At 37.4% G+C, this 57,671-nt stretch carries 54 protein-coding genes, 5 tRNA genes and 1 pseudogene (1 of these 60 running past the window's edge); 36 read left to right on the forward strand and 24 right to left on the reverse strand.

All coding sequences use genetic code 11. From position 1 onward, the window contains the following. Positions 1-69 precede the first annotated feature (69 nt). From ACIQYS_RS18600 to ACIQYS_RS18620, 5 genes are all read left to right on the forward strand, one after another. Positions 70-1,032: a CaiB/BaiF CoA transferase family protein gene (locus tag ACIQYS_RS18600; RefSeq protein WP_402983272.1), complete on the forward strand. Its 963-nt coding sequence runs from the start codon at positions 70-72 to the stop codon at positions 1,030-1,032. 19 nt (positions 1,033-1,051) lie between these two features. After that, positions 1,052-1,954, forward strand: a complete 903-nt coding sequence (locus ACIQYS_RS18605) for a hydroxymethylglutaryl-CoA lyase (protein WP_402983275.1) — start codon at positions 1,052-1,054, stop codon at positions 1,952-1,954. Between the two features lie 44 nt (positions 1,955-1,998). Next, a complete protein-coding gene (locus tag ACIQYS_RS18610; RefSeq protein WP_402983277.1) occupies positions 1,999-3,294 on the forward strand; it encodes a CitMHS family transporter in 1,296 nt (431 codons plus the stop codon). A gap of 149 nt (positions 3,295-3,443) precedes the next feature. After that, positions 3,444-3,662: a CoA transferase gene (locus tag ACIQYS_RS18615; RefSeq protein WP_402983280.1), complete on the forward strand. Its 219-nt coding sequence runs from the start codon at positions 3,444-3,446 to the stop codon at positions 3,660-3,662. Next, complete coding sequence (locus ACIQYS_RS18620) at positions 3,616-4,326, forward strand: HpcH/HpaI aldolase/citrate lyase family protein (protein ID WP_402983283.1); 711 nt, start codon at positions 3,616-3,618, stop codon at positions 4,324-4,326. The genes ACIQYS_RS18615 and ACIQYS_RS18620 overlap by 47 nt, the downstream gene beginning before the upstream one ends. Positions 4,327-4,417: 91 nt before the next feature. On the opposite strand, the gene ACIQYS_RS18625 is transcribed toward ACIQYS_RS18620, so the two are convergent. Then, entirely contained in the window at positions 4,418-5,293 is an 876-nt protein-coding gene (locus ACIQYS_RS18625) for a radical SAM/SPASM domain-containing protein (protein ID WP_402825166.1), read from the reverse strand. A 229-nt stretch (positions 5,294-5,522) separates the two neighbouring features. On the opposite strand from ACIQYS_RS18625, the gene ACIQYS_RS18630 reads away from it, so the two are divergent. Continuing rightward, positions 5,523-5,834, forward strand: a complete 312-nt coding sequence (locus tag ACIQYS_RS18630; protein WP_402983286.1) for a hypothetical protein — start codon at positions 5,523-5,525, stop codon at positions 5,832-5,834. Positions 5,835-5,887: 53 nt separating this feature from the next. On the opposite strand, the gene ACIQYS_RS18635 is transcribed toward ACIQYS_RS18630, so the two are convergent. From ACIQYS_RS18635 to ACIQYS_RS18650, 4 genes are all read right to left on the reverse strand, one after another. Continuing rightward, on the reverse strand, positions 5,888-7,063 hold the full coding sequence (locus ACIQYS_RS18635; RefSeq protein WP_402983289.1) for an iron-containing alcohol dehydrogenase: 1,176 nt from the start codon (positions 7,061-7,063) through the stop codon (positions 5,888-5,890). A 12-nt stretch (positions 7,064-7,075) separates the two neighbouring features. Continuing rightward, complete coding sequence (locus ACIQYS_RS18640; RefSeq protein ID WP_402983291.1) at positions 7,076-8,497, reverse strand: aldehyde dehydrogenase family protein; 1,422 nt, start codon at positions 8,495-8,497, stop codon at positions 7,076-7,078. Positions 8,498-8,514: 17 nt separating this feature from the next. Beyond that, the gene (locus ACIQYS_RS18645; RefSeq protein ID WP_402983294.1) at positions 8,515-9,900 is read right to left on the reverse strand and encodes a hypothetical protein; all 1,386 of its coding nucleotides are present in this window, start codon (positions 9,898-9,900) and stop codon (positions 8,515-8,517) included. A 174-nt stretch (positions 9,901-10,074) separates the two neighbouring features. After that, entirely contained in the window at positions 10,075-11,067 is a 993-nt protein-coding gene (locus ACIQYS_RS18650; RefSeq protein WP_402983296.1) for a LacI family DNA-binding transcriptional regulator, read from the reverse strand. A gap of 115 nt (positions 11,068-11,182) precedes the next feature. On the opposite strand from ACIQYS_RS18650, the gene ACIQYS_RS18655 reads away from it, so the two are divergent. Further along, positions 11,183-11,947, forward strand: coding sequence for an NRDE family protein (locus tag ACIQYS_RS18655; protein ID WP_402983299.1), 765 nt, complete (start codon positions 11,183-11,185; stop codon positions 11,945-11,947). A gap of 74 nt (positions 11,948-12,021) precedes the next feature. Here ACIQYS_RS18655 and ACIQYS_RS18660 read toward each other — a convergent pair. The 6 genes from ACIQYS_RS18660 to ACIQYS_RS18685 form a co-directional block, all read right to left on the reverse strand. Continuing rightward, positions 12,022-12,095 (reverse strand) — tRNA-Gly (locus ACIQYS_RS18660). 7 nt (positions 12,096-12,102) lie between these two features. Then, positions 12,103-12,178, reverse strand: a tRNA-Phe gene (locus ACIQYS_RS18665). A 73-nt stretch (positions 12,179-12,251) separates the two neighbouring features. Next, a tRNA-Asp gene (locus ACIQYS_RS18670) sits at positions 12,252-12,327 on the reverse strand. A gap of 3 nt (positions 12,328-12,330) precedes the next feature. Further along, positions 12,331-12,407 (reverse strand) — tRNA-Met (locus ACIQYS_RS18675). A 150-nt stretch (positions 12,408-12,557) separates the two neighbouring features. Next, a tRNA-Ser gene (locus ACIQYS_RS18680) sits at positions 12,558-12,650 on the reverse strand. A gap of 176 nt (positions 12,651-12,826) precedes the next feature. Next, positions 12,827-13,465, reverse strand: a complete 639-nt coding sequence (locus tag ACIQYS_RS18685; protein WP_402983302.1) for a hypothetical protein — start codon at positions 13,463-13,465, stop codon at positions 12,827-12,829. A gap of 168 nt (positions 13,466-13,633) precedes the next feature. Here ACIQYS_RS18685 and tlp point away from each other — a divergent pair, with 168 nt between their 5' ends. From tlp to ACIQYS_RS18700, 3 genes and pseudogenes are all read left to right on the forward strand, one after another. Further along, positions 13,634-13,867 carry a small acid-soluble spore protein Tlp gene (gene tlp / locus ACIQYS_RS18690; protein ID WP_402983305.1) on the forward strand — a complete coding sequence of 78 codons (234 nt, stop codon included), beginning with the start codon at positions 13,634-13,636 and terminating at the stop codon, positions 13,865-13,867. A 130-nt stretch (positions 13,868-13,997) separates the two neighbouring features. After that, positions 13,998-15,594, forward strand: a pseudogene (locus tag ACIQYS_RS18695) (DEAD/DEAH box helicase). Beyond that, the gene (locus ACIQYS_RS18700) at positions 15,542-16,324 is read left to right on the forward strand and encodes a YqhG family protein (protein ID WP_402983308.1); all 783 of its coding nucleotides are present in this window, start codon (positions 15,542-15,544) and stop codon (positions 16,322-16,324) included. The pseudogene ACIQYS_RS18695 and the gene ACIQYS_RS18700 overlap by 53 nt, the downstream one beginning before the upstream one ends. 51 nt (positions 16,325-16,375) lie before the next feature. Here the strand turns inward: ACIQYS_RS18700 and ACIQYS_RS18705 are convergent, their stop codons facing one another. Continuing rightward, positions 16,376-16,933 (reverse strand): GbsR/MarR family transcriptional regulator, encoded by a 558-nt coding sequence (locus ACIQYS_RS18705; RefSeq protein WP_402983311.1) that lies wholly within the window; start codon positions 16,931-16,933, stop codon positions 16,376-16,378. A gap of 216 nt (positions 16,934-17,149) precedes the next feature. On the opposite strand from ACIQYS_RS18705, the gene ACIQYS_RS18710 reads away from it, so the two are divergent. From ACIQYS_RS18710 to ACIQYS_RS18755, 10 genes are all read left to right on the forward strand, one after another. Further along, positions 17,150-18,403, forward strand: a complete 1,254-nt coding sequence (locus tag ACIQYS_RS18710) for a quaternary amine ABC transporter ATP-binding protein (protein ID WP_402983314.1) — start codon at positions 17,150-17,152, stop codon at positions 18,401-18,403. 1 nt (position 18,404) lies between these two features. After that, positions 18,405-19,262, forward strand: coding sequence for an ABC transporter permease (locus ACIQYS_RS18715; protein ID WP_402983318.1), 858 nt, complete (start codon positions 18,405-18,407; stop codon positions 19,260-19,262). Beyond that, positions 19,259-20,158: a glycine betaine ABC transporter substrate-binding protein gene (locus ACIQYS_RS18720; protein ID WP_402983321.1), complete on the forward strand. Its 900-nt coding sequence runs from the start codon at positions 19,259-19,261 to the stop codon at positions 20,156-20,158. Before ACIQYS_RS18715 ends, ACIQYS_RS18720 begins: the two co-directional genes overlap by 4 nt. 566 nt (positions 20,159-20,724) lie before the next feature. Beyond that, the gene (locus ACIQYS_RS18725) at positions 20,725-21,930 is read left to right on the forward strand and encodes an EAL-associated domain-containing protein (RefSeq protein WP_402983324.1); all 1,206 of its coding nucleotides are present in this window, start codon (positions 20,725-20,727) and stop codon (positions 21,928-21,930) included. 377 nt (positions 21,931-22,307) lie between these two features. Then, complete coding sequence (locus ACIQYS_RS18730) at positions 22,308-23,081, forward strand: ABC transporter ATP-binding protein (RefSeq protein WP_402983327.1); 774 nt, start codon at positions 22,308-22,310, stop codon at positions 23,079-23,081. Positions 23,082-23,096: 15 nt separating this feature from the next. Continuing rightward, complete coding sequence (locus ACIQYS_RS18735; protein WP_402983330.1) at positions 23,097-24,992, forward strand: AMP-binding protein; 1,896 nt, start codon at positions 23,097-23,099, stop codon at positions 24,990-24,992. Positions 24,993-24,994: 2 nt separating this feature from the next. Beyond that, positions 24,995-25,879 carry a branched-chain amino acid ABC transporter permease gene (locus ACIQYS_RS18740; RefSeq protein ID WP_402983333.1) on the forward strand — a complete coding sequence of 295 codons (885 nt, stop codon included), beginning with the start codon at positions 24,995-24,997 and terminating at the stop codon, positions 25,877-25,879. Positions 25,880-25,883: 4 nt separating this feature from the next. Then, a complete protein-coding gene (locus ACIQYS_RS18745; RefSeq protein ID WP_402983336.1) occupies positions 25,884-26,945 on the forward strand; it encodes a branched-chain amino acid ABC transporter permease in 1,062 nt (353 codons plus the stop codon). 31 nt (positions 26,946-26,976) lie between these two features. Then, positions 26,977-28,200 (forward strand): ABC transporter substrate-binding protein, encoded by a 1,224-nt coding sequence (locus ACIQYS_RS18750; protein ID WP_402983339.1) that lies wholly within the window; start codon positions 26,977-26,979, stop codon positions 28,198-28,200. A gap of 43 nt (positions 28,201-28,243) precedes the next feature. Further along, the gene (locus tag ACIQYS_RS18755; RefSeq protein WP_402983342.1) at positions 28,244-29,032 is read left to right on the forward strand and encodes an ABC transporter ATP-binding protein; all 789 of its coding nucleotides are present in this window, start codon (positions 28,244-28,246) and stop codon (positions 29,030-29,032) included. 194 nt (positions 29,033-29,226) lie between these two features. Here the strand turns inward: ACIQYS_RS18755 and ACIQYS_RS18760 are convergent, their stop codons facing one another. From ACIQYS_RS18760 to ACIQYS_RS18780, 5 genes are read right to left on the reverse strand one after another with little or no spacing between them, the layout of a single operon-like run. Further along, positions 29,227-29,796 carry a kinase gene (locus ACIQYS_RS18760; RefSeq protein WP_402983345.1) on the reverse strand — a complete coding sequence of 190 codons (570 nt, stop codon included), beginning with the start codon at positions 29,794-29,796 and terminating at the stop codon, positions 29,227-29,229. Between the two features lie 36 nt (positions 29,797-29,832). Next, positions 29,833-30,903, reverse strand: coding sequence for a phosphotransferase (locus ACIQYS_RS18765; RefSeq protein ID WP_402983348.1), 1,071 nt, complete (start codon positions 30,901-30,903; stop codon positions 29,833-29,835). 18 nt (positions 30,904-30,921) lie between these two features. Then, the gene (locus ACIQYS_RS18770; protein ID WP_402983351.1) at positions 30,922-32,100 is read right to left on the reverse strand and encodes a carboxylate--amine ligase; all 1,179 of its coding nucleotides are present in this window, start codon (positions 32,098-32,100) and stop codon (positions 30,922-30,924) included. Next, complete coding sequence (locus ACIQYS_RS18775) at positions 32,090-33,442, reverse strand: glycosyltransferase family 4 protein (protein WP_402983355.1); 1,353 nt, start codon at positions 33,440-33,442, stop codon at positions 32,090-32,092. Before ACIQYS_RS18775 ends, ACIQYS_RS18770 begins: the two co-directional genes overlap by 11 nt. Continuing rightward, complete coding sequence (locus ACIQYS_RS18780; protein WP_402983358.1) at positions 33,439-34,095, reverse strand: PIG-L deacetylase family protein; 657 nt, start codon at positions 34,093-34,095, stop codon at positions 33,439-33,441. Before ACIQYS_RS18780 ends, ACIQYS_RS18775 begins: the two co-directional genes overlap by 4 nt. 688 nt (positions 34,096-34,783) lie before the next feature. Here ACIQYS_RS18780 and ACIQYS_RS18785 point away from each other — a divergent pair. Continuing rightward, entirely contained in the window at positions 34,784-35,551 is a 768-nt protein-coding gene (locus ACIQYS_RS18785) for a LysM peptidoglycan-binding and 3D domain-containing protein (RefSeq protein WP_402983361.1), read from the forward strand. A gap of 715 nt (positions 35,552-36,266) precedes the next feature. On the opposite strand, the gene yyaC is transcribed toward ACIQYS_RS18785, so the two are convergent. Next, positions 36,267-36,812 (reverse strand): spore protease YyaC, encoded by a 546-nt coding sequence (yyaC, locus tag ACIQYS_RS18790; protein ID WP_402983364.1) that lies wholly within the window; start codon positions 36,810-36,812, stop codon positions 36,267-36,269. A 229-nt stretch (positions 36,813-37,041) separates the two neighbouring features. Here yyaC and ACIQYS_RS18795 point away from each other — a divergent pair, with 229 nt between their 5' ends. Then, positions 37,042-37,683 carry an SIMPL domain-containing protein gene (locus tag ACIQYS_RS18795; protein ID WP_402983368.1) on the forward strand — a complete coding sequence of 214 codons (642 nt, stop codon included), beginning with the start codon at positions 37,042-37,044 and terminating at the stop codon, positions 37,681-37,683. Positions 37,684-37,946: 263 nt separating this feature from the next. Here the strand turns inward: ACIQYS_RS18795 and ACIQYS_RS18800 are convergent, their stop codons facing one another. Further along, positions 37,947-39,071, reverse strand: a complete 1,125-nt coding sequence (locus ACIQYS_RS18800; protein WP_402983371.1) for an amidohydrolase — start codon at positions 39,069-39,071, stop codon at positions 37,947-37,949. A gap of 178 nt (positions 39,072-39,249) precedes the next feature. On the opposite strand from ACIQYS_RS18800, the gene ACIQYS_RS18805 reads away from it, so the two are divergent. The 12 genes from ACIQYS_RS18805 to ACIQYS_RS18860 all read left to right on the forward strand — a co-directional run bounded on the left by ACIQYS_RS18805 (position 39,250) and on the right by ACIQYS_RS18860 (position 51,802). Beyond that, positions 39,250-39,699, forward strand: coding sequence for an Lrp/AsnC family transcriptional regulator (locus ACIQYS_RS18805; RefSeq protein ID WP_402983374.1), 450 nt, complete (start codon positions 39,250-39,252; stop codon positions 39,697-39,699). 91 nt (positions 39,700-39,790) lie between these two features. Beyond that, entirely contained in the window at positions 39,791-40,639 is an 849-nt protein-coding gene (locus ACIQYS_RS18810; RefSeq protein ID WP_402983377.1) for a M55 family metallopeptidase, read from the forward strand. A 36-nt stretch (positions 40,640-40,675) separates the two neighbouring features. Next, positions 40,676-41,602 carry an ABC transporter permease gene (locus ACIQYS_RS18815; protein ID WP_402983380.1) on the forward strand — a complete coding sequence of 309 codons (927 nt, stop codon included), beginning with the start codon at positions 40,676-40,678 and terminating at the stop codon, positions 41,600-41,602. 3 nt (positions 41,603-41,605) lie between these two features. After that, the gene (locus tag ACIQYS_RS18820) at positions 41,606-42,547 is read left to right on the forward strand and encodes an ABC transporter permease (protein WP_402983383.1); all 942 of its coding nucleotides are present in this window, start codon (positions 41,606-41,608) and stop codon (positions 42,545-42,547) included. Positions 42,548-42,560: 13 nt separating this feature from the next. Next, complete coding sequence (locus ACIQYS_RS18825) at positions 42,561-43,604, forward strand: ABC transporter ATP-binding protein (RefSeq protein ID WP_402983386.1); 1,044 nt, start codon at positions 42,561-42,563, stop codon at positions 43,602-43,604. Further along, complete coding sequence (locus ACIQYS_RS18830; RefSeq protein ID WP_402983389.1) at positions 43,601-44,551, forward strand: ABC transporter ATP-binding protein; 951 nt, start codon at positions 43,601-43,603, stop codon at positions 44,549-44,551. The genes ACIQYS_RS18825 and ACIQYS_RS18830 overlap by 4 nt, the downstream gene beginning before the upstream one ends. 26 nt (positions 44,552-44,577) lie before the next feature. Then, positions 44,578-46,206 (forward strand): peptide ABC transporter substrate-binding protein, encoded by a 1,629-nt coding sequence (locus ACIQYS_RS18835; RefSeq protein ID WP_402983392.1) that lies wholly within the window; start codon positions 44,578-44,580, stop codon positions 46,204-46,206. A 158-nt stretch (positions 46,207-46,364) separates the two neighbouring features. Continuing rightward, positions 46,365-46,742: a DUF3899 domain-containing protein gene (locus ACIQYS_RS18840; protein WP_402983395.1), complete on the forward strand. Its 378-nt coding sequence runs from the start codon at positions 46,365-46,367 to the stop codon at positions 46,740-46,742. A gap of 52 nt (positions 46,743-46,794) precedes the next feature. Continuing rightward, the gene (locus ACIQYS_RS18845) at positions 46,795-48,582 is read left to right on the forward strand and encodes a S9 family peptidase (protein ID WP_402983398.1); all 1,788 of its coding nucleotides are present in this window, start codon (positions 46,795-46,797) and stop codon (positions 48,580-48,582) included. A 296-nt stretch (positions 48,583-48,878) separates the two neighbouring features. Continuing rightward, entirely contained in the window at positions 48,879-48,998 is a 120-nt protein-coding gene (locus ACIQYS_RS18850; protein WP_402983401.1) for an AbgT family transporter, read from the forward strand. A gap of 56 nt (positions 48,999-49,054) precedes the next feature. Next, a complete protein-coding gene (locus ACIQYS_RS18855) occupies positions 49,055-50,365 on the forward strand; it encodes an amidohydrolase (RefSeq protein WP_402983404.1) in 1,311 nt (436 codons plus the stop codon). Further along, positions 50,366-51,802 carry a M20 family metallopeptidase gene (locus ACIQYS_RS18860; protein ID WP_402983407.1) on the forward strand — a complete coding sequence of 479 codons (1,437 nt, stop codon included), beginning with the start codon at positions 50,366-50,368 and terminating at the stop codon, positions 51,800-51,802. It begins immediately after the preceding gene. Between the two features lie 101 nt (positions 51,803-51,903). Here the strand turns inward: ACIQYS_RS18860 and ACIQYS_RS18865 are convergent, their stop codons facing one another. The 5 genes from ACIQYS_RS18865 to ACIQYS_RS18885 all read right to left on the reverse strand — a co-directional run bounded on the left by ACIQYS_RS18865 (position 51,904) and on the right by ACIQYS_RS18885 (position 56,380). Further along, complete coding sequence (locus ACIQYS_RS18865; RefSeq protein ID WP_402983410.1) at positions 51,904-52,368, reverse strand: PepSY domain-containing protein; 465 nt, start codon at positions 52,366-52,368, stop codon at positions 51,904-51,906. Between the two features lie 181 nt (positions 52,369-52,549). Further along, positions 52,550-53,116, reverse strand: coding sequence for a PepSY domain-containing protein (locus ACIQYS_RS18870; RefSeq protein ID WP_402983413.1), 567 nt, complete (start codon positions 53,114-53,116; stop codon positions 52,550-52,552). Positions 53,117-53,197: 81 nt separating this feature from the next. Then, positions 53,198-54,556 (reverse strand): sensor histidine kinase, encoded by a 1,359-nt coding sequence (locus ACIQYS_RS18875; protein ID WP_402983416.1) that lies wholly within the window; start codon positions 54,554-54,556, stop codon positions 53,198-53,200. After that, a complete protein-coding gene (locus ACIQYS_RS18880; protein WP_402983419.1) occupies positions 54,553-55,254 on the reverse strand; it encodes a response regulator transcription factor in 702 nt (233 codons plus the stop codon). The genes ACIQYS_RS18875 and ACIQYS_RS18880 overlap by 4 nt, the downstream gene beginning before the upstream one ends. Before the next feature lie 355 nt (positions 55,255-55,609). Then, complete coding sequence (locus tag ACIQYS_RS18885; protein WP_402983422.1) at positions 55,610-56,380, reverse strand: hypothetical protein; 771 nt, start codon at positions 56,378-56,380, stop codon at positions 55,610-55,612. A 366-nt stretch (positions 56,381-56,746) separates the two neighbouring features. Between ACIQYS_RS18885 and ACIQYS_RS18890 the strand changes: the two genes are divergently transcribed. Beyond that, entirely contained in the window at positions 56,747-57,388 is a 642-nt protein-coding gene (locus ACIQYS_RS18890) for a YIP1 family protein (protein ID WP_402983425.1), read from the forward strand. A 100-nt stretch (positions 57,389-57,488) separates the two neighbouring features. Beyond that, positions 57,489-57,671 carry the 5' end (the start) of a Type 1 glutamine amidotransferase-like domain-containing protein gene (locus tag ACIQYS_RS18895; protein WP_402983428.1) on the forward strand. It continues 519 nt past the right edge of the window, so only the first 183 of its 702 coding nucleotides appear in the window; its start codon is at positions 57,489-57,491; its stop codon lies off the right edge, out of view.

Raw genomic sequence — 57,671 nt, forward strand, 5'->3', positions numbered from 1 at the left:
CAAGAAAAATTAGGCTACCTAACACCAAAAGAATTTGGAATTGCGGCAGCCTAAATAGGTGTTTTATATGTGTCTCATATCGCTAGGTCAGTTCAAGAAGTAGATGTTATTATTGAAAATTTTAAACCTGGAACTTTAGAAAGCTGGGGAATTGGTTATGAAACTTTAAAAGAAATAAACCCAAAAATTATTATGGTTAGAGTATCTGGATATGGACAAGATGGGCCGTATAAAAACAAACCTGGATTTGGAAGTATTGGTGAAGCGATGGGGGGAATTCGTTATTTAACAGGTTATGAAGACAGACCCCCTACACGAGTGGGAATTAGCTTAGGTGATTCCGTGGCCGCGCTCTATGCTGTTATTGGAGCACTAATGGCTATTTATCATCGGGATGTTAAGGGAGGAGATGGGCAATTTATAGATGTAGCTTTATATGAAGCTATATTTAGTTTGATGGAGAGTACGGTACCTGAATATGATCAATTTGGAATAGTACGTGAACGTTCTGGAAGCACATTACCTGGTATAGCCCCTTCTAATAGCTACCTGTGTAGAGATGGTAAATATGTAGTTATAGGAGCAAATGGCGATGGAATCTTTAAACGACTTATGACTGCGATTGAAAGAATAGATCTGTGCAATGATCCAAAATATGAGACTAACGATGGGCGTGTAAAACATTCCGAATATCTAGATTCAATTATAGAGTCTTGGACCAAACAGCATTCGTTAGAGGATGCATTAGTTATTTTAAATAAAAATAATATTCCAGCGGGAGCAATTTATAGTGTCAGTGATATTATGAAAGATCCGCATTACCTAGCTAGAGATATGATTTATGATTTGGAAGTAGATGGATTAGGGACGCTAAAAGTACCTGGTATTGTACCAAAACTAAGCAAAACGCCCGGGAGTATTGAATGGGCTGGTCCAACACTTGGTAAACATACAGAACAAGTTTTAAAGAGTATACCAGGTTTTGACAATGAGTATATTCAAGAACTGAAAAACAAAGGCATTATAGAATAATAGACTATGAGGTGAATAGATGAATACTCCAAAGTTTGTTGAAATAATAGAAGTTGGACCTAGAGATGGAATACAAAATGAGAAAGTAATGATTCCCACTGAAAGTAAAATAGAACTAGTAAATCTGCTTAGCACAACAGGTATTAAAAGAATGGAGGTTACTTCTTTTGTATCTCCAAAACACGTTCCGCAAATGGCTGATTCGGAGGAAGTATTTAATAACATACAAAAAGATAATGGTGTTCAGCAAATGGCTCTAATACCGAATCTTAGGGGTTATCAAATAGCAGAAGAAATAGGTGTAAATGACATTGCATTGTTTGTAGCTGCAAGTGAAACGTTCAATAATAAAAACGTGCGGATGTCTATAGCGGAATCCATTTCACAATTATCGAATGTTGTGGAACGTGCTAAAGAACAAGAAAAATTTATCCGGTTTGATATTTCAACAGCATTTTATTGTCCGTTTGAAGGGTACGTACCTATGGAGAATGTACTTAGAGTAGTTGATCTGTTAGAAAGCTTTTCGGTAGATGAAATTGTTTTATGCGATACAGTTGGAAGAGCGAATCCAAAACAAGTATTTGAATTATTTTCTACTGTGTTAGATAAGTCACCAAAGGCTAAAATTACAGCACATTTTCATGATACTTATGGATTGTCAAAAGCTAACGCATTAGCCGCTTTACAAGCTGGAATAGCTTCTTTTGACACTTCTATAGGAGGTCTAGGGGGATGTCCTTTCGCTCCAGGAGCAGCTGGTAATGATTCAACAGAAGACTTTGTATTTATGCTTCATGAAATGGGCATTGAGACAGGGATTGATCTTTCTAAATTGATGGAATGTGTAGAGTTAATAAAAAGTTTCACTGACAGAGACTTAACAGGACATCTACATAAAATAAAGAATATAAAATTATAAAAATAACTTGGGATGGGTTGTTTTCATATAAAGGGGATTTGTTTATGGCGATTTTGGGCTTTCTTATGATTGGTATATTTTTATTGTTGGTTATGACTAACCGAGTATCGGTATTAATAGCATTTATTATTATACCTATTGTTTTCGCGCTTATAGCTGGTTTTGGAATGGAAATGGGAGAAATGATGCTAGCCGGTATCATAAAGGTTGCGCCTACCGCGATCATGATAGGTTTCTCTATTTTATATTTTGGTTTAATGATAGATAAAGGTCTGTTTGATCCAATGATTTCAACCTTATTGAGGTTTGCAAAAGGCGATCCATTAAAAATTGTAGTGGCAACGGCTATTATTACGTTAATTGTTGCTTTAGATGGTGATGGTTCTGCTACTTTTATGATTACGATGACAGCGTTATTACCAGTATACAAGCGTTTAAAAATGAATATAGTCGTCTTGGTTGGAGTAGTAGCTTTAGGAGCTGGAGTAATGAACATTATTCCTTGGGGAGGTCCTTTAGCTAGAGCGTTGGTAACTTTAGATGCGGAAGCTTCCGAACTATTTAATCCATTAATTATTCCAATGCTAGCCGGTATGATTTGGGTAGTTTTTGTAGCTTTTATTTTTGGGAAAAAAGAAAGAAAAAGACTTGGGATGCTTAGTTTTAATGGTCAGGTCTATGCAGAACTTGCTGCTAGTATTGAAATAAAGGAAGTTAAGCTTCCAAAACTTTTTTGGTTCAATTTATTATTATCTGTATTACTGATAACAGTATTAATTATAGATATTATCCCGCCATCTGTTTTATTCATGATAGCTTTTGCAATTGCACTGTTAGTAAACTGTAGAGATGTAAAATCTCAGCAAGAACAATTTGCGTCACATGCAACTAGTATGGTTTCAGTTGTATCGACAATATTTGCAGCGGGTATATTTACAGGTATTTTAACTGGAACGAAAATGATAGAAGCGATGGCTTTGACGACTGTATCTATTATTCCTGATTGGTTAGGCAGTCATTTACCTGTTGTTGTAGCGGTATTGAGCATGCCACTTAGTTTGGTATTTTCACCGGATGCTTTCTATTATGGAGTTCTTCCAATATTAAGCGAGACTGCTGTAAACTTTGGAATTGATCCATTGGTTATTGGAAAGGCTGCTCTACTAGGTAACGGAACTACAGGATTTTCTTTAAGTCCTTTAAATCCTTCTGTTTTTGTTTTACTCGGCCTTTCAGGTGTAAGTTTAGGTCAACATCAAAAGCATACTTTTGTGTGGGCGTTTGGGAGTACCATTGTGATGACTATCGTTGCGTTACTCATAGGAGTGATTCCATTTTAACTTCATTCAGCAAATGTTTTTTGCTGAATAAAGTTAAAGCTTCCGGCGGATGCCACAGATTTTTATCAAGCGAGCTCGATAAAATCTGGGCGCAAATACGCCGAGGCGTATTTGATTAGGATCAATAAAAGTAACTGGAGGAATTTGAAATGTTACCGTTAGAAGGGATTACAGTCGTAACTGTAGAACAAGCTGTTGCAGCCCCTTTTGCCAGCAGACAACTAGCCGACTTAGGGGCAAGAGTTATTAAAGTAGAAAGGCCAGATACAGGAGATTTTGCGCGACACTACGATTCTGAAGTGAAAGGAATGGCCAGTCATTTTGTTTGGCTTAATCGTTCAAAAGAATCTATCTGCATTCTGCATTGACTTAAAACAAGAGGAAGGTAAGGAAATATTAGATAGTTTACTAAGTAAAGCAGACGTTTTCATCCAAAACTTAGCCCCAGGTGCCATGGATCGTTTAGGGTTTAAGAGTTCTGATTTATTAAATAAGTATCCTGGATTAATAATTTGTGGAATATCTGGATATGGTTCTTCAGGGTCATATGCACATAAGAAATTAGGTGTTCATAATGCTTTTAATATCGCTAGTTCCAGTAAGAGAATTCGATCTTTAGCATTCGGATCAATAGATTTCACATTAGATATTAAAGGTGAACTCACTACCAATGGTTTAGAATTATTATTTGCACGTTCTCAACTTGTCATAGCCTCTAGAGCAGCACGTATAGAAAGTCCTATCGATACTGTATTTAGTGACTTTAAAGATACTGAAGGATTAACAAGAGAAACGAAACTTATCAAAGAATTAGGCTTTCAAGGGAAACTTGTTATACATCCAAGTCAAATTAGTATAGTTAATGATGTATTTAGACCTACACAAACGGAAGTTGAAAAAGCACATCAAATTGTAACCGCCTATGAAACATACAAAAAAGTGGGGAAAGGCGTTTTTGAACAGGATGGTAAAATGGTTGATTTACCTGTTGTAGAGCAAGCGAGAGAAGTCATAGACCGCAGTCAATACTAGTGGTGAATAGAAAATAGCCATCCAATCGAGCAATTTCGTTCGATTGGATGGCTACTTATGAGGATTTAATTACATTATTTTAGAAAGAAGCTTAAGCTCCAAATCTCTTCCGGTAACCGCACTTCCTACACATTTCTTCCACAGCTTCTCTTCTAGAAAATCCATCATAAAGATTATTTGCTCTTTCTCCTTCGATAATTTCTGAGAAAGGTTTGTCATTAATGTTACCGAGGTCAATCACACCTTCTCCGTCTAGACAGCAAGGTACGACTGTACCATCGACAAGAATGGCTGCTTGGCTGCGTAGGGCATGACAAAAACCTTTTCCGTCATCTTCCGGAGCTAGTAAACTTGGCCATTGGAATTCATGGTCTTGGTTAATATAAATGCGGTCTGCAATTTTAACTCCACTACCAGGAACAACTTTTTCTTCAATTTTGTAATCTAAGTTAAATTCTTTTTCTAAGATGTCTAATGTTTCTTGGTTTTTTCTCTTTTGTTCGCTTGTTGCATGAACCGGGTCTAAATTCCATAAGCGGAATGAGATGAGGACCCCTTGCGCAGCGGCTTCTTTTGCAAATGAAAGAATTTCCGCTAGGTATCCTTCGCGGTCGGTGGAGCCTTCATGTCCATCAAAACTATGGAGAGAAAAGTTCATTTGTCGTAATGCTGGTTTACCTAACAATTTATGTCTATTCTTTTTCAGTAGTGTCCCATTTGTTGTTATATTTACTTTAAATCCTTTGGCATGTGCCGCATCTAATAACTGATCGACTCTAGGGTGAAGAAGGGGCTCTCCTTTCACATGTAGATAAATATATTTCGTGTGTGGTTTGATCTGATCAAGTATTTCATTAAACTTATCTACTTTGAGGATATTTGCCTTCCTTGCAGTAGGAGGGCAGAAGCTGCATGCAAGGTTACATACACTTGTGATTTCGATATACATTTTTTTGAACGTTTTCAATGTTTATTCACCATTCCAGTTCTAATATTTAACTATACTCATTTTAACAGAAATACATACATTATTGGGTAGTATTTCAATAGATGAGCTCTTAACTGTGCATGATGTGAGTTAACTCTCTTCAATGATTAGAATGCATATTCCTTATGTATGTTGATTTTCTTATTTTTGCATAGTATTATGGTTCCATATAAATGGTACGATCATTTTGATTCATGGAGGTTATCAAGTGATTGAAGTGATAACAGTAGTACATTTTGTGATAGAATTGGCAAATTCAAAAGACTATCCCAAAAAAGTCGAGGAAATATTGCAGTCAAATACTTCAATACTTCAACATATAGAGACGATTAGTATCTCTCCTATAAGTGAAAATCTTAAAGTAAATGCCTCAGCTAAATATAGAGTATTGATTGAGGAAAGAAAAGAGCATAGATTTCTAGATGACTATGTAGGTCTTGTTCTTCCAATGTTTTACCATCGTTTTGAAGCTATGCCAGTAGCTAATCAAATTTACAAAATATCGCGCACAGGAAGATAAAATAATCACCTATTTGAGCCACTACTCAAATGGGTGATTATTTTAGTTTTTATTTATTTTTCAACAATAATCCCATCAAAAGCTGCTTTATAAATCGCGAAAATATCGTCTTTTAGTAATGGCATAGGACTACGTGCTAAAATACGTTTTTGATCGATCGCGTCATTCGTTAGACTTTCTAGTGCATCTTCTGTAATGTTAAAGCCTTTTAATGTAGATGGAATATTAACATCTTCTACTAAACGTTTTAATTCGGCAACACATTTATAAGAAGCTTGCTCTTGGGAAAGATTAGTAGAGCTAAAGCCCATGGCGTCGTAAATATCTTTCATGCGTTTTTCACAGCTTTGGCGAATATAGCCCATTACATATGGAAGTAATACGGCGTTTGAGTCACCGTGTGCTATATGGAATTGACCACCTAGTGGGTATGCTAATGCATGAACGCCTGCAACGCCTGCATTAAAGAACGCAAGACCAGCAAGATAGCTTCCGTAGCTCATATCCGTACGAGCTTGCTTGTCTTCGCCATTTGATACAGCAGTACGAATAGCATTATTGATTAAGCGAATTGCCTGTAGAGCAAGAGCATCAGAAATAGGGCTCGCATTTTTCGAGATATAAGCCTCCACTGCATGAGTTAGTGCATCGACACCTGTAGCGGCAGTTACTTTTGGTGGTAAAGAGATAGTTAAAGCAGGATCTACAATTGCCACGTCAGCTAATAAGTAATCATGAGTTACAACGTCTTTTGTTGTTTCCAGTGACAATACAGAAATGTTCGTTACTTCTGAACCTGTCCCTGAAGTAGTCGGGATTAAGATTGTAGGAAGCCCTTTTTTCGTAATTTGTTTTGTTCCAGTTAAATTTAAATAATCAGCGACGTTACCTTCATGCGATGCTAATACACCTGCGAGCTTTGTTAAATCTAATGCACTACCGCCACCCACGCCAATAACCATATCAAATTCGTTGTCACGAGTGTATGCAACAAGCTTTTCACCAATTGCTAACGGTGGTTCGGGTACTACTTCTGTATATACTTCAGTAGAGTAGCCAGCATTTTCTAGAGGTTCTACAACTTTATTAGTTAAACCGATATCTTTTAAAAACGGATCTGTAATGACAAGAATCTTTTTTACGTTAAAGCGATTTACTTCGTCTAGTAGGTGAGATAGTGAATCCCAGCCGGTATAGCTTATTGGTGTGAATGTAATTTTTTCAGACATGCTGTTCACTCCTTAATTGTGATTCCAAACAACTAGTTTTGTTTCTGTCATTTCATGAATTGCGTATTTCAACCCTTCTTTACCCGTACCGCTTTCTTTCACACCACCATATGGCATTTGGTCCACGCGGTATGTTGGAATATCATTTATCAAGACACCACCAACTTCTAATTGTTTAGAAGCCAGGAAAGCTGTTTGAATGTCGTTCGTAAATATACCTGCTTGAAGACCGTAATTGGAATCGTTAATCGCTGCAATGCCTTCTTCAACGGATGAAATACGGTTAACTACAACGATTGGTGCAAATACTTCCTGGCAAGATACTTTAGAAGTGGAGGATACATTGGTCAGAATCGTTGGCATGAAAACACCATTTTCAGTTGTGCCACCTGTTACAATTTCGGCCCCGTTTTGAACTGCTTCCTCTACCCAATCAATAGCACGATCTTGCTCACTAGGATGAATCATTGCAGAAATATCCGTCGATTCTTCGAATGGGCTTCCAATAACAAGTTGCTTTGTTGCTGCAGTAAATTGTTTAATAAATTCTTCAAATAATTCATCGATTACATACGTACGCTGCAGAGAAATACAAACTTGACCTTGGTTGGAGAAGGCACCCATGACACACTTAGGTACAATTTGAGATAAATCAACGCCTTTGTCGATAATTAGCCCAGCGTTTGAACCCAACTCAAGTGCAACTTTCTTCAAACCTGCCTTATTGCGAATGCCGATACCAACAGCAGGACTACCAGTGAACGTAATCATTTTCACTTTATCACTTTCAACTAAAGCATCGCCAACCGTTTTACCACTACCTGTAATGACATTAAAGGCACCTTTAGGTAAAGCTGTTTGGTCAATCAATTCAGCTAAAAATAGTGCTGAAAGGGGAGTTTGCGATGCTGGCTTCAAAACAATAGTGTTACCAGCTGCAATTGCCGGTCCTACTTTATGTGCAACTAAATTTTGCGGAAAGTTGAAAGGTGTAATGGCCCCAATTACTCCTATCGGCTGTTCAATTGTGTAGCCAAATCGATTTGCTCCGTTTTTCGCAGCATCCATCGGAATCATTTCACCAGTCAACCGTTTTGCCTCTTCTGCTGCAAACTTATATGTTTCGATTGTGCGATCAATTTCACCTAATGCATACTTAATCGGTTTAGCAGCTTCTAACGAAATTATTTCAGCGGCTTTTTGACGATTGTCGGCAAATAATTGAGAGATATGCTCCAAAACTCCCGCACGTTCATACGCAGTAAGCTCTGCCATTTGTTTTTTCGAAGCATCGGCCACCTCGATTGCTTGTTCTACCTCTTCGCGAGTCGCTTGTGGAATGTGTGCAATGACTTCTTTTGTGTGTGGCGACTTTAGTTCCGCATTTTTTTCTGAAGACTTCCATTCACCATTTACGTAGTATTGTTTGTTCATCGAACCATCCTCTCCTTTTATGCTTTTTCTGTAACTGATTGTTGATCTTTGGAAAATGTATTATCAACTTCTCCTTTGAAGAAGTTTTTACCGTAAATTAATAAACAAAGTAGAATACCTACAGCAAAAGCCCATGTAGCACCTTTGATACAAAGAACAGCAGCAATAATGCCTGCGATACCTAAATCTGTTTGGCTGCGCGCTTCAAGTACACCAACTTTCACACTTACGTAACCTTGAATTAACATAGTTAACGCTAAAGCAACACCTAAGATTGGTTGTACTAAGCTAACGATTGGTAGTAAGAGTAAACCTGTATTCGTACCCCAACGGAATGATCCAATTCCTCCAAAGAACGAATCCATCGCTTTACGCCCTTTTTTATAACGCTCTATCATTACTACTTGCATTGCTGTCCAGTTCGGACCACACATTGTAACGTCTGGACCTAAAATACTCATGAAACTGTTACGCAAACCGAAGATTAAGTGTGCGCGGCTAGGCTGATACTCAAGTTTTTCATCTGGACGGGCAGCAGCTCCATCTGCAACTAATACTTTGTTTTGTAATACATCTCCAAATAGTACAATATACGCTGCAAAAACTGTAGGTAATCCAGTAACGAACATGAGTAATGGTGGTAAACCTAACCCAAATATTGTGTATTCATTCCACAATGTTATGAAATCTGGAGATGAAAAACCCCATTCAATTTTTGGCCAAGATGCTTCACCAAACAATGGTGCAATAATTACCGCGATAATGATAACTGGGAAGATTCCTAGTTTAGCAATCGTACCCCAGAATGGGTTGCTTTTTTGGAATGTAGCAAAATGTTTAGAGAATAAAAGATAGAAACCAATTCCTATTGCAATTGTAATTGTCCAAGGAAAATCGTCAAATTTACCACCTATTTGGAAGACAGAAATAACTGCCGCTAAACCTGCACCAAGGATAATTCCTGATTTCATAGCCGAAGGAATTAATTGAACTACTTTTGTCGCTAAGCCTGTCGCACCAAGGAATATGGAGAGCAAACCAAGCGTCAACTGGAAGGCAATTAGCGAATGAACTCGTTCTGGTCCTTCAGGGAACTGTTGACAGTATAGTACGATTAACGGAATTGCTGGTGTAATCCAACCGGGTACAACTGGGTCACCAAGTAAATGGTGAGTCAAATAGAAAAGTCCGTTTAAAATGACAATTGCTAGAGCTACTTCAAATGGCATTCCAAGCAAGCTGGTTAATAGCGGAATCGCTGATAAATCAACCGCACACATAAGTAGTCCTTGAACATAGTCTGGCCATTCAAAACGATAATGAATAAAAGGTAAACGAATTTTAAAAGGTCCTGCTGGTATGTATGGAGCCTCTTCTCCATATTTCCTATCTTTCCATTTCATAAACTAATTTCTCCCCCTGTCATCAAATGAAACCCCTTACAAAACTGAATAAAAAAATGGAAGTTAAAATCTGAAATGAATGCGTAACCATTTATGAAGAAAAAATATTCTATGAAAAATGGTTACGTATTCATTTTGGCGATAAATATAAAACAAACCTTTTAAAAGTTTGTTTTATACTTTCCGCGTCGTGCTTCTATCAAACACTTTAACAGATTCAGTGATTTGTATGCAACTATTTTTTTTATTTTCAATCATTTCAATTAACTTGTAAATAGCTAAATAACCAAGGTTTTGCTCGGAGATGCTACCGACAGTAGTAAGTTGAACCAAACCGTGTCTACTCAAATCCACATTATCAATTCCGATGATACTAATATCTTCTGGGATAGTGAAATCTTCTTGAATTGCAATGTCTATTAAATATAAAGCAAGAGAATCTGCACCCGCGCAAATAGCGGTCGGGCGATGTTCCAGTTGCATTAATTCATGAAAAGCATGTGAAATATCTTGTTTGGAAGTGTCTGTATTAAAAATATACTGTTTAGGTAGAGGTAATTTATAATCTTTCATCGCTTGAAGGAATCCAAGATACCGGTTGTTGAATGTACTAACAGACAATGTTCCACCAACCCACGCAATGGCTGTATGACCTTGTTCAATCATATGCTTTGCTGATAAATAACCTGCTTCGTAATTATTGATTTCTACAAAATACTCATTCTTTTTATGTTTTCGATTATATGTAATAAAAGGAATATCCATTCGAGAAAGTTTATCGAATATCGGATCGTCTAATAATATACATGATAAAATAACACCGTCAACCTTATGCTCGATGGCAGTTGCGTATGCTTCATTTAACTTTTCGTCATTCACGAATTGTACATTAACACGGTAACCCATTTCAGTGGCATAATTGACGATGGCAGATGTCGTGTCAACAAAAAATGGATTGTGTAGTGGCCCTGATAAAAGAGCAATCGTACCGGTTTTATTTTGTACGAGAGAACGTGCATGTCCATTTGGGACATAGTTTAGATCGTTGATTGCTTTCATAACTTTATCAAAAGTAGGCTTTTTAACAAATTCCGGAGAATTTAAAACACGTGAAACAGTCGTTTGAGAGACCCCTGCGTGCTTTGCTACGTCTTTCGATGATACCAAAATAATCCCTCCTTTTGTATGAAGTAATGTATAGTGATAACTATATAAGGAATCTAGTAAGATGACTACTAAATATTATAAAATCTAAAGATGAAAAAGGAAGAGAGGGTTACAAATGTGTTTAATCAATTTTCAATTTCACGACCACCCAAACTATAAATTGATCGTTGTGGCAAATCGGGATGAGTTTTATGATCGGAAAACGGAACCCGCACACTTTTGGGAGGATGCCCCGAATTTATTAGCTGGTCGAGATTTAGTCGGATTAGGAACTTGGCTAGGTATTACAAAAGAAGGGAAATTTGCGGCATTAACTAATTATCGCAATCCTCTCGAAGTAGGGGATGGGAAGACTTCACGTGGTGAAATTGTACTAAATTTTTTGGTTGGTAATCTTTCATCAGAGGAATATCTTCATTCTTTAGATAGGAACAAAGAAAAGTACAATGGGTTCAACTTGATTTTAGGTAATCCAGGGAAACTTTACTATTATAATAACGTAGAGGGTGAAATTACAGAGATTGATCCGGGAACACATGGATTGAGCAATAAATTTTTGAATACAGCGTGGCCAAAAGTGGTTAAGGGAAGGGATAGTTTAAAAGCATATAGTTTAAAGAAGAAAGAAGTTCAATTAGATGAACTGTTTGCAATCATGACTGACGCAGAAATGGCTTTGGATGAAGACCTACCAAATACAGGAGTCGGTATTGAACTCGAGCGGAGTTTATCGGCGCTATTTATCAAAATACCTAATTACGGTACTCGTTGCTCCACGATTATATTAGTGGATCATACTAATCAAGTAACATTTGCAGAACGTACTTACGTGAATGGTCAATTTGCTAGTGATAAGCGTTTTTCCTTTCAACTAGCTTAAATTATTACTTATTTAGGGCAAAAAAAAATAACCATTCATAAGTTAAATACTTAGAAAGGTTAACATTTTAAAATTGGAGCGGGTGAAGAGAATCGAACTCTCATCATCAGCTTGGAAGGCTGAGGTTTTACCACTAAACTACACCCGCATTATTATGGTGGCTCAGGACGGAATCGAACCGCCGACACAAGGATTTTCAGTCCTTTGCTCTACCGACTGAGCTACTGAGCCGCTTCGATTTACGCTAAGCTGACAAAAAGATGTTTGCTTATCCTAAATCTCAAACTAATAAATTTATAAAAAATGGCGGTCCCGACCGGGATCGAACCGGCGATCTCCTGCGTGACAGGCAGGCATGTTAACCGCTACACCACGGGACCATTTGGTTGCGGGGACAGGATTTGAACCTGTGACCTTCGGGTTATGAGCCCGACGAGCTACCGAACTGCTCCACCCCGCGATAATAATATACTTACAAACATCAAATTGCTACACTAGAAGAAAGTAGGACACCTGCTTCGACTACGTCTGCATCGGTGTTAATCGTCATCTTCGTTTGACGATTTGCTCCACCCCGCGATAATAGTATACTTACTAATGATTTTAAAAATGGAGGAGGAAGAGGGATTCGAACCCCCGCGCGGTATGACCCGCCTGTCGGTTTTCAAGACCGATCCCTTCAGCCAGACTTGGGTATTCCTCCGTGTTACTTGTATGTTTCACTAATAATTATCAGCGACATATTATATTATAAACTGCCTTCCTGATAAATGCAATGCTTTTTTTATATAAATTTAAAAAAGCATTTTAATTGTTTTATTTTACTAATATAAACTATTTAATTAAAAAAGCACCTCTAACTAGAGATGCCATCCTAATTTACTCGTTTATAATTTCTTCGTAGCCTACCATTTTATCCAGATGGCTGGCAATCATTGCGATGATCGTACTTCCCTCTTCTTTTTTAAAGCTAAAGTTACTTTCGTCCTCGAAGAACTCGGAGTCTTCCGTCCAGATACGGTTAACTCTTCGTAGAACGCCATCTCCATTTGCGCTGTCGATACCAAATTGATAGGTTACTTCAATCTTATCCTCAATATAGAAAGCAGTAACTTCTGGAGTTTCCCATTCAACGTCAATTTCTTCTAGCGTAATTTCACCATCTAGCACTTCGTATTCCTCTTCTAAATCATAATAATCGTCGTCATCGTCCATAGATTCATGAAATCTTTCATGAACGGCCTCAATTATATCCATAATATCATCTAAAATAATTCTTGTTGGTTGTTGGAGTATTGTATCAAAACTCTCTTCGTAAAATTCTTCATTATAAGGGTCGAAAAACAGAGTAAAAAAATATTCTCTTTCATCTATATCCGTTTCGACAAAAAATTCAATTCGTGGATGCTTTGAAGCCTGATTTATACTCATATGTCCACGTTTGTCATATTCCTCGCAAATGGATTCCAATTGTTCCTGAAGCTCACTAGCTACTCTGTTAAACCATTCCATTGACATATCATCTTCGCCTCTTTTGTAGTATTTTTCCTCTTCTATCTTTTCCAGAATTGTTGATTTAATTCATGCTATTTAAAACGTTTTTTTGTTAGTTATACTGAATAGTTTTAGTTTGAATGGGGACGATAATTGACGTATGACCTTATTTAAAAAGAAGGAGGAATAAAAATGACTAAAAACACTCCAAAGCCAGATGATCGTTCTGATAATGTAGAAAAGCTTCAAGATATGGTGAAGAATACAAAGGACAATATGGAAGCAGCTGAAGAATTAATGGCTTATACTAATGGTAAGGAACGAGAGGCACTCAAACAGAAAAATGAACGTCGTGAAAAGAGTCTTGAAGGCTTTAGAAAAGAGATTATCGATGAAGAGAATGCGCGAAAAAACGGTTATTCATAATAATTAGTAAAAAGATGGAGAAAAATTCTCCATCTTTTTTAATTGCCAAACTTATCTCGTTTATATGAACATAGGTGCTTCTTTTTTGGACAATCTAAGTGAAAGAAGAAAGCTGCATGAGGTGATGTTCATGATAATTGAAAGGTCGTCTGAATGGAAAGAAGGTTTCATAAATAGAGTAGAAAATCAGGAACCATGGGATAATTGGACATTATATAAGATGAGTTATGAAGTAGTAAAAGCCAACCTCATTACGGATTTTTCTGGTCTTCAATCACCTAAATACTTACCAAACCTTACCCCACTAGCTCACCAATTAGAAGTGGCAGAAACGGTTATCTCTAGGATGAATGGAAAAGCGATTCTCGCAGATGAGGTTGGTCTCGGTAAAACGATTGAAGCAGGATTGATATTAAAAGAATATCTCATCCGTGGGCTCGTAAAGAAAGTATTAATTTTGGCACCAGCTTCTTTGATCAATCAATGGGTGGAAGAATTGAACTACAAGTTTTACATTCCCGCAATTGCCTACAAAAAAAATACACCAATCGATTACTACGATGTAGTTGTCATGAGTATGGATACCGCCAAAAAAAGCCCACATAAAGAACTTATATATGCACAAAATTATGACATGATTATTATTGACGAAGCACATAAACTTAAAAACCACAAAACGAAAATTTACGAGTTTGTTCAAGGTTTGAAGAAAAAGTTTTGTTTGTTGTTAACAGCAACCCCTGTTCAAAATAACGTATTCGAACTATTTTACCTCATTTCTCTGCTTAAGCCGGGCCATCTAGGTAATTACGAGACATTTCAATCCTCATTTTCTGCTAGTAAACACAGTCTGGAACACGATGAATACTTAAGAGAATTGGTTAATCAAGTAATGGTAAGAAATAGAAGAGAAGAGACTGGTATTGAATGGACAAGTCGTCGTGTTCAAACTATTCCAATTGAGTTTACGGATGAAGAAAGAGAAGTTTATGATTTGTTATTAGAGCTTAAAAATGTCTCGTCTGTCTTTTCGGGTGCATTTTCGATGATTACTTTGCAAAAGGAAATGTGTAGCAGTAAAGAAGCAACTTATTTGACATTAACAAAAATGCGTCAAAACTGTACCAACCAAGAGGAAATTGACTTCGTTGACGGTATTATTCAAAAACTAATGGGATTGGAAATAAATTCGAAGGCAGAAAAAGTGTATGAGATTATTTCCGAAGCAAACGATAAGGTCATTATCTTTACAGAATATAAAGCCAGTCAAGTTTACTTACAGTGGTATTTAAATTCCAAGGGCATCACAAGTGTACCCTTCAACGGGCAGTTTAATAAGAGCAAAAGAGAATATATGAAGCATCTTTTTAAAGAAAAATTTCAAGTGTTAATAGCAACTGAGTCCGGTGGAGAAGGGATTAACCTCCAATTTTGTCATCACGTCATAAATTATGATTTGCCGTGGAATCCGATGAAACTAGAACAACGAATTGGACGTGTCCATCGATTAGGGCAAGAACATGATGTTCATATTTACAATTTAGCGATCGAAAATACAATTGAAAAAGATATTTTAGATTTACTTTACGTTAAATTAGATGTCTTTGAAAAAGTAGTAGGGGAGCTGGACGATATTTTATCAACTTTTAAGAAGACAATTTGAGGAGGACCAATATGTATCCACAGCAAGTTCACGATTACTTACAGAAATTCTTCAAAGAAAATAATTGTGAAATAGTAGATGGTAATGAGCACTACATGACGGTTCAATTAACAGTGGATATGGATAAAAAAATTATGAATCGTCCTTTTCATTGGCAGTATATAGAAAATACAAACGGTGTACCAGACCCGGCCCAATTAACTTTAATCACCGACCAAAATAAAATAAGTAAGAATATGAAAGGAGAAGTGGTACATTTCGGTTCTCCTAGGCTAAATCAGCTTTTTCAAACGACGAAAGAGCTAGGTGCCTATGTACAAATGTATGAACGTGTATTAAACAACTTGGAAACGAAACCTATTTTAACCCCATGGCTAGGGGTGAATTATAAAGTGTCTTATTATTGTGACCGAACGAAGGAAATGCTTCATTCTTTAGGCATAAATTTAATGACTGGTGAGGTTATAAACGGTTTTCAGGAGTCGTTAGCTACAAAAGAGTTGGATACACAGAAGTCTGAACGGGCATTTCTATTACCATATATTATTAAGCCTATCCGTGCGCTAGATAGATTAGATGCTGTAATTGAAAATATAATACAACAGGAAGATCACGCATGGGCGGAAGAAGCAAAAGGTAGATGGCAAAAGGATCAAATCATATTAGAGCACTTTTACAAAGGAATAGAAGACAAGCCAGAATGTTATGAAATGGAGAAAAAAGCAATGGAAGAACAATACGAGCAAAAAATAAAAATCGACATTGTAAATGGTGGATTATTTTACATGAAATGAAAAAAGGTACTGCTGAAGAAGGTTTTCCTTTCAGCAGTACCTTTTTAATGGTCAGTCTTTAGAATCGATTTCTGCATCGTTCATAATCGGAACGAGTTCAAAAATCTTTTGATCTTCAAAGACATCTACCAAACGTTCGAGCCACTCATAATAATTTTTAATATATTTTAGTTTTTCGATATCGATTTGGACTTCTTTTTGTAATTCCTCGCTAGCTGTAGGATCTGTTGATAATTGCTCGAGTTCAGCTAATGATTTTTTTATCGCAACTAAATGAAGCGTAACGGATCTCCGCCATTTGATCGAAAACAGATCGATAAAGCTTTGGTACCAATCATCTGTCACTTTATATAAATCTTTTCGAACACCTTTTTTCCAAGCGCGTTCGACTAATTTTAAATCAGACAAAGCTCTAACGGAAGTGCTCATGCTTGTTTTACTCATACCAAGCTTTTCCGTCATGTCATCCAATGTTAATGGTTCATTTTGAAAAAACATCATTCCGTACTGTCTACCTGCAGAAGGTACCAAACCGTAGAGATGTATATTTTGTGCAATTGTCTCGATAACACGTTCCCGGGCTTTTTCGAGTTTTTCGTAACCTTCCATTTACGTCTTCCCTCCACTGAAATCAGCTTCTCTTCACTAAACTAGCTGACTTTATTAAATGTATTATATCCTTCGTTAAAAAGCAATTTTTTTCTTTATAGTTTGTACAGTTTTTACTGTACAAACTATAAATAAAGTTATTACGGTTGTTTTGCAAACATATTACATATATAATGATTAGGTGTTCATTTATTATGAGCGGTTAGGAGTGTGTATATGAACGAACAAAGTATCAAGAAAAAAATCGTAGTAAAAGATACTACGAAAATTTTCGGAAAGAACGTGAAGCGAGCAGTACAGCTTCTAAAAGAAGGAAAGTCGAAAGGTGACATTTTAAGAGCAACCGGTGCAACTGTAGGGGTTAAAAATGTAACTTTTGATGTCAATGATGGTGAAATATTTGTCATTATGGGTCTTTCAGGAAGTGGTAAATCAACCTTAGTTAGAATGTTAAACAGATTGATTGATCCGACAGTAGGGCAAATTTTGCTTGATGGAGAAGACATTGTTCAGATGAATAAAGAGCAGCTACGTGAAGTAAGACGTAAAAAAATAGGTATGGTTTTTCAAAACTTTGCTCTCTTTCCACATAAGACGATTGTTGAAAATACCGAATATGGTTTGGAAATCCAAGGGGTTCCAAAAGATCAGCGCCGAATAAAAGCGGTCGATTCATTAAAACTTGTTGGTCTTGCTGGATATGAAGATCAATACCCGAACCAACTAAGCGGCGGAATGCAACAACGCGTGGGACTTGCAAGAGCACTAGCTAATGATCCAGATATACTACTAATGGATGAAGCTTTTAGTGCACTAGATCCCCTTATTCGGAAAGATATGCAAAATGAACTCCTACAGCTTCATAGTGATATGGGGAAAACGTTTATTTTTATCACCCATGACTTAGATGAGGCACTTCGAATTGGAGATCGCATCGCATTGATGAAAGACGGAGAAATTGTTCAAATTGGTACACCAGAAGAGATATTGATGAGTCCTTCCAATGAATACGTAGAACGCTTCGTCGAGGACGTTGATTTAGCGAAAGTATTAACAGCAGGACATATTATGAAAAAGGCAGAAGCTATACAAGTGGACAGAGGACCTCGCGTTGCCCTTCGTTTAATGAAACAACTCGGAATTTCTTCTATTTATGTTGTCGATAAAAGTAATCGTTTAATGGGAGCAGTCACTGCACAGGATGCGGTAGCAGCATCGGAAACAGATAAGTCACTAGAAGATGTATTAATCTCTAATCTTCCGATGATTTCGCCAGATACTGTGTTAACGGAGTTTTTTGATGTTGTATCGACTGCGTCCATTCCGGTAGCAGTTATTAGTGAAGATCAAAAGTTACTAGGAATTATTATTCGTGGCGCACTGATTGGTGCTTTATCTGGTGACAACCAGTTTATTAATAATGATGGAATAATCGCACCAGCTGACCAATTGAATACGGAGGTGATATAAGATGAATGAATTATTACCTAGACTTCCGTTTGCAGATTGGATAGATAGCGGTGTCGATTGGCTCGTTTCTACATTTGGTTCCGTATTGGACGGGATTGCAGATGTATTAGGAGGGGTTGTTGAAGGAGCGGTAACCGTTCTAGATATGGTCCCATCCATTTTACTTGCGATCATCTTCGCATTAATCGCTTATTTTATTTCCACGAGAAAAATTGCCTTCTTTACATTAGTCGGGCTTTTATTCATTGATTACTTAGACTATTGGTATCCAATGCTTCAAATGTTAGCCCTTGTATTGACATCGGTCTTTTTGGCCGTAGTAATCGGTATTCCAATTGGTATTTGGGGCTCGCAAAAAGCGAGTGTTCGTAAGGTGGTCAATCCGCTACTTGACTTAATGCAGACAATGCCTGCATTTGTTTACTTAATACCTGCAATTTTCTTCTTTAATATTGGTGTCGTTCCAGGAGTAGTAGCGTCGGTCATTTTTGCGATGCCTCCGACAATTCGTTTAACGATGTTAGGAATTGAACAGGTCCCAAAAGATTTAATAGAAGCGACAGAAGCATTTGGTTCTACGACTGGTCAAAGATTAATGAAAATACAAATTCCACTTGCTAAACCAACGATTATGGCCGGTGTCAATCAAAGCATCATGCTAGCTCTATCCATGGTTGTCATTGCATCGATGGTTGGTGCACCAGGACTTGGGGAAGAAGTTTACCGATCTGTAACACAATTGAAAACCGGTGTAGGTGTTGAAACCGGGGTTTCTATCGTTATTGTTGCGATTATTTTAGATCGTATTACACAACAAGCCGGAGCAAGAAAGAAAAAAATAGGGGGAAAATTATCATGAATTTAGCTAAAAAGATTACAGGTTTAGGGGCAATCGCCCTATTATCACTTGGGCTTGCAGCATGTGGGTCAGATGAGGATAAAGGTTCTACTTCAGAAGCGGATTCAGTCGGAGAATCGGTCAAATATAAAATAACGGGTATTGACCCAGGTGCTGGCATTATGGAAGCAACTGAACGTGCTATAACAGATTATGAATTAGAAAAATGGGATTTAGTTTCTGGTTCAAGCGCCGCAATGACTGCTGCTTTGAAAAAGGCGTATGATGCAGAAAAACCAATTATTATAACAGGTTGGACGCCGCACTGGAAGTTCGCAAAATACGATTTGAAATATCTTGAAGATCCAAAAGGTTCATATGGTGGGGAAGAAGAAATCCATACAATAGGTCGAACAGGATTACAAGAAGATTTACCTGAAGCTCATCAAATATTATCAAACTTCAGCTGGTCAGAAGATGATATGGGTGAAATTATGATCGCCATCCAAGAAGGTGAAAAACCAGAAGTAGCTGCACAAAACTGGGTAGATGCAAATGCAAATAAAATTGCTGTATGGACAGACGGTGTTGAAAAAGTTAATGGCGATGAAATCAAGCTTGCATATGTTGCATGGGATAGCGAGATCGCTAGCACAAATGTGATGAAAATCGTATTAGAAGATATGGGCTATAAAGTAACAACAGTACAAGTAGAAGCAGGTCCTATGTGGACTGCAGTTGCTGATGGTAGCGCAGATGCATCTCTAGCTGCATGGTTACCAATAACGCATGCAACGTATTCAGAAAAATTTGATGGAAAATTTGAGGATCTCGGTGCCAGTATGACTGGCGTGAAAATCGGTTTAGTTGTCCCTGCTTATATGGACATTACATCTATTGAAGATTTACAAGAATAAAAAGTATATAGAAAGCTCATCATTCGTAACGGATGATGAGCTTTTTTGCGATTGAGGAAATTATCAAATCTCTGACATGTGGAAAACTTTCTCGCAATAACATAGGGTATGCCGTTTATTTGTTTTAAGCATAATATAGGGATAATGCGTCTTAAAGAATTTACCGCTAGGATTTCCGCTTCAGGGCGGACGCTTTCCGAGGGGTGAGCGATGAGCCTTCACCGCCGCTTGCGCGTACGTTGTGAAGTCTCATCTGTCTCACTTGATCCCTCCGGAGTCGCCGCCCTTCCGCTCCAATCCACTATTTCTTGAAGATAAAATCCAATAAATGGTTGAACGAGACAAATCCACTGCGAACGCGACAAAGACTACCCCGAGTGCGACAAAAAGACCGCCCAACACGACAAACCAGAAGATCCTATCTTTAAGACGCATTATCTCTATATTGTGCAAGCTATCCCCTATAAGGGTAGTTTTTCATGAACAATTCGATTGCATATCATATTTTATTGGAATACCATGAAGAGAGGAATGAAATCAATTGAAGTTTAAGGGGGATTACGTAAATGGATGCAATAGAAGTACTAACCAATTTAGATAAACTAAAAGTGTGTTTTCAGCCGATTTTTAGTGCGGATGAACATGTCGTTATTGCATATGAAATCTCTGGTAAGCTGATTGTTGATGATCAAGAGGTGAATTTGAATTCATTTGCCTACGATGAGGAAATTCCAGAAGAGTACCGTGTGGAAGTGACACATAAAATTTGGAGTCTTGCCCTTTCTCAATTAACGGAGGAAGCGAAGAAATTTGATATTTATTTACCTTGCAACGCCAATTTGCTTGTGCTCGACTATGGGGAGAGTTATTTTGATATCATCAAACAATATATTCCGGAAGATGAGCTTGAACGCATTGTTATTGTCGTTTCGGAGCATGACTTTAAAGGTGCATTTAAAGAACTGAATAATGTGCTTCGTTATTACCGAACATATGGGATAAAAATAGCTATAAATCAAGTTGGCTCAGAAAGTCATCTAGATTATATAAACATGCTGTCACCTAATATTTTGAAGCTGAATATTGCAAAGTTGAGCTATGAGTCTTGGGGTGTGGAAAACGATTTGTTCACATCACTTAGTACAATGGCGCGTAGAATGGGTGCAAATATGTTATTTGAAGGCATTGATAGTGTGCACCAGCTCCAATTTGCATGGAAAAATGGTGGGCGATATTATCAAGGAAAATATTTAGCAGAAGTACATACAGCTACGATTCCACGTGATCAATTAAAAGAAAGTTTTAAAGAAAAATGTCAGCAGTTCATCTCCGCAGAAAAACGACTTCTTGAAGAAAACTATAAGGAGTTAAAGGCTTTGCAGAGTATATTAGAAAAAACCGTACACCTTTTAAAGCCTACGAGCAATGATCCGGAGCAGCTTCTTGCACTCGCACATGCGCTTGATGATTATTCTTTCCGTCTATATATTTGCGATGAAGAAGGCTTTCAAACATCTACTAATATTATGCGGATTAATAACGAGTGGCATATACAAAAAGAAGCGATTAATAAAAATTGGAGCTGGCGTCCATACTTTTTAAAAACGATCATTACTATGCGCAATGACCAAAATGGTGTTTTTTCTGATGTATATAGCGACATCGACACTGGAGAAATGACGCGAACATTTTCAGTGCCAATTTATGCAAATGGGTATTTATTCATTGATATTTCCTATGAATACTTATTTAAACATAATATTTTCAGGTAAAACAATAGATCTCCATCACGTTATGAAAAAAATTCAAATGCTGAAAGAGGCATGATTGAAGAAGTTCGTGTCGAAAGTTAAATAACTTTTGTAACTCCATCTATGACCAATCGTCATAGATGGAGTTTTTTTACGTTGAAGAAGTAAATAAATTCAATAAAATACCATTCGAGATAAGTTATATAGACTGTTTAGTTGTAATAATATAGAAAAAATGTACGTGGTATTTCACTAAATGTAGATATGCAATTTTATGCAATTATCGACAAAATACTAGTTCTTAAGTTTCATAAATAAGATTGACAATACCGCTGTGCCTGAAGTAGTATTCAGAATATATAAAAAATTACAGAAATGACCTTGGAAGGAGAATCCGAGTGGAGCCTATTTTAGAGATAGAAGCCGTGTCTTTGCAATTCGGTGGAGTAAAAGCATTAGATGACGTCACCTATCATATACAAAAGGGAGAAATCTTCTCACTTATTGGTCCCAATGGAGCAGGGAAAACAAGTATGCTCAACTGCATTAGCGGTTTATACCATCCAACTAGCGGTTCAATCCGTTATAAAGGACAGGAAATAGTGAACATGAAGCCTTATCATCGGACAACACTTGGGATTGCACGGGCCTTTCAAAATATAGCACTGTTTGCTCATATGTCAGTATTAGACAATTTAAAGTTAGGTAGACATACACTAATGAACTCGGGTGCAATAAGCGGAGGATTTTATATTGGCAAAGCGGCAAAAGAAGAAATTGAGCATCGGAAAAAAGTAGAGGAAGTCATTGAGTTTCTAGAGCTGCAAGATATCCGACATACGCCCGTTGGAACGCTCCCTTACGGATTACAAAAACGAGTGGAAGTAGGCAGAGCGCTAGCACTCGGACCGGAGTTAATCCTATTAGATGAACCAATGGCTGGGATGAACAATACAGAAAAAGATTTGATGGCTCGTTTCATACTAGATATGCATGAAGTAATGGATATAACCGTTGTATTAATCGAGCATGATTTAGGGATCGTCATGAATTTATCTGATCATATTGCAGTTTTAGATTTTGGAAAACGTATCGGATTTGGTACTCCGGAAGAAATACAGAAAAATCCGGATGTAATTCGAGCTTATATTGGGGAAGAAACCGTTATTTAGAAAGGTGGAACAAAAATGGGGTCAGAAAAAACATTACCTAATCTTTTAGCGGAACGTGCGTCTAAGCACGAACACGAAGTTGCACTCAGGCAAAAACATCTAGGAATATGGAACGAAATCACATGGGGTGACTATTTTAAAAAGGTAGAGCAATTGTCCATTTCGCTTGCTAAAAGGTTGGATTTTAAAAGCGGTGAAAAACTTGCAATCATAGGCGAAAATCGACCGCAGTGGCTCTATTCACAAATGGCGGCTCAAAGTTTAGGTGGCATATCGGTTGGAATTTATCAAGAGTCGCGTCCAGAGCAAATTGTCTATTATTTAAACGACTGTCAGGCACGTATTGTTGTAGTGGAAGATCAGGAGCAAGTAGATAAATTGCTCGAAATCGAAAAAGAGATACCACTTGTCGAACATATTATTTTTTACAATAAACAAGGAATGCGCCATTATAAGCATTCGAAGCTAATAGACTTTGATGAGTTATTAGATCATGGGACCAGTTTAATAGAAGATAATCGTCACTTAATTCAAGAAAAATTAGCGCAGAGACTAGGAAACGAGTATGCACTGGTTGCTTATAGCGCTGCAACAACTGGAAATCCAAAAGGGGTTTTACTAACACATGAAAGTTTAATAGAGGCCGCTAAAAGCCTTACGATGGTAGACAAAATGGAAAACAAGGATGATTATTTTTCCTTTTTACCGCTATCTTGGATTCACGAACAAGTGATAAGTAGCGTTATTCCTTTAACAACTGGAATCGTTATAAATTTTCCGGAAAAGCCACATACGGTTATCGGTGATTTACGCGAGATAGGTCCCCATACACTGCTAGCACCGCCAAGAGTTTACCAAAAGATCATGTCTGATTTTACGATAAGAATGGAAGGGGCAAGTTGGTTTAAGAAAAAAGTCTACCAAACTTTTAAAAAGATTGGTGACAAAATGGCACAAGAGAAGATAAAGAAACAAACACTTTCGTATGGGGAGAAACTCATGTATCAACTAGGTGATTTCCTCATTTTCAGTGCAATCCGAGATCATCTTGGTTTATCTAGGATAAAAAGGGCGTACATTGCGGGAGCGGCACTTGAAGCGGAAGCTTTTTATTTCTTTCATAGTATTGGAGTTAATGTAAAACAAACGTATGGAGGGACAGAATTAGCTGGAATTGCATTTGTTCAGCATGATAATGATATTAATGTGGAGAGTGCGGGTGTACCTCTGCCTGGAACGGAAGTGAGAATTGGAGAAGATGGAGCTATCTACGTAAGAAATTTCTCTATTTCTACGGAGTATTTACATGAGGAAGATCGCGAAACAAACATCGACGGTTGGATTACTCTTGGTGATTGTGGACGCTTAGGAACAGATGGACATCTTTATATGCTTGATCGCGGGGAGGATATTATAAAGGACCAAAATGATAAACTCATTTATCCGAGAATAGTAGAAAGTAAATTGAAAACAAGTCCTTATATCCAAGAGGCTGTCTGCTTCGGCAAGGATAAGCCCTATATGACTGCTATATTAAATATCGACTTGAATAGCGTAGGTCGCTGGGCGGATAAAAATAGAATTGTTTACACGGAGTATTCTGATTTAGCTAGAAATGCCCAAGTTGTAGAGTTTATCGAACAACAAGTTACTGGGTTAATGGGTCAAATACCAGCTTATGCACGAGTAAAAAAGTTTACTATTTTACACAAACAGTTTACTGCGGATGATGCTGAACTCACGCGTACATTAAAGGTAAGAAGAAAGTTCATCGAGGATAAGTATAAGATGCTTATAAATGGTATGTATTCTGAGACTCAAAAAGTGACAATGACTAATTTTGAAAAAGAATCTATAGGGGAGATTAGTTTGCAAGTCATTCAGTTGAACATGAAACAGGGGGTGGCATAAACATGACATTTTTTCTTCAAATGCTCGTAACAGGAGTGGTAGTCGGAAGTATTTATGGACTTGTCGCATTAGGGTTTGTTCTAATTTACAGAGCTAGTGGCGCATTGAATTTGGCGAATGGGGAATTCGTTATAATTGGACCTTATGTCTGTTTAATCTTAATGACCGCTTATAAAATTCCATTCATCTATGCGCTACTTATAACGCTTGTCTTTAGCGCTGTTCTTGGATTAGTTGTCGAGAGACTGGTAATTAGACCTATACAGAATGCACCGGTTGTCTCGGTCATTATGGCCACCATAGGATTGTCGAGCTTACTAGGCGGTGCAGTGCATATGATTTGGGGGCATCAGACACGGACATTTCCACCGGTTTTTCCACAAACCCCTATTAATATTGCGGGAGTAATCATTACTCCTGTTTATCTTTGGTCATTTATAGTGGTAGTTTTGTTACTTGTCATTTTTTCTCTCTTCTTCAAGTTTTCTAAAATGGGGATTGCTATGAGAGCGGTCGCAGATGATCGTCAAGCAGCTCTATCCATGGGGATGAGTGTGAAGTACGTCTATGCTGCAACTTGGATGATTGCTGCGGTTGTGGCTGCTGTTGGGGGAGTCCTCCTTGGTAACATAAATGGTCTAAGTCCTACCATGTCCGCTATCGGGTTAACGGTTTTACCAGTCGTTATTCTAGGAGGCCTCGATAGTGTTCTAGGAGCAATTATTGGAGGATTTATCATTGGTATTCTTCAAAATTTAGCTGGAGGATATTTGGACCCTCTTGTAGGAGGGGGTTTGAAGGATGTTGTTCCTTTTATCATTGTCCTCCTTATATTGATGCTAAAACCACATGGATTATTTGGTAGTCGAAGAATCGAGAGGGTGTGATAGATTGCGTAATTTATTTGTAAGGGAAAGCGGGAATTATAAAACTTCCTATAGCGACGATATGAAGTTGTTTGGGACTACTGGAGCTAAAGTTAAAGCCCTACTCATTGTGCTTATCGTTCTCTCATTGCCTCTTTTGGTGTCCAACTACTGGATAGGACTGCTCACATTATGTGCAATTGCGTCTGTTGGGGCAATCGGTCTTAATATTTTGACCGGCTTAACTGGCCAAATATCGATAGGAGTAGGAGCTTTTCTAGGGGTGGGAGGTTATACTTCAGCAATATTGACATCCACTTATGGCTTGAGCTTTTGGATTGCGTTGCCAATAGCAGGAATTGTAACGGCTCTAATAGGCGGTCTATTTGGGATTCCGTCATTACGCTTGAAGGGCTTGTACTTAGCAATTGCCACCCTAGCTGCTCAAGTCATTATTCTTTTTGTTATTAGTAGGTGGAATAGTGTAACAGGTGGAACCGCAGGAATGATCCTTAACCGACCTACAATTGGGGAGTTTTCTTTATCAAGTAATACAGGTTATTACTATTTATGTGCAATTATTCTTTTATTAACTATATTGTATGCAACAAATTTGATAAGAACACGAACTGGTAGAGCTTTTTTAGCGGTCCGTGATCGTGATATTGCAGCACAAATTATGGGGATTAATCTATTCCAATATAAAGTAATGGCATTTGCTATAAGTTCCTTTTTTGTAGGAATTGCTGGTGCGTTATTAGCGCATTACACGATGATTGTTAGCCCGGAACTTTATAGTTTTCATGTATCGATAGAATATTTGGCTATGATCTTAATCGGAGGCTTAGGTAGTATATTTGGTTCCATTTTGGGCGCTGTTTTTATTACACTTTTGCCGGTAAGTTTAAGTTCCATCATTGACGTTTTAGCTGCTTTTGCGCCGGATTTGTACCAACTGCTTTCCGCTTTTAAAGACTTTGTATTTGGTGTAGTAATTATTTTGTTTTTAATATTTGAACCAGGTGGGTTAGCTCATATTTGGCTCAATATGAAGAATTATTTTAAATTATGGCCATTTTCTTATTAGTAGTATGTGTTTATAAAAGAGGGGGATATTCGTGAAAATTAGAAAAAGTATGTTTACAAGCTTGTTAATGGGAATAATATTCGTTTTATTGCTTGGTGCATGTTCAGATGAAAAGGTAGCAGTAAATGGAGAAGTGAAAAAAGGGGATAGAACAGTTGTAATAGGTGGACTTTACGATATTACTGGAGGAACTGGTGATGTAGGGACGCCATATGCAGAAGGGGAGCAAGCGTATTTCAAGTATTTAAAGAGTAAAGGTGGAGTAGATGGACTAACGATTGAGTTGACCGGAAAAGACTATGCTTATGAAATTCCTCAAGCGCAGAAAATTTATCAGGAACTTCGTGATAAGGAAAAGGTTTCTGCTGTACTTGGTTGGGGAACTGGTGATACGGAAGCTTTGCGTCAACAAGTAGCTAGTGATAAGCTACCATTCATGTCTGCTTCCTATTCAGAGAACTTAAAGAGTCTAGAGGAAAGTCCATATAACTTCTTGGCTGCCGCATCTTATTCAGACCAAGGGCGCTCCGCATTGAAATGGATTAAAGACAATCATAAAGGATCTGATCCAACAGTGGCGCTATTATACAATGATACTGCATTTGGACGTTCGCCGATTGAAGATATTAAAGCATATGGCGTGGAAATAGGAGTGAAAATTGTGGATGAGCAAATCGTTGATGTGCGAGCAACAGAAGCACAATCTCAATTGCTAAACATGCAAAAGAAAAATCCTGACTATGCCATTATTCAAGAAACATGGGGAGCGACAGCAACCATATTAAGAGATGCTAATACGCTTGGAATTGAAACGCAATTTATCGGATTGAATTGGGCATCTGGTGAAGGAGTAATTGATATTGTTGGTGCTGACATTGCGGAAGGATATATAGGAATTCTTTCACATGCAATGCCATCAGAAGATCTTCCGGGAATGGCTGATATAAAAGAGTATCTAGATGCAGAGGGGAAGACTTTGGAAGACATAAACCAAAAATTCATTCAAGGATGGACAACTGCCAAAATTTTAGTAGCTGGAATTCAGGAAGCTGCTAAAAATCATCCGGATGGTGTTTTAACTGGGGAAGAAATTCGTTCAGGTCTGGAGTCTTTAAAGGATTTGGATCTTGGTGGTTTAGGAGCTCCTGTAAGCTTTAGTGCAGATAGCCATACAGGTACTGAAAAGACACGTCTTGGTATTGTAAAGGGTGGGAAATGGGAGCCGTTAACTGATTATTTCAGCCACAAAGATTAATGAATGGATACAAATAAATGACTTTAGTGGAGAGGAGAATAAGATGCTCCATGTAAATAATATTGAAGCGGTCTACTCGAAAATCATATTAGCCTTGAAAGGGATGTCGCTTCATGTACCAGAGGGAAAGATTGTAGCGCTTTTAGGAAGCAATGGAGCAGGAAAATCGACAACCTTAAAGTCGATTTCAGGGCTGCTTTCCGGTGACAGGGGACAAATAACGGCTGGTACAATCGAGTTTCAGGGGAAAAATTTGAACAATATTACGCCTGATGTAATTGTAAAGAATGGCATATTTCTTTGTATGGAAGGGCGGCATGTATTTAGAGATTTAACCATCGAGGAAAATTTAATGGCGGGGGCTTATTCACGAAAGGATCGTACCAATATTAAAGCAGATATGGAAAAGATATTCGTCTATTTTCCAAAACTAAAAGCTTTACGCTCAAGAAAAGCAGGTTATTTGTCTGGTGGAGAGCAACAAATGCTTGCAATTGGTAGGGGGATTATGGCAAAACCAAAGCTATTATTACTGGATGAACCATCTTTGGGGATTGCACCGTTACTTGTAAAAGAAATTTTTCAAATCATTAAGAGAATCAATCAAGAAGAGGGTACTTCCATGTTAGTAGTGGAGCAAAATGCTAATATTGCCCTGTCCATTGCTGACTATGGATATATTATGGAGAATGGTAGGGTCGTCATGCAAGGAAATGCGGACTATCTATTATCAAATGAAGAGGTTCGCGAGCATTATTTAGGTATAGGAAAAGAGGAAAAGAACTATAAAGAGAATAAAGTATATAGACGTCGACAAAGAGTAGTATGGTAATCTCATTTTAATGATCTGGTCATGCCAGTAGAAAAGAGTATGTTCACATCACCATCCCAAATTCGATAAGATGAGGATTTTTTCGGTATGCTATTTAGTTAATTGTAGAAATCGTAAAAGGCTACAAATGAATGAAAGTACCAGGTTACTATAAAAATTAGGACTATTATAGAGCCTGGTACTAATTATTGAACTTAATCTATGGTGCTTTTCCAACCATTATAAAGAGATGGATTAAGATTCTTTACATGTTGCATGAACTCTTCTAAATACCCTTTTTTTTCTAATCCTTTGAATAACTTAGTAGGATTAGATCTAAACGAGCCAAATGCCCTCTTAAGATCGATTACTTTTACTTCCATATTTTCATTAAACAAAATATGACGAACCTCTGTATCACGTCTCTCAAATCCTACTCTTTCCAATTCAGTCAACATAGCTAGAATTTTTTTCACTATTGGTTCAGGCAGTTGCTTCTCTATTTTTAGATACTGAGGAAGAGAGATTCCTTTCACATACTCCATAACTATATAGTTTGGTCCATCCTCGTAAAGTCGGGGAATAACAGGAGATGATTGTCCCGCTTGTAGCGCTTTCAGTTCTAATTCTTTCGTTTGCTCTTTTTCAAAAATTTTAACGCAACGGTCTGCTGTCAATTGAAAAACAGATCCATCTGCTCCTTTTCCTATCAGTTTATATTTCTTTAAATTCTTAGTACTAGGTTTTCCCTTATTCTTTGCTACTATTGCCGAAAACTCTTCCATTACTTATACACCCCCTTACTATTAAAAAAAATTGTATTAATATAATCCGAGTTCTTGTCCCCAAGTCGTAATTTTTTCCAAGTATCTTTTTAGAAGTACACTTTTTTCTCCCCTTAACACCCTGCGAAGGTGATTAAGCAGCCTTTTCTCTAAAGTTCTCTGTAAATAAGTCATTTTTAGAAGTTGTAGTGGATCTGTTTGAAATGTAATCCCGTGCTTTTTCATTTCTTCACTGTATAAATGGACACAATGTTTTCGAATCTCATCTGCATCCTTATGCCAATCCGTTCGAAAATCGATTAATATTTCGACTAAAACGACAAGATCAAACCAAACAGGAGCATATTTTGCAGATTCCCAATCGACCAATCGAATTTGCCAATCTTGATCTTTTCTTGCATTGTGACAGCTAATATTATGAACATGAAGATCTCCATGTATAATACTCTGTCCATTTTGCATAATTTCTGGGAAATAGATGGGGCCTTTTTTCAATATTTGTTGAATGATATTATAGCTAGGCGCCACTACTTCCCTTAAACTAGGATCTTTCATTGCTAAATCAAGGTATTTCTTCGTATTTTTTATATGTTTGTTTCGCTCTGAAGCCATCGACTTTGAATGATAATTGGGGAGCCAAGAACCAAAAACTTCTCCATGCTGGAAAATACGATTCTCAAATGTCTGTGCATGAAACCTCGCCACGATTGGAATGATTTGATCATAGTGTTTTGGGACGAGGGTAATTTGCCCCCGTAATGGCTCCACATATTCTATAAATATCCAGGTTTCATTCGTATTTACATTCGATTCGACCCAATATACTTTTGGCATAAACTCATGCAGAATTTTATTTGCTTTTAAATACATATTAATTTCAACTGTATGATTTTCATTTAGTGGCGGTTTGTAAATTTTAAGCACAATTGGAATGGATTCCACTTTATCCTTAATCATCAGTTTCCATATACTCGTTTTTTCACGTGAATTTTTGAGACATTCTATTTGTGTGTCAACTAGTTCGACATTTTTACCGAGAACATCTTCAAACTTGTCTTTCCAACTAAAATGCTGCCACTGTCTTATGATCTCATCGCTACTGCTCATATGACCATCCACTCCTTTTCATCGTCTCCACCATAAATTTCGCAGATGGGATATAAAGCTTCGAATAAATGGAAGTGGGTCATTCCATGCAAACAGGGCTTCTACTTTTTTCCCTGATAGACCCTTTAACCAGTTGGCGATTGTCATCTTCCCGTTTCTTCGATTTTGAACAAAAGAGATAAAATCTCGGACTAGATAAACCCACTTTACGCCTTCCTTTTGACTAGTTACAGGTGATGGGTTTTGATCAGTTAATAACAAATAATATAAGTAGGCCAGGTTAACGCCAACTGCAGTTGATAATCTTTGTGTGAGTCCGATTCTTGCGTTAATCTCAATAAATTTTAACTCTCCATCTCTTTGATCTCTTTTGAATTCCGTAATCGCTAAACCTTTGAATTTTAATTCTGAGAGGAAGGATACAGCCTTTTGAATAACTTCTTCATCTCTTTTACTGATGACCATAGCGGAGGAACCAAAAACAGGGGGAAACTGATGGATTTTTTGGTTCATCCACATTCCAGTCAAATTCATCTGTTCATCAAAAAGCGTTTTAACCGAATAGATGCATTCTTCATCTCCGGGAACCAATTCTTGGAGCATCAGTTCACCGAAAGGTCGGTAAATAAGATATTCTTTTCGTAATTCAGATGCCTGCTCTATCATAATTGCTTTTTTGTACAGATTGTGATCAATTCGCTTACGGAAATCGGCTGATTGGACAGGTTTTAAAATACAAGGGAAGGTGACTTCATTAATAATTTGTTCAAGTTGAGTCTCATCGTGGATAGCCAAGGTTTTGGGGCATGGAATATTATGCTTTATGGCCAGTTCGTACGTTAATGTCTTATCTAAGACGCTTTCAACGAGAGAGTGCACTGGTAATAAGAAACGATAGTAACGGAACAAAATGGATCTGTGTTTGGATATAAAATGGACAAAATCATCTGATCCGGCATAGAGAACAGGTTTATTGTTAAAGCTTTTACCGAAGTTAGTTAGAAAATGAAGTAATTTTTCTTTCTCAGAAACGGGATTAGGACAAATACCACAGGTTGCATGACGTGTTTTACCAATTTCGTATTTACCTTTTATGTCAAATGCATATACTTTAATTCCTTTTTCTTTCAAACTTCGAACGATACCAATCCCAGTAGCACTTAAATCCAACACAACAGCGGAAATCTCATGTCGCATCTTCTTTCACTCCTTGATATAGAAGTGATTGATAAATTTCTTCAATTTTTTTAACCATATTTGTACTTGTCAAATGCTGATCTGCAAATGCTTTTGCATTTTGAGCTAGCGTTTTCCTTAAAGTTGAGTCACGTAATAGAAGAGATAATTTTTTGGATAATTGGTGAGCGTTTTTTTGTTCAGCGATTAATCCTGAATGATTGTCCTCGATGATTTCCGGTATGCCACCACAATTCGTCGTAATAATTGCTTTTTCGGCAAACATCGCCTCGATAATGGAAATCGGCAATGTATCGCTGGTGGTCGGTAGTACGAAGATATCAGATCGGCTTAACAATTCAGGAATATCGGTTCTAGTTCCTAGAAAGGATACATTGTCTAATTGTAAAGTGTTAACCTGATCTTCTAGCTCTTCTCTCATTTCTCCGTCGCCTACAATCCATACATCAACATTATTAAAATCACTTTTCAATAGAGCGAGAGCTTCAAACAAGTATTTATGACCTTTACGTGGACGAAGGCGTGAAATACAAGTAATAACTGTTTTTCCTTTTGGTTTTTTTACCGTTTTTTTAGTGTTCTCTAAGTTAAAATCAATACCGGTATAAATTGTTGTCAAATTACTATCCACAGCACCTATGTTTTTTAGAATAGGACGAAAGGCTTCACATAGGATAATCATGTGGTTGGAGCTTACAGTGGCATTTTGATCCATTGATAAAAAGTAGGATTCTTCCACAGAACCTTTTTCTAATAGATTAAACTGAAGTCTACGATGAGTCATGAAACCATGTGGGGTAAACAAAAGTGGTTTTTGGTAATATTGATTTATTCTTCCTAGTACATTGGCTGTAAAGCGATCTTGCGCGTGAAAAATATCATATCCTTCTAAATCCATGTCCCTTAACATCATTTCGTAACTAATTAGACGTACGTTTTGTTTTACTATTTCTTCACTGTAACAACCATAGCGATTATAATAGAATTTTTTCGTTTCTTTAGAAAATTTCTTTTTCAGTTTTTTAACAATATCTTTTGGGAATTTGTTGGGAGCAATAATATCAACAGAATGCCCCAACTTTTCCAAGCCATTCTTAAGTGTGGATATATAGTTTTGAAGGCCTCCTACAGCTGGATAGTCCCAAAACGTAGTAATTAATATTCGTAGTTTTTTACTTTTTATCGCTTCAATAGATGGCTGAGCTATTTTCTTTCTCTTCGCTTTTTTTGTATGTTTTTCTTCATAGGAAGGAGTCACGCCATAGTATTGATCCGTTGCAGAGACCAGATAAGGATCTGGGAAAGAGAGGGAATGCAGATTATTCTTTTGCTTATCTTTCATTTCCAAATCCTCCTAATGATCTCAAAAGCTTCTGCATATTCAGCGCCAATAGTCATACCTCGAACTTGGGCTAAATGTTTTACTCCTATATAGGATCTTGGGTGAGGGAATGGTCTCATTTCTACATCATAGAACTGAAGAGCCTCTAGTTTTTTAGTGATCGTATCTGTAATATCGACATAATAGTTAGGTTTAAAGGACTTATCATCCGTATGATGACTCCATTCACTAGAAGAAACTGTTTCAAAACAAATGAGTTCAATTGCCTTTTTCCCAGGTAGTGGGCGGGCAGCCGTTAACACAGCTTGAAAAACAATTTGATGATCCTTATTGATGTCTCCATAATGATGGGTAAAGATTATAGATGGTTCATATTTCACTACTAGGGATTCAATCTCTTTGGTGATGACATGTAATGGAAAAGTTTCTAATAGTAGATTTGGATATTCTAAGAAAATAGACTCCTCTACCCCTAGGTACTTATTTGCATTTAACACCTTTTGTTGCATCTTTTGCTCTTCTTCTTTCCGTCCTTTCGCCATAATAACAGTAATAACTTTGAATCCATTGTTAATTAGCTTTTTTATCGTGCCGCCGCTGCCGAGGAGCTCATCATCAGGGTGTGCAGCAATTACTAATACTCTTTCGTGCATCTTGTTCACCCTCTTAAGTTTAGTAGTGATTCACTATACTACTCTTGTATGTGAATCGATTAATAATGATGCTTGTTGTTTTACTTCATTCAGCAGGGGTCCACTAATCCCGGCTAAATATGGAGTACTCTGGCTAATTTTGTCCCATCCTCCTCCTGCGCTAGGCTCGTCGCAAAAGAACTTTTGCTACAACGCCTGAGTGACCAACATCCTGTTGGCCAAAGCCTCCGGGGTATGCCATAGATTTTTAGTGGAATTTATGGAGCAATAACTTCTTCGGAGCTGACAGAAGAGAAGAGGAATCAAATACGTCTAGGCGTATTTGATAATCCTGTAGAAATAGAGTGCGGATTAGACTGAAGTTGTCCCAAGATTAAATAGTCTATCAATCTCTAAATTGAGTACATTCTACATAATATGTGCTAAAACAAAATGTACCTTGGCTTTCTTCCTATGTTGTGGAAACTTTGTTCTTTAAAAAATGAAAGCGTTAACCGGGTCAACACCCCATCGTTCCTGTTATTACTCTCCGTTTAAGATGTCTAAAAGAAGTGCAAATCCATTGTGCCATGTCAGCGAATTAAATCTTGTCATATAATTGATATCTCCTTCTCACAATTCTGCAATAGTATTGTCATCTTTAGATGTTAGACTAAGTAGCGTTAGTGAAAAGGAGGAAATTCATTTTATGAAAAAACACATTGTCGCACTAACCGCTATTGCAACACTATCAGTAGGAGCAGCGGGACAAGCATCCGCTTCAAACGTTCATACGGTAGAAAAAGGAGATACACTTTGGTCTATTTCTCAAAAAATGAATGTAACAGTACAAGACTTACAAACATGGAATGATCTTGACTCTACTATTATATATCCATCTCAAGAGTTAAAAATAGAAGAGATGCTTGAAACGCATGTCGTTGTTTTGGGAGATACTCTTTTCGATATTGCCAAACAACATAATCTTTCTGTGGATGAGTTAATGGAGCGCAATCAACTTACTAGTGATTTAATCCACCCTGGAGATGAATTAGTAATTGAAGGGACTAAAAAGGTTGAACGAAAAGTAAGTGCAGCATCTTTACCAAGCGTAAATGTATCTAATACGACAGCTGAAAATACGGCACCTGTTGCGGCTAAAACATCAGCACCTGTAGCATCAACTGCAAAAGAACTGACTGTTACTTCAACAGCTTATACAGCAAATTGTGAAGGATGCTCAGGTGTAACAGCGACAGGGATTGACTTACTTGCAAATCCAGACCAAAAAGTTATATCTGTAGATCCTTCAGTTATTCCACTAGGTTCAAAAGTGTGGGTAGAAGGCTATGGTGAAGCAATAGCTGGAGATACTGGAGGGTCGATTAAAGGGAATAAAATAGATATTTTCATTCCATCACAAGAAGAAGCGATCAATTGGGGTAAGAAAACCGTTAAAGTAAAAATTTTAGATTAAGATAAGATGAAAAGGGTGGGTCCTAGCACTCATCTTTTTTTGTACTTTAGGAGATTTCAAATATAAACTGTTTCTCAACAGTATGAAGAGGGCCACTATTTAGGAATAGTACGTCACAAGAAGTATCCGCTAGGATTTTTGTTGCAGGGCGGACGCTTTCCGCAGGGGGAGCGATTAGCCATCACCGCCGACCTGCAGCGAAAATCAATGAAACTTGCTGACTATTCAGCTTCTAATTCAATAATGCCTTAGATTAATAAGTTTCGCCATGATAAATTCCAATATTATGTAGTTTTGGAATAAATAATACCAGAAAATGGCTTAGAGCAATAGGCCAATCATTGAAAGCCACCAATTCTATTCGAAAAGCAATTAAATTAGTCCGAGAGCAACCAAATTGGTAGTGAAAGCAACTAATTCTTAAAATAACAAGTTTACTTAAAGTGAGAGGCCAATGATTATGACGCATCACACATGTATTAATTGGCTTAGTTGAAATGGAGTTCGGTGATTTGTACTGGATGGGCTTTTGGAAAAGTTGTTGTGATAAAAATTGCAGCGTTACTATTAGGTGTTATTACAATTGGAACATACAAAAATGACGATGAATCAAAAGATTCGTCGTCATTTTTTTAGAGATAAGAAAGTATGAACTTTTTTACTGAGTGTCGATCTAGCTCACTGTATTCATCTAACATAGTCGCTTGTGCTTTTCTTAGACGGATCTCAACAGAATAGTAGATGTCGTTTTTGCGAGACTCATTACAGTATCTAATCTCGTGCTATTTAAAGAATTTACTGGATAGTCTGGGTCAAAATAATTCACAATTCCTTTTAAATGATAGTTTCCCACTGCAGGTAATAGGCTGCTAATAGCATATCCAGGGGTGAGTGGACCCTCTTTTAATATAATGGAACCGATTTGATGGTTATCCCCTAAACAAGCATCCACACCAAAAATAATAGGATTACTGAATTGATGATGAATTTCTTTTAGTATGACTTTCAAGTTTAGTGCATGAACGGGTTCTGAAATTGTTCCAAAAACATGGAAAGGGAAGTTTTGTTCTTTTAACATAGTTCCAACAAAAGGACCATAAGAATCCCCAGTCGAACGATCTGACCCGATACATAGAAAGACGATATCACTATCGGATGCCCTACATAATGTTCGTAGAAGAAGGGACATCTCATTCATATCTTCTTCGGTTGATGATTCTGTTGAATACCGAAAATACAACGTATTATTCTGCATGTTCATTCTTTCTCTTCCCTTAAAAAGAAACAATTCGTCACGCTCCTGTCAGTTGAAAGCTCACTTGAGATAGTTCTTTTACTTTTCCGGGGTAACTACATATTAGTTGTAGTATAAATCTGAATTGTTTGAATTTCAAGTGTCGTTTCTTTGCTTCATTGAGGGGGTATTATGTTTCTAGAACTAGGAGCATAGAGTAATTAGTAATAACGATACGAAAGGGGCGAATTGATATATGTATTTTTCGAGCTTTCAATATCCTCCAATGCGGGTAATAACAGTGACGGGGAATGGGAAAGTTGACGCACAACCAAACTATGTGCAGCTTCAGCTAGAAGTTAATACTGAGGGTAAAGATTTAAGCGTTGCCCAACAAGAAAATGCCAACACGATGAAACAAGTTATTCAGTCTATCATAGCGCTGGGCATTCCTAGGGAAGATATTCAAACTTCGGTTTATAACATAGTTCCAAATTATGACTTTGTGGACGGAAGACAGGTCTTTCGAGGGTATGAAGTGAGGAATGCGATTACTGTAAAAGTAACAGAAACTAGTCAAGTTGGTACTGTTATTGATACAGCCGTACAAAACGGTGCAAATCATGTTTCATCTGTGCAGTTCAGAATCGATGATACGACCCCATATTACCAACAAGCACTACGTCTAGCCCTCCAAGATGCTCAAACAAAAGCAAAAACGATAGCTGAAACTATGCAGTTACCTTTACATCCTCATCCGATAGAAATTGTGGAGGAGAGTCAGAGCCAACCGATTGCATTTAAAACAGTTGCTATGGCGGAACAAAGTTTTACTACGCCAATCGAACAGGGACAAATTACAATTAGCGCAGCTGTGAGGGTTAAGTTTCAATATTGATTAATAAAGTATTAGATTAATTGAGTCAGGATAATTAAAGTGAAATTATTACCTAATTCTAAGTATTAAATACAACAACAGATGAAATTAGTTTGACCCCAAAATTGAACAATCTTAGGATATATTATGAATAGAAGATAAATGTCCGCCTCTCTACTTTTGTGGAGAGACGGGGAAGTTTAATCTATCAAAATAGACTCTTGATAGAGATTTATGAAACAAAGAGTACTCTCCACCTTTAAGAGAATATCGTATTATTATACTCAATTAACGATTTCCCCATTAATAAATACTTTCTCCACTTTACCCCTAAGATTGAATGGGTTACCACTCCAGATAACAAAGTCTGCATCTTTGTTTGGGGCAATCGAGCCGACACGATCGTCAACTCCCAGATGTTTGGCAGCATCGAATGTAATGGCTTGCAAGGCTTGTTGTTCGGTTATCCCATTTCTAATTGCGTGTATTGCACTCGTTACTAAATATTCAATTCCAACGACAGGGTGGTCTGTGGTAATTGAACAAGGAACTCCGGCATCCATAAGAGCCTTTATTGTGGACCAACCTTTATCTTTTAACTCCACTTTTGAACGTGTAGACATGGTTGGTCCGACAGAAACTCGGACATCGTGTTTTGCAATATAATCAGCGATATGATGACCTTCAGTACAATGCTCAATAGTCACATCAATATCAAATTCACGTTTGATGCGGAGTACTGTTAAAATATCATCTGCTCTATGTGCATGAACACGTAAGGGAATTTCTTTTTTTATAACCTTAGCCATATTTTCCAAGTCTAGCTTTCTTTCCTTATTCTCATTGTTTATATAATTTTGAGTCTCTATTAATTTCTCACGTATTAAAGCAGCAACTCCCATCCTAGTAACCGGCATTTTTCCTTTAACTCCATGAAATCTTTTCGGATTTTCCCCAGTCGCTGCTTTCATTCCAGAAGGTGATTTAATAACCATCTCATCGACAATAGTCCCAACTGTTTTTAACACAACCATTTCGCCTCCAATTACATTAGCGCTGCCAGGCATCACCTGAACTGTTGTAACCCCAGCTTTACGTGCATCTGCAAATCCAATCTCCATAGGATTGATGCCATCTAAAGAGCGTATTTGCGGCGTTACTGGATGACTAATTTCATTGAAATCGGCTCCTTCATGTCCAACTCCCTCTTCAGAGACTCCAAGATGTGTATGTACATCTATTAAGCCAGGTGTAATTATCTTTCCTTTTGCATTAATGACGATATATTCGCCAGGAATATTTGCCTCAGATTCAATGCCTTCAAAAACCCCGTTTTTAATGAAAATCACGTGATTTTCTAGGGTCGTCCCACGTCCATCCCATATTGTTGCATTTGTAATTGCAATCATTTCAAAACCTCCATTAATTTAAAAAAAGATTGATTTTTTAAAATATTTAATATAAACTAGCTCTAATATTCCTAATTCAGATAATATATTTTCTTCTGAATATTGTAAATCGGTATAAAGAGCTAAAATATTCCTGATTTCAGTATTGAAGAGAAATTAGAAGGAGAGTAGATGTTATTTGAAATATGAAGTTGATGAATTAGATCACGGTATTATTAAGCATCTTTCAATTGATGGACGCTTATCATTTACTGAATTATCGATACGTTTGCAAGTGACAGAAAAAACTATTCGACTACGCTATAAGAATTTAATAGAAAAAAGAATACTTGAAGTAGTTGGCGTAGTTAATCCCTTGGCGGTAGGACTTAAAGCGGGAGCAATTATTCAAGTCAAGGTAAAAGCAAATTCAATTTCCGATACTATTGAAAAACTAAAGGACATCAGAGAAATTCGTTTCATAACCTTGACAACTGGGGAATATTCACTCCTATTTCAAATAACAGTGAAGGATCAAGAAAAAATCACAGAAATAATAAGAGAAGTCAATAAAATTGAATATATAACAGGAGTTAATACGATCATTCAGCTTGAGGTGTATAAAAATACATTCGAGTATATTTTCTAGATATAAAATATTCGTATAATTTAATATTCCATAAAAATAAAATAATAAAGCTTCGGCTTTTTTATAGAACTATACAAAGGAGCGGGTACAAATGAAAATCTTTATTTCAGCTGATATGGAAGGGATTTCCGGAGTAGCTACTAATCAACAATTGAAAACTCCTTCTGAATATCAACGTTTTCGTAAGTTGATGACTGCAGATGTAAATGCAGCCATTGAAGGGGCTTTTAATGGGGGTGTTACAGAAGTAGTAGTAGCGGACGGGCACGGCAACATGTCTAACATCCTAATCGAAGACTTGGACACACGGGCAAGGCTGGTCTCTGGGAACAACAGAGTGATGTGCCAACTGGAAGGTTTGGATGATTCGTTTGATGGTATTCTTTTTGTCGGGCATCATGGGCGCGAAGGAGGCTCTGATGTAGCGGTTATTAGCCATACACTTGCAGGAATTTGCGTGAATGAAATGAAAATCAATGGTCATGTAGTCGGTGAAACGGAAATGAATACGTATGCGGCAGGTGCATTTGGTGTTCCACCTTTATTTATTAGTGGTGATGACGCATATGTCAACGAAGTGCTAGAGACATTGCCTCATGTCGAAGCGGCTATTACCAAGCGAGCGGTAGATCGCTTTGCTGCAGAGCTGATACATCCCGAGATAGCCCGAGAACAAATTAGACAAAAAGTTGAAGTGGCTGTAAGAAACGCTGCTAGCCAGAAGCCAGTTGCATTAGTAGGACCGATTACATTTGAAATCGAATTTAAAGGGTCGCAACAAGCAAAAATGACAACAACCATTCCGAGTGTGGAATTAACTGGTCCAAAGAAAGTACGTTTTACTTGTGATGACATGATTACAGCTTACAAACAGATGTGGGGATGTGTCATTATTGCAATGGCAGCAACGAACGGAGTTTTAGGTAGTGTCAATACATAATGCCTTAACGCAATAATAATGGAGGTGTAAATAAGTATGTATATTGTGAAAAGATTTATCACAATGCTTCTTACCATCTGGGTCATTGCGTCATTGACATTTTTAATAATGAAAATGATCCCAGGAGATCCATTTGCATCGGATGCAGATGTACTGCCTGAAGAGGTAGTAGAAAATATGAGAGCCAAGTATAACTTAGACGAATCGGTTCCTGTGCAATACGTGTTATATTTAAAAAATTTAATAATGCTGGATTTGGGACCATCCATTAAATCGGAAACTCGAACCGTAAATGACATTATATTGTCCGGATTTCCAGCCTCAGCAACTCTTGGGATGCAAGCAATCATTGTGGCGCTGGTATTTGGGCTATTGCTAGGGATTATTGCAGCCTTAAATCATAATAGATTTCTTGATAATGCATCTATGATTTTTGCCATCATCGGTATATCGGTACCTAGTTTTATATTATCTCCATTACTTATCAATTTCTTTGCAGTGAAATGGGGCGTTCTCCCTGTAGCTTCGTGGGGAACGTGGCAGCATTCAGTATTACCGACTTTGGCACTTGCAACTACACCATTAGCGGTCATTGCTCGATATATGCGTTCCAGCATGCTGGAGGTAATGAACCAAAACTATATTAAAACCGCAGATGCAAAGGGATTATCTACCATTAAAATTGTGCTTAATCATGGAGTTCGAAATGCCATTTTACCGGTCGTATCCTTCATTGGTCCATTATTTGTCTCGTTAATTACAGGTACATTTGTTATTGAAAAAATATTTGCAGTCCCAGGTATTGGTAAATACTTCGTGGATAGTATATTTAATCGTGATTATCCCGTTATCATGGGGACAACCGTGTTCTTCAGTTTAATCTTAGTTGTCACTCTATTTTTAATCGATATCTCCTACCGTTTTATTGATCCTAGAATTAAATTGACAAGCGAGGGGGATTAGCAGATGGAAAAAGTAATAAACGATTCCTTGTTTCGTCCAGTAGATCCAAAAAAGTTGGATAAAGATGAAATCCAACGTCCAAGCTTAGGGGTTTGGAAGGAAACCTTTATAAGTATCCTTAAAAACAAATTAGCTATTGTAGGACTCTTTCTTTTAGTCGTAATTATCTTGTTAGCTCTTTTTGGACCCTTGATGGTTCCGCATAGTGGCTCCCAACAAAATCTAACCAATACCAATGAGGCACCGTCAGGTGAGCATTGGTTTGGCACAGATAACTTAGGTCGTGATATGTGGACTCGTACCTGGGAAGGCGCAAGGGTATCTTTAACCATTGGATTTGTAGCAGCCATAATTGATTTAGTTTTAGGGGTAGTGGTCGGTGGCGTTTCCGGTTATATGGCGGGAAGAGGAAAAGCAGGAGATCGCGTTGACAGTGCGTTAATGAGAATTGTAGAAATTTTATACGGAATTCCGTATTTGCTCGTAGTAATTCTTTTAATGGTGATCATGGAGCCTGGTATAACAACTATTATCATAGCTTTATCTATTACGGGCTGGGTAGGAATGGCGAGAATTATAAGAGGACAAATTTTGCAGCTAAAATCCCAAGAGTACATTTTAGCAGCAGAAAAACTAGGAACTTCCCATGTCAAAATCATTACACGTCACTTATTGCCAAATACAATGGGAATTATCATTATTAATTTAACTTTTACAATTCCCACAGCCATTTTTGCAGAGGCCTTTCTGAGTTTCTTAGGCCTGGGGGTACAAGCTCCGTTTGCAAGCTGGGGAACAATGGCTAATGATTCGCTTGGTGTAATTTTAAGTGGACATTGGTGGAGATTGTTTTTTCCAGGATTTATGATTGCATTGACTATGTTTGCATTTAATGCCTTTGGAGATGGAATACAAGATGCACTCGATCCAAGAGCGCGTAAGTAGGAGGTACTAAACAATGAGTCATTTATTAGAAGTAAACAATTTAGAAATAAATTTTAAAACATATGGCGGGGAAGTAAAGGCAGTTCGAGATGTTTCTTTTCATGTGGACAAAGGGGAAGTAGTTGCTATCGTTGGTGAAAGTGGAAGCGGCAAAAGTGTCACTGTCCAATCTATTATGGGACTAATCCCCACACCGCCCGGCATTATTAAAGGTGGCAGTATTAAATTCCAAGGAAAAGAGCTGCTGAGAGCTTCTAAAAGGGAAATGCGGAAAGTAAAAGGGTCTAAAATCGGCATGATCTTTCAGGATCCGATGACTTCATTAAATCCAACCATGATTGTGGGTAAACAGATTGCCGAAGGGCTCATTACCCATCAAAAATTATCAAAGCAAGCGGCAAAAACAAAAGCAGTCGATATGATTAGACAGGTTGGAATTCCAAATCCTGAGGAACGCTATAATCAATACCCTCACGAATTCAGTGGTGGGATGAGACAACGAGTAATGATTGCGATAGCCCTTGCCTGTAATCCAGAATTGCTTATTGCGGATGAGCCAACCACGGCCCTGGATGTAACAATTCAAGCACAAGTTTTGGAATTAATGAAGGATTTACAGAAGGAAATGCAAACGGCCATTATTCTCATTACACATGATTTAGGTGTTGTTGCGGAAACTGCTCAACGCGTAATGGTGATGTATGGAGGAATCATGGTCGAAAGTGCATCCGTTTTCGATTTATTCGAAAACCCAAAACACCCATATACATGGGGGTTACTGAACTCCATTCCAAACGTTGAAGGAACCGAGAAGAAACAGCTCATACCGATAGAAGGATCTCCACCCGATCTTTTTGCTCCTCCGAAGGGCTGCCCATTTGCACCACGATGCAAGTATGCTATGGACATATGTGTAGAAGAAATGCCAGGTGATTACCAAATTGATGAGGGGCATTCTGCAAGATGCTGGCTAAATGATTCTCGAGCACCTCAAGTTGAAAGGCCTATTGCCATTAAAAATGATGAAGCAGTTGCAGTTGGGAGTGGGGCAAAATGACTGGGAATTTGGTGGAAATCCAATCGTTGAAAAAGTATTTTCAAATAAAAAAAGATGTAACGGTAAAATCAGTGGATGATATCTCTTTCTTCATTCGAAAAGGAGAGACGTTTGGTCTCGTTGGTGAGAGTGGAAGTGGCAAGTCCACTTTAGGGAAAACACTCGTTGGTCTTCATGGTCCATCTGATGGAAATATAATTTACAACGGTCAAAATGTTATGCAGCTAAATAAAGAAATGAAAAGAAATGTGAATAAGGAAATGCAGATCATATTCCAGGATCCTCATGCATCCCTTAACCCTCGAATGCGAGTAGGCGACATTATTGCTGAAGGAATCGACGCATATAAGCTGTTTAGTGGAAAAGAACGTTCAAATCGAATTTATGAATTATTAGAGCGTGTCGGTCTTAGTCCAGGGCATGCCAAACGCTTCCCTCATGAATTCAGTGGGGGACAAAGACAACGAATTGGCATAGCGCGTGCTTTGGCAGTCGAACCTAAATTTATCGTTGCAGATGAGCCTATTTCTGCACTTGATGTCTCCATTCAGGCACAGGTTATTAACTTGTTGGAAGACTTAAAGGTAACTGAAGATTTAACCTATCTATTTATCGCTCATGACCTAGGCATGGTAAAACATATTAGTGATAGAATCGGCGTGATGTATTTAGGCAAGATGATGGAGTTAAGCAACAGTGATGATATGTTCACGAATCCATTACATCCTTATACACAGGCATTATTATCGGCTATACCGAAAACAAATCCACGAGCTGCGAAAAGAGATCGTCTTGTGCTTGCTGGTGATCCACCTAGTCCGACTAATCCTCCAAGTGGTTGTCGTTTCCGAACAAGGTGCCCACATGCGATGGAAATATGTGCATTGCAAGAGCCACAATGGAAAGAGATTGAGGATGAGCATTGGACTGCTTGTCATTTATATTAAATATACTAGAAAGTAGGGGAAATGTAATGAAAAAATGGTTATTTTCTTTGGGAATAGTATTAGCAATATCCTCTGTTTTGGCGGGATGTTATGGTGGAGGAGCAGATGGTGAATCCGCTGGAGAGAAAAAAGGCAAAGGAGACATCAAGCAAGAAATTGTCGTAAATGCGATGACTGAACCTCCTGCAATTGATCCTGCTAAGGCAACAGATACAACTTCTGGTTGGGTACTAGATCATATCTTTGAAGGATTGTATACGCGTGATAAGGAAGGGAAGCCGGTTTTAGGAGTGGCAAAAGATGTAGAGGTATCGGATGATGGAGCAACTTATACTTTTACACTACGTGACGATGCAAAGTGGTCAGATGGTTCCCAAGTAACTGCAGGCGATTTCGAATATGCCTGGAAAAGAGTATTAAATCCCGAAACTGGAAGTGCGTTTTCGTTTTACCTGTACTATATTAAAGGCGCAGAAGACTACAACAAAGGCAAAGGCGCAGCCGAAAATGTTGGGATAACTGCCCTTGATGATACAACTCTTGAAGTGCAGCTGAATTCTCCATTAGGTTACTTTGATAGCTTACTTACATTATGGACATTCTATCCAGTTCAACAAAAACTAGTTGAAGGTAATGCAGACTGGGCTGCAGAAGCAAACACCTACGTTAGTAATGGACCTTATAAAATGACGGGGTGGAAGCACGAAAGTAATGTTGTGGTTGAAAAGAACAATGAATACTATGAAAAAGACGTAGTGAAATTAGACAAAGTGACTTTTCAAATAGTAAATGAAGCCACTACTTATTATCAAATGTTCAAAACAGGTGAACTAGATTTAATCAGCACATTACCAAGCGATGTACTTACAAGTGAGAAAGAAAATGAAGCATACCACGAAGTTCCTTACTATGGAACATATATGTATATGTTCAATGTTGAAAAAGAACCATTTACAAATGCAAAAGTTCGTAAAGCCTTTGCAATGTCAATTGACCGTAAATCCTTGACGGAAAATGTAACATTAGGTGGTGAAACTCCAGCATATGCAATGGTTCCTGAAGGTGCCGACACACCAGAGGGAGATTTCCGTAAAGTCGGCGGAGATTATTTTGAAGAAAATGCAGAGGAAGCCAAAAAACTTTTGGCAGAAGGTATGGCAGAAGAAGGCTGGACTGAGCTTCCAGAGGTAACATTGATATATAACACAGCTGAAAACCATAAAAAAATCGCAGAAGCAGTACAGGAAATGATCGGTAAAAATTTAGGAGTGAAGCTTAAATTAAGTAACCAAGAGTGGGGCACTTATTTGGAAACAACGAAACAAGGTAACTTCCAAATGGCTCGTATGGGATGGATTGGCATTTTCCTTGATCCGGTCGTAAATCTTGACTACTATTTAGGCGATAGCCCAAACAACCGCACAGGATGGGTAAATGAAGAATATGATTCTATCATGGCCCAATCAAAAGTAGAGCAAGATGAAAATAAACGTTATGAACTTTTGCATCAAGCGGAAGAAGTATTGATGACGGATATGCCGTTTATGCCTGTGAATTTCTATAAATTCAATTACTTGGCTAACCCTGATTTTGAAAACATTGCTTATTACGTGAACCGCTATCCGAATTTAAAATGGGCAGAAAAAACGAAATAAGTTCTGTTTAATCCTAAATAGAGTGTTGTAAATTGATAAAGTCCCTTCGCCAGCATTTTGCCGAAAAGAGTGTAAGCTTTTCTAGGAAGACTTGGTTTTGAATGGGACTTTATCTTTTCTTTTTAAAAAAACTGAGATTAATTGTTAGAGGTGATAGGATGACTAGGTTTATTTTACTTACTAGCGGTATGGCTATAGTTTGGATAGGCTTCAAAGTGCTATTAAGTTGGACACTAATTGAATGGATCAATTACACGTTTCTATTCGGCTTAATCACTGCAATAATAACGGCTTGTATCAATATTTGGCAAACCAAATTTTTTAATTTGTTTACTAAAGGATTTCAATCATTGGGGCATTTTTTGATTCCTATTGGTAAGTCTAGATCACTTGAACGTGCGAATCAACAACTAGCTAATGATGCAAATTTAAATCAATTTAAGCAAAAACTAGCCAGAGTATTTTTTTTCACCATGTTTAGTCTATCTGCCTCCTCTATTTTTGTATGTGTAATTGGATTAGTAATTTTCTATTAGATGAAATATATTCATCGTTGTAGGTTCTATTTTTTAAAAGGAGATGAAAGTAATGATAAATTCGAATCAAGCTTTGTTTAGGTATTTAAATGTCCGTGGGGCTTTCCAGCCACAAGTACTTCCAAATCAACAAGCCCTTACATTTATATCAAAAGAAACAGGGATTCCTCAAGTCTGGAAGTGGGATGCCACAACAACACAAATTCAGCAATACTCCGACTTACCTGACCGGGTTCTATCGGTTCACCATTCTCCGTCAGGAAAGCAAACGATTGTAGGAATAGATGAACATGGGAATGAAAAACAGCAATTGTACATATTGCATGAAAACAGCTTAAATGCACAGGAACTTGTAGTATCAAAGGAACATTTTCATCAGTTTGGCGGCTGGTCACCTGACGAGAGCAAAATTGCTTTTACAAGTAATCGTCGTCATCCGGGCTACTTCGATATATTTATCATAGATTTGGAGACAAAAACGGAGGAAGTTGTTTATCAAGTGGATGGCAATTGTACGCCTATTGCTTGGACAAAGGATGGAGAGCAATTAATCCTCAGTATGCCGGATACGAATATTGATCAATCCTATTACATACTAAACTTAAAGAAGAAAGAGCTTCATAAACTCTTTGAAGGAAGTGCTTTAGCTAGATATCAATCGCTTCAGCAGAGTAAGAATGGAGAGGGTGGATTCCTTCTAACCGACCTTGATCAGAACACTTTAGGTATCCATCAATTTACTTTTAAAGGATCTTCCGAATTGCAACAACTTCTATTAATCGACAAATGGGATATTGAAGAAATTAAGTTGTCCCCAGATAGTTCTTTACTAGCTTTTACAATAAACGAAGGTGGATTCTCTCGACTTGGAATCTATGATGTGACAAAGCAAACGCATCATTTCATAGAAAATGTTCCAAATGGTGTGGTCGATTCCTTGACTTGGCTTAATGATAATGAGCTATGTTTTGGACTAAAAAGTCCGATACTCCCAGGAGATATTTGGAAGTTTTCATTGGAAGAAAGTCAAATAGAACGCATCACATTCATAGGTGAGGCAAAAGATGTTCAACATTTATGGCAGCAGCCAGAGCTTTGCACATTTTCTTCCTTTGATGGTTTGGAAGTACCGTACTTTTTATACGGTAAAACGGATAATGCTCAACCGTTAGTTGTGTATGTTCACGGAGGACCTGAGCATCAAATACGTGCTGAATATAATCCAGTCATTCAGTATCTTGCTGCGAATGGATTTGCGGTGGCTGCACCGAATGTGCGGGGAAGTATGGGGTATGGTCGAACATATGTAAAACTGGATGATGTAAGAAAGAGAATGGATTCTGTGGCAGATTTAAAATGGCTCGCCGAGGATCTGGTGAAAACGCATGGAGCTGACCCTAAACGAATAGGTATTATGGGTCGTAGCTATGGTGGATTTATGGTGTTGGCAGCACTGACGCATTATGCGGATATCTGGGCGGCAGGGGTAGATATTGTTGGAATTTCACATTTCAAATCATTCTTGGAAAATACCGGCTCATGGCGGAGAAAATTACGTGAATTTGAATATGGTTCATTAAAAGATGATGTCGATTTCTTCGAGGAAATAGCACCATTGAATCACACTGATAAGATAAAAGTACCTTTGCTCATTTTCCATGGAAGAAATGATACACGTGTGCCTGTTAGTGAAGCAGAGCAACTTGCGACTGATTTAAAAGAACAAGGAAAGCAAGTAGAACTATTTATTTTTGAGGATGAAGGTCATCAAACAGAAAAAATCGAAAATCATATTAAAATGAATACGCAAATTGTTCAATTTATGCAAGAGTTTTTATAAGTTAGTTTTGGAAAATTTTCAGAATATCGCTTTATATCTTTGGTTTATGTTAAACGGCAAAAATGATGTTTTGAGCTGTTGTATTTGAACAAGAAAAATACCAAAAGATATATAGGGAAACTAATTAATTCTATAAATAACATGTAAAATGAATTATAAAGAATTCATTTTACATATGAAAAAGATAAAGATTATTGTCTCTTTTATGATTAAAGGCACCAACTATTTTAACTTTCCTACTTTTTCATCTTTGGAGAATGAAATAAAAACCCATATTTTGCGATTATTTATCGTTCATGGATGTGTATGAAAAGGCAGGTATAGGTACGCTTATGTCAATTATAGTCCCGTATACTATAGCGTTTTTAATTGTTTGGATTATTTCGATGTTAATTTTTGCATTATTTGGAATTTAGATTGGACCGGGTGTTTCATTACATATGTAAATTACTTAATCTAAGGAGTGGTAAGGATGGATGTCTTTACAATGAATCCAAGTTTGGATGAGCAAATGCTTACATGGAGAAGAAATTTTCATCAATATCCCGAAGTAGGTTGGACAGAATTTCGCACTGCCTCCATTATCGCGCATGAATTAAGTCAATTAGGGTTTCAAGTGCAGGTAGGAAAAGATGTATTATCGGAAAGTAGGATGGGGGTACCTTCAGACGAACACTTAGCATTCTACTATGAGAAAGCTAAGGAGAACGGCGGTTACTTGGAGTACATGGAAAAGATGGTTGGGGGATATACGGGAGTAGTCGGAACCATTAAAGGGAAGAAAACAGGTCCAACCATCGCTTTCCGTTTTGATATGGATGCATTAGAAATAGAAGAATCTCCTGACTCTTCTCATATTCCCCAGCAATTTGGTTTTCGTTCTCAGTATGAAGGAAATATGCATGCTTGTGGTCATGATGCTCACTGTGCAATTGGTTTAGGTTTAGCGACCGTGCTTGCAAATAATACAGATCACATTGAGGGAACTATTAAAATCATCTTTCAGCCTGCTGAAGAAGGTGTTCGTGGTGCAAAATCGATGGTTGATGCTGGAGTAGTAGACGGGGTCGATTACTTTTTGGGTATGCATGTAGGAGCAGGTTCGCCGCTAGGTACAGTGATTGCGGGGACAAATGGATTTTTAGCGACAACTAAAATAAATGCAGAATTTCTCGGAAAAGCTGCACACGCAGGAGCAGAGCCTGAAAAGGGGAAAAATGCTTTACTTGCTGCTGCTTCAGCAATCTTAGGACTGCATGCGATTCCGCATCATAGTGGAGGTGCATCACGCATAAATGTAGGTACTTGTATAGCGGGAGATGGACGTAATATAGTACCAGCGCATGCTTCTTTACAACTTGAAACGCGTGGGGAAAATAGCGATGTACATATGTATGTTCATGAGCAAGCACTATCTGTGTTAGAAGGGGCATCGAATATGTATGGGACTGAACTTTCCTATGAAATAGTGGGGGCTGCCAAAACTTGCTCGTCTTCTGAAAAGTTAATAGAATTAGTTGCTAAAGCAGCTAGAAGCGTTCAGGGAGTAGAGGAGATCATTCCAAGTTCTAAATTTGCTGCTGGATCAGAGGATGCGACTTATATGATGGATCAAGTGCAAAAGCAAGGCGGACATGCTACATATGCAGTTTTTGGAACAACATTAGCAGCAGGGCATCATCACGAAAAATTCGATATTGACGAATCGGTCCTCTCTATCGCTTTGAACACTTGGCTAGAAACAATTGAACATGTTTATCAAAATGAGGGTGGGCAATTTTAAATGGATAATATGATAGATCTAATCGGTTCTTTAATAGAAGCAAAAAGTAAGGAAATTACTGAGTTAAGTGATCGAATTTGGGAAACGCCAGAAACACGTTTTCAAGAATATCAATCTGCCCAACTATTAAGCGATTTTTTGGAGGAGAATGGTTTTTTTGTAGAACGTGGAGTGGGAGGTATTGAAACAGCTTTTACAGCAACATTCGGCCAAGATAAACCGGTAATTGGGATACTTGGTGAATTTGATGCACTCTCAGGACTGAGCCAAAAAGAAGCTTCCGATGTAAGAGAAGCAATTGAGGAAAACGGAAATGGGCATGGCTGCGGTCATAACCTATTAGGGACTGCAGGAATTGCAGCAGTTATTGCATTAAAGCAACTTATAGAGGAAAAGAAAATTACTGGTTCTATTAAATACTTTGGATGTCCTGGAGAAGAAGGTGGATCAGGAAAAACTTATATGGTTCGTGAAGGTGTCTTTAACGATATTGATGTTGCGCTTACATGGCATCCAAACTCATATTCTGGTGTCTTTTCGTTTTCATCTCTTGCGAATTATCAAGTTTATTTCTCTTTTGAAGGGAAAGCATCGCATGCTGCGAATTCACCTCATCTAGGGCGAAGTGCATTGGACGCAATTGAGTTAATGAACGTTGGGGTTAATTACTTACGTGAACATATTATATCCGAAGCAAAAGTGCATTATGCTGTTACAAATACCGGTGGTTCTTCTCCAAACGTTGTTCAATCGGATGCGGAAGTATTGTATTTAATACGGGCTCCTCATATTAAAGAAGTAGAGGATATTTACCAACGTATTATTAATATTGCAGAAGGAGCGGCTTTGATGACCGAAACAAAGGTTACGGTACGCTTTGATAAGGCATGCTCTAATTACATTCCTAATGATACGTTAAATATGGTTTTGCAAGATAAGTTGGAAGCTTTTGGTTTGCCAAGTTACGACGAAAAAGAGCTTAGTTTTGCACGGAAAATGGCTAGTACTATTACATCAGAGGAAGTGGATACAGCAATTTTAGATGCAGAAAAACTATCTAATCATCAAATAACGGACCAATTTTATACACCAGATTACCCTTTTTTCAATGAGGTTGTCCCTTATGCTAAAACCCGTGAAGTAATGCAAGGCTCCACGGACGTAGGAGATGTTAGTTGGATTGTACCGACAGCCCAATTTTTCACGACATGTTTTGTAGCAGGGACTCCTCTCCACACGTGGCAACTTGTTTCACAAGGGAAAACATCTTTGGCTCATAAAGGATTATTATATGCTGGTAAAGTTCTTGCCGCTGGCGCAGTAGAGATTTTTGAAAATCCCAGGTTAATTGAAGGAGCAAAAGAAGAACTAGCTAAACAAACAAAAAATACTTATCAAAATCCATTACCAGAAGGCCTACAACCAAGCATGCAGTAGAACTTAACGTCAATTAGTTTAAAAGTTAATAAAAGGTACCAGACTATAATTATTAAACAGTCTGGTACCTTTTTCCATTACTAGTTAAATTAAATTTTTACTTAGTTGTCATCGTTATCATCATCTAAATCTATTTCTAGCACTTTGCCAGTAGTAGCGTCGATTGTAATCTCAGCTTCCGCTTTTTTTGTACGAATTTCTATTTCATATTCATATCTATTATCGTCTTCGTCCAATTCAACTTCAATGACTTCGCCGTTCACTTGTTTTTTAGCGATAGCAATAGCTTCTTTTTCAGTGATAAATGGTTTTGTAGATGTTGATTGTGCAACGGTTTTATTGATATGGTAGCTTTGTTTCTCATTTAATAAGTTGTTAGTATTGTCTGGACGGATTGTTTCAGTTGGATTTTTTAATGCAATTTCTTTTGCATTTGTAATACCTGCGAATTGTTTGCTTTCTAATGTGTTCATATTTTGATTGTGGTCTTGCGTATATGTGCTAATTCCGATTGCGCCGCCTATTAAAAGAGTTGTTGCTAATATACTATTTATTAATGCTGTCATTTTTGTTTCCTCCTAGGTTTGTTTTGTCTTACAGTTACTACTATAACTAGACAAAACAAAAAAACGGGGAATGGAAGGTTAAAATTCGGAGAGAAAATAACTTCGATTTTTTAGTAAAAGGAAAAAGCGACAGATACATCCTTAGTTTTGGATGTATCTGTCGCTTAATTGCTGGGGGCGATTAATCGTCCCAATTGACTGATTTTACTTCACCTGTGTATGCATCGACCTGGACGTCGGCTTCGCGGTTATCATCGCCGTTCTCGAATTCGATTTCCACTAGGTAATAAGGTGTTTGTCCGGGAACTTGGTGAAATTCTGTATCATCGATATCAGCCGTTCCTTTAAGATGTTTTTCTGCTATATCTATTGCTTCTTGTTCTGTTATTATGTTAATTTTGGCAGGTTCTTTTGGGGGTGCATGGTCTTCTTTTGATGTTTGCTGGGGTTGCTCCTGGACAGGTTTCCCGGTTTTTTCCGTTTGTACTAAAGACTTTACATCTCCGCTTTTGGCATCTATTTTAATAACATATACACCAGTTTCGAGCTTCATTTCTATTTGATATTCACTTTCTGTCTTTGTTGTTTTTATAATATCTCCAGGATATTTTTCGAGTACAACCGAATTCGCTTCTTCTTCTGTTAGTTCCTTTGCTGAGATAGAAGGCGCTAGCAATTGAAACCCGAAGATTAAACATACTACAAGGAGAACAACTCCTACTGGCCAAATCCATTTCTTATTCTTCATCCTATATCACTCCATGTAACAATTTGTTAGCCATAGTATATAACCCGAAAGTAAGAAAATGATGAGAAACAAGCGGTTATTTTATCCATTTTCTGGTGATTCGAAAAAAAGTGTAATAGTTGTCCCAAGGTTTTCCAAACTTTCCAGTTCAATTCGTATACCAATTGCTTCTGCTATTTGCTTTGCCATCGTAAGTCCTAAACCAGTTCCACCTTGTTTTCTGCTTCTTGCTTGGTCCACTCGGTAAAAACGGTCAAACACATGAGGCGCATCATGCTTTGGGATTCCCATTCCTTTATCTACAATTTGGATATATGTCTCATTTGATGTTTGGCCAACATGGATGCTGATTTGGTCCTCACTATATTTTCGAGCATTATCTAAAAAGATGTAAAGTAATTGTTTCAGTTTTTGTGCATCGGTGTAACCAGTTGTTATTTCGTTGCTTACAACTAATACTTTTCGTTGATAGGTATTTTGAAAAGTTTTAGCAGTTTCTGCTACAAGCTCTGTTACGTTTATTTGTTCCAATTGAATATTCCAATGCTCCTGCTGCCGTGCAAGTAGTAATAACTGCTCTGTCATTTCTCTCATCCGCACAGCTTCTGAGTGTATGGCATCAATAGATTCTTCAAATAAGTCGGGTCTTTCTAAGCCTCTTCGTTTTAGAAGATCCGCATAGTTTTCAATGATTGTCAGTGGAGTTCTTAATTCGTGTGAAGCATTGGAGACGAATTGTTCTTGTTTTTCAAAGTTGGATTGGAGTATATCAATCATACGATTAAATGTTTCTCCCATTTCCACTAGTTCACTTTCCGAAGTTTTTTCTAGTTCTAGTCTTTTAAATTGAGCACTCTTTTGAATATCCTTCATCGTATTAATCATGGATCTAATTGGTTCAATTATTAAATTGCTCAAAACTCTACTAGACAGAAAAACAGGAATCATAGCGATAACCGTTACAACAATTAGCACGATACGTAGTATGTTAAGCATCTCGTCTGTTGCCTGAATACTGCTAGTTACTTGAAGGTTGACAATACTTCCATCGCTCCAAACGATAGGGTAGGAGACGAACACATATCGCTTGTTTTCAAAATTGATTATTTCACTAGTTTCGCCAGCAAAAAAACGAGTAGGGCGCGTTTCTAATCTTGCCTCAGAAGGGCTAGTGATCTTTGCGTTACTCATTAAATCGTTTTTCAATACTTGGATCATTCCATCAACTGGGACATAGGCAAGAAGGAGCTGATTGGGTGCAATACGATCAGTTGTGTTACCGATATCTGTAACAATCTTTTCGATGCTAGCCTCAGCTCTATCGAGTTCATTTGCCATCATTAAGTGACTGAAAAGAAAATATATAGAAGCGTTCATGAGAATTAATAAAACAATAAATAACACAGAAGTATATAAATTAATCTTATTTCGAAGTTTCATGTAACATCCTTTAAGACATAGCCAACGCCTCTTACTGTATGAATTAGTTGCTGATCATAATTGGCGTCCACTTTTTTTCGAAGATAACGAATATATACATCGACTATTTTTGTTTCACCATCATAATCATAGCCCCAAACTGCTTCTAAAATTTGATCGCGATCTAAAACTTGTCGCTTGTTTTTTAATAAATATAAAAGTAAGTCATATTCTTTTGGAGTTAAGTCAATATCACTTTTTAGACGTATCACTTCTCGTGTTTTTTCGTTTACTTTTAAATCGCCGGCATGGAGCCATTCATCATCTTCTATTGTTATCGAATTTGCAACTTGGCTCATTCGTAAAACAGCTCGAATTCTTGCGAGTAATTCTTCCATCCGAAACGGTTTCGTTATATAATCATTGGCGCCGAGATCAAGACCAGATACTTTGTCCTCAATAGAATCTTTAGCTGTTAACAAAATAACAGGAATTAGGGAATCCTTTAAACGAATGCGACGAAGTAACTCAATTCCACTCATTCCGGGTAGCATGACATCTAATAAAATTAAGTCCCATTTCCTAGAGAGATACACTTCTAGCGCATCGATTCCATTTGCAGCTTTCCCTAATTCATATCCTTCAATTTCTAATTCAATTTCCAGGAATCTTAAAATCTTCTCTTCATCTTCTACAATTAGTATGGATTCTTTCGTCAATAGTCATTTCACCTCGCGATTATTATTTCCTCCCCTAGTTGAGTTATGTATATAACTCAATTACTGCGCGTTGAGCGTACGTAATTAAGTTGTTCATTCTTGTTCAATTTAAAAGAAAGATCTATAAATTAAGCAGGGAAACTAACTAGGGCGATTGCATAGCAATTTGCAACAACCAATCCACCCTCAGCTTATCTAAAGTAAGCAAGGTAGTCGCTTCGTCTAAAGTGATAAATCGAAATACATCTTTATTAAAATCATTAACAACAATTTCGTTTACTCGAAAGAAAGTAAATGAATCATATAGTTTTTGTGGAAAGGAAACGCAGGCTATTTGATGAATAGTCTGCTTTTCCTATTCCCAATGAATAGTGTCGATATTTTGGAGCGGAATAGATATTGTTTCAGTCCCATTTGAAAAAGTAGCGATATCCGTTTCATTATTTACAAATACTAAACTTTCTAATGGTATAGCCACTCCTCCGACTATTACTTGTTTGATTGGATAGTTAGGAGGTAAGGAGCATAAAAGTGTACGTATGCTTTCTTTTACTTGTAAGACTTTTTCTACTAATATTTTTACTTCTTCAAAAGCTTCCTCTAGCTGTAATTCTAGCTGTTTCATGTTTTTTAGCATGATTTCATTCATTTTCTCGAGGGTGTCTTGTTTCTCCATAGCTGTTTTATTATATAGTTCGTGTTTGTTCACGCTTTGCTGCAGGCGGTTTAATAATTCATACTGACTATGGGATCGTCTTGTGAATAGCTTATTAAATCCATCCTGCTTGTTTATATATTCATTCATAGTATGAAGGGAACGTTCTTGTTTTTTTATATAGCTTCTATAACTATTGGATGTACGAGCCATTTCAAGAAAAATATCTTTTAGATGCAAATAATTTTGTCGCTGGCTTCTTTTTTGAAGGTTAAAAGCTTTTTCTTGTTTACGAATATCTTCTAGTATAGTTTGATATGACTTTTCAAGTTGTGTAATACAGTTCATCAAATGTAGATTAACTGCTTTTTGTTCTTCTAAGGAATCTTTATATTGGTTCGTCACAAAACGACCCTGATCCTTATTCATTGCAAGTGCTGCGGAAAATAATTGTACTTTCGATTCTTTCATTTCTACATACCCCTTTTAATAGTAACTGGTCGTCATACCCTATTTTATGTACCTTCTCCTTTTTGAGTGAAGAATTAGCTGTAGCCCATTCAGTGTAAAGCAGGTTTTTTAGTGAGGCTCCTATCGAAGATTTGAATTTTAGGAGGAAATTGGTGATTTGTGTCGAATAAATACGTAATCGAATCAATTTCATAATAGGGAACTAAATATTGAAATCCGAACAAAGTGGATTTCCGTTCCAATCAACGTAATAGCACACGAGTTTTCAGTTACATGAAGCGTTTATAAAAGTAGCTCTATCCATTAAATAAAATTGGTTGCATTGGCATATTTTAAAAGAGAAAGAAATTCGTTGGGGGGATTAGAATGAGAGAGGAAGAAATGGAAACGCTAAATCCGTTTTTCACTATTTGGCTTTCTACAAGAAAAACGATTCGCTATGTGCTTGATTATAAGGATTTAAGATATTCTCTTATAATAGCAGCAGTTGCAGGTATACCAAATGCGATTGGTGCAATAGGTGAATGGGAAAAAAAATTTGATATTTCATTGTGGCTAGTACTAATTGGAATTATTTTGCTTGGTCCGCTATTAAGTTTAATTGGTTTACCGATTGGAGCAGCTATATACACTTTCGTTGGAAAATGGTTCGGTGGTACTGGGAAATTCAAAGAAATGGTTCAAGCAATAGGGATAAATATGATTCCTATTATTTGGATGACACCTTACTATATACTATCTGCAATTATTGCTCGCAATGGATTTGCAGACATGACAACTGGGCCAATATCAGCGAGTGCAATTGGATGGTCTCTATTTTCGTTTTTTATCATGACTGCATTTGGAATTTGGATGATTATTATTCAAAGTAAAGCGATTGGTGAAGTCCATCAGTTTTCCAGTTGGAAAGGGTTTGCAACGCTAATTATTCCATCGATTATTATAGGAATGATTGTGTTTATCATTATGTTAATCTTTATCTTTTCATTTATAGGAGGACCATACTAGAAGTATCTAAGGACTTGAACTAGTTTAAGTTCAAGTTCTTTTTAACTTCATATAGATTTTTATTATTATTAAAGTGAGAATTACATAGGAGGATAACGAAATGAGACAAATTATTGCAATGGGGGGCGGCGGTTTTTCAATGGAACCGGAAAACCCGTTATTAGATCGATACATCTTGAAGCAATCTTCAAAAAAAAGACCCAAAATTTGTTTTATCGGAACGGCTAGTGGGGATGCAGATAGTTATATTGAAAAGTTTTATCATTTTTTTCAACAAGAAGAA

It is taken from the genome of Psychrobacillus sp. NPDC096426, from assembly GCF_044762745.1.
Taxonomy (GTDB): domain Bacteria; phylum Bacillota; class Bacilli; order Bacillales_A; family Planococcaceae; genus Psychrobacillus.

What these genes read in the sequence shown, in the direction of transcription:
- ACIQYS_RS18615 (WP_402983280.1), top strand. Translation starts at nt 3,444, where the DNA reads ATGTTACCGTTAGAAGGGATTACAGTCGTAACTGTAGAACAAGCTGTT.
- ACIQYS_RS18700 (WP_402983308.1), top strand. Translation starts at nt 15,542, where the DNA reads ATGTATCCACAGCAAGTTCACGATTACTTACAGAAATTCTTCAAAGAA.
- ACIQYS_RS18835 (WP_402983392.1), top strand. Translation starts at nt 44,578, where the DNA reads ATGAAAAAATGGTTATTTTCTTTGGGAATAGTATTAGCAATATCCTCT.
- ACIQYS_RS18885 (WP_402983422.1), bottom strand. Translation starts at nt 56,380, where the DNA reads ATGAAAGAATCGAAAGTACAATTATTTTCCGCAGCACTTGCAATGAAT.
- ACIQYS_RS18840 (WP_402983395.1), top strand. Translation starts at nt 46,365, where the DNA reads ATGACTAGGTTTATTTTACTTACTAGCGGTATGGCTATAGTTTGGATA.
- ACIQYS_RS18815 (WP_402983380.1), top strand. Translation starts at nt 40,676, where the DNA reads ATGTATATTGTGAAAAGATTTATCACAATGCTTCTTACCATCTGGGTC.
- ACIQYS_RS18820 (WP_402983383.1), top strand. Translation starts at nt 41,606, where the DNA reads ATGGAAAAAGTAATAAACGATTCCTTGTTTCGTCCAGTAGATCCAAAA.
- ACIQYS_RS18785 (WP_402983361.1), top strand. Translation starts at nt 34,784, where the DNA reads ATGAAAAAACACATTGTCGCACTAACCGCTATTGCAACACTATCAGTA.
- ACIQYS_RS18850 (WP_402983401.1), top strand. Translation starts at nt 48,879, where the DNA reads ATGGATGTGTATGAAAAGGCAGGTATAGGTACGCTTATGTCAATTATA.
- ACIQYS_RS18610 (WP_402983277.1), top strand. Translation starts at nt 1,999, where the DNA reads ATGGCGATTTTGGGCTTTCTTATGATTGGTATATTTTTATTGTTGGTT.
- ACIQYS_RS18860 (WP_402983407.1), top strand. Translation starts at nt 50,366, where the DNA reads ATGGATAATATGATAGATCTAATCGGTTCTTTAATAGAAGCAAAAAGT.
- ACIQYS_RS18645 (WP_402983294.1), bottom strand. Translation starts at nt 9,900, where the DNA reads ATGAAATGGAAAGATAGGAAATATGGAGAAGAGGCTCCATACATACCA.
- ACIQYS_RS18765 (WP_402983348.1), bottom strand. Translation starts at nt 30,903, where the DNA reads ATGAGCAGTAGCGATGAGATCATAAGACAGTGGCAGCATTTTAGTTGG.
- ACIQYS_RS18740 (WP_402983333.1), top strand. Translation starts at nt 24,995, where the DNA reads ATGACATTTTTTCTTCAAATGCTCGTAACAGGAGTGGTAGTCGGAAGT.
- ACIQYS_RS18720 (WP_402983321.1), top strand. Translation starts at nt 19,259, where the DNA reads ATGAATTTAGCTAAAAAGATTACAGGTTTAGGGGCAATCGCCCTATTA.
- ACIQYS_RS18870 (WP_402983413.1), bottom strand. Translation starts at nt 53,116, where the DNA reads ATGAAGAATAAGAAATGGATTTGGCCAGTAGGAGTTGTTCTCCTTGTA.
- ACIQYS_RS18810 (WP_402983377.1), top strand. Translation starts at nt 39,791, where the DNA reads ATGAAAATCTTTATTTCAGCTGATATGGAAGGGATTTCCGGAGTAGCT.
- ACIQYS_RS18780 (WP_402983358.1), bottom strand. Translation starts at nt 34,095, where the DNA reads ATGCACGAAAGAGTATTAGTAATTGCTGCACACCCTGATGATGAGCTC.
- ACIQYS_RS18755 (WP_402983342.1), top strand. Translation starts at nt 28,244, where the DNA reads ATGCTCCATGTAAATAATATTGAAGCGGTCTACTCGAAAATCATATTA.
- ACIQYS_RS18825 (WP_402983386.1), top strand. Translation starts at nt 42,561, where the DNA reads ATGAGTCATTTATTAGAAGTAAACAATTTAGAAATAAATTTTAAAACA.
- ACIQYS_RS18770 (WP_402983351.1), bottom strand. Translation starts at nt 32,100, where the DNA reads ATGCGACATGAGATTTCCGCTGTTGTGTTGGATTTAAGTGCTACTGGG.
- ACIQYS_RS18875 (WP_402983416.1), bottom strand. Translation starts at nt 54,556, where the DNA reads ATGAAACTTCGAAATAAGATTAATTTATATACTTCTGTGTTATTTATT.
- ACIQYS_RS18640 (WP_402983291.1), bottom strand. Translation starts at nt 8,497, where the DNA reads ATGAACAAACAATACTACGTAAATGGTGAATGGAAGTCTTCAGAAAAA.
- ACIQYS_RS18705 (WP_402983311.1), bottom strand. Translation starts at nt 16,933, where the DNA reads ATGGAAGGTTACGAAAAACTCGAAAAAGCCCGGGAACGTGTTATCGAG.
- ACIQYS_RS18775 (WP_402983355.1), bottom strand. Translation starts at nt 33,442, where the DNA reads ATGAAAGATAAGCAAAAGAATAATCTGCATTCCCTCTCTTTCCCAGAT.
- ACIQYS_RS18685 (WP_402983302.1), bottom strand. Translation starts at nt 13,465, where the DNA reads ATGTCAATGGAATGGTTTAACAGAGTAGCTAGTGAGCTTCAGGAACAA.
- ACIQYS_RS18605 (WP_402983275.1), top strand. Translation starts at nt 1,052, where the DNA reads ATGAATACTCCAAAGTTTGTTGAAATAATAGAAGTTGGACCTAGAGAT.
- ACIQYS_RS18725 (WP_402983324.1), top strand. Translation starts at nt 20,725, where the DNA reads ATGGATGCAATAGAAGTACTAACCAATTTAGATAAACTAAAAGTGTGT.
- ACIQYS_RS18735 (WP_402983330.1), top strand. Translation starts at nt 23,097, where the DNA reads ATGGGGTCAGAAAAAACATTACCTAATCTTTTAGCGGAACGTGCGTCT.
- ACIQYS_RS18760 (WP_402983345.1), bottom strand. Translation starts at nt 29,796, where the DNA reads ATGGAAGAGTTTTCGGCAATAGTAGCAAAGAATAAGGGAAAACCTAGT.
- ACIQYS_RS18800 (WP_402983371.1), bottom strand. Translation starts at nt 39,071, where the DNA reads ATGATTGCAATTACAAATGCAACAATATGGGATGGACGTGGGACGACC.
- tlp (WP_402983305.1), top strand. Translation starts at nt 13,634, where the DNA reads ATGACTAAAAACACTCCAAAGCCAGATGATCGTTCTGATAATGTAGAA.
- yyaC (WP_402983364.1), bottom strand. Translation starts at nt 36,812, where the DNA reads ATGAACATGCAGAATAATACGTTGTATTTTCGGTATTCAACAGAATCA.
- ACIQYS_RS18865 (WP_402983410.1), bottom strand. Translation starts at nt 52,368, where the DNA reads ATGACAGCATTAATAAATAGTATATTAGCAACAACTCTTTTAATAGGC.
- ACIQYS_RS18845 (WP_402983398.1), top strand. Translation starts at nt 46,795, where the DNA reads ATGATAAATTCGAATCAAGCTTTGTTTAGGTATTTAAATGTCCGTGGG.
- ACIQYS_RS18655 (WP_402983299.1), top strand. Translation starts at nt 11,183, where the DNA reads ATGTGTTTAATCAATTTTCAATTTCACGACCACCCAAACTATAAATTG.
- ACIQYS_RS18715 (WP_402983318.1), top strand. Translation starts at nt 18,405, where the DNA reads ATGAATGAATTATTACCTAGACTTCCGTTTGCAGATTGGATAGATAGC.
- ACIQYS_RS18795 (WP_402983368.1), top strand. Translation starts at nt 37,042, where the DNA reads ATGTATTTTTCGAGCTTTCAATATCCTCCAATGCGGGTAATAACAGTG.
- ACIQYS_RS18855 (WP_402983404.1), top strand. Translation starts at nt 49,055, where the DNA reads ATGGATGTCTTTACAATGAATCCAAGTTTGGATGAGCAAATGCTTACA.
- ACIQYS_RS18890 (WP_402983425.1), top strand. Translation starts at nt 56,747, where the DNA reads ATGAGAGAGGAAGAAATGGAAACGCTAAATCCGTTTTTCACTATTTGG.
- ACIQYS_RS18635 (WP_402983289.1), bottom strand. Translation starts at nt 7,063, where the DNA reads ATGTCTGAAAAAATTACATTCACACCAATAAGCTATACCGGCTGGGAT.
- ACIQYS_RS18710 (WP_402983314.1), top strand. Translation starts at nt 17,150, where the DNA reads ATGAACGAACAAAGTATCAAGAAAAAAATCGTAGTAAAAGATACTACG.
- ACIQYS_RS18830 (WP_402983389.1), top strand. Translation starts at nt 43,601, where the DNA reads ATGACTGGGAATTTGGTGGAAATCCAATCGTTGAAAAAGTATTTTCAA.